The organism is Paenibacillus yonginensis, assembly GCF_001685395.1.
Classification (GTDB): domain Bacteria; phylum Bacillota; class Bacilli; order Paenibacillales; family Paenibacillaceae; genus Fontibacillus; species Fontibacillus yonginensis.
The window spans coordinates 3,395,933-3,453,087 of record NZ_CP014167.1; the positions used below are offsets into that span (position 1 = coordinate 3,395,933).

General features: G+C 51.9%; 59 protein-coding genes and 1 pseudogene (2 of these 60 running past the window's edge). 12 read left to right on the plus strand and 48 right to left on the minus strand.

Translation table 11 applies throughout. From position 1 onward, the window contains the following. The 10 genes and pseudogenes from AWM70_RS15390 to uptA all read right to left on the minus strand — a co-directional run. Positions 1-418: the 5' portion of a prenyltransferase gene (locus AWM70_RS15390; protein WP_068700729.1), read on the minus strand. 500 nt of this gene lie to the left of the window's left edge; only the first 418 of its 918 coding nucleotides appear in the window; it begins with the start codon at positions 416-418; the stop codon falls past the left edge of the window. Between the two features lie 355 nt (positions 419-773). After that, positions 774-2,216, minus strand: a complete 1,443-nt coding sequence (gatB, locus tag AWM70_RS15395; RefSeq protein ID WP_068697858.1) for an Asp-tRNA(Asn)/Glu-tRNA(Gln) amidotransferase subunit GatB — start codon at positions 2,214-2,216, stop codon at positions 774-776. An 18-nt stretch (positions 2,217-2,234) separates the two neighbouring features. Continuing rightward, a complete protein-coding gene (gene gatA / locus AWM70_RS15400; RefSeq protein ID WP_068697860.1) occupies positions 2,235-3,686 on the minus strand; it encodes an Asp-tRNA(Asn)/Glu-tRNA(Gln) amidotransferase subunit GatA in 1,452 nt (483 codons plus the stop codon). Positions 3,687-3,725: 39 nt separating this feature from the next. After that, positions 3,726-4,013, minus strand: coding sequence for an Asp-tRNA(Asn)/Glu-tRNA(Gln) amidotransferase subunit GatC (gatC, locus tag AWM70_RS15405; protein ID WP_068697862.1), 288 nt, complete (start codon positions 4,011-4,013; stop codon positions 3,726-3,728). Positions 4,014-4,228: 215 nt separating this feature from the next. Further along, a pseudogene (locus AWM70_RS15410) lies at positions 4,229-4,611 on the minus strand (ATPase). A 146-nt stretch (positions 4,612-4,757) separates the two neighbouring features. Then, positions 4,758-4,964: a hypothetical protein gene (locus AWM70_RS23295; RefSeq protein ID WP_151208764.1), complete on the minus strand. Its 207-nt coding sequence runs from the start codon at positions 4,962-4,964 to the stop codon at positions 4,758-4,760. Continuing rightward, a complete protein-coding gene (locus tag AWM70_RS23505) occupies positions 4,961-5,245 on the minus strand; it encodes a hypothetical protein (RefSeq protein ID WP_169823457.1) in 285 nt (94 codons plus the stop codon). Before AWM70_RS23505 ends, AWM70_RS23295 begins: the two co-directional genes overlap by 4 nt. A gap of 189 nt (positions 5,246-5,434) precedes the next feature. Next, positions 5,435-6,067, minus strand: coding sequence for an MBL fold metallo-hydrolase (locus AWM70_RS15420; protein WP_068697866.1), 633 nt, complete (start codon positions 6,065-6,067; stop codon positions 5,435-5,437). 4 nt (positions 6,068-6,071) lie between these two features. After that, positions 6,072-6,644, minus strand: a complete 573-nt coding sequence (locus tag AWM70_RS15425; RefSeq protein ID WP_068697868.1) for a thioredoxin family protein — start codon at positions 6,642-6,644, stop codon at positions 6,072-6,074. Between the two features lie 2 nt (positions 6,645-6,646). Next, on the minus strand, positions 6,647-7,189 hold the full coding sequence (gene uptA / locus AWM70_RS15430) for an undecaprenyl phosphate transporter UptA (RefSeq protein ID WP_083180564.1): 543 nt from the start codon (positions 7,187-7,189) through the stop codon (positions 6,647-6,649). Positions 7,190-7,481: 292 nt separating this feature from the next. Between uptA and AWM70_RS15435 the strand changes: the two genes are divergently transcribed. Next, on the plus strand, positions 7,482-7,802 hold the full coding sequence (locus tag AWM70_RS15435) for a dehydrogenase (protein ID WP_068700733.1): 321 nt from the start codon (positions 7,482-7,484) through the stop codon (positions 7,800-7,802). On the opposite strand, the gene AWM70_RS15440 is transcribed toward AWM70_RS15435, so the two are convergent. From AWM70_RS15440 to yyaC, 6 genes are all read right to left on the minus strand, one after another. Beyond that, positions 7,720-10,110, minus strand: coding sequence for an O-antigen ligase family protein (locus AWM70_RS15440; protein ID WP_068697872.1), 2,391 nt, complete (start codon positions 10,108-10,110; stop codon positions 7,720-7,722). The two genes, AWM70_RS15435 and AWM70_RS15440, sit on opposite strands and share 83 nt — an antisense overlap. A gap of 166 nt (positions 10,111-10,276) precedes the next feature. Continuing rightward, entirely contained in the window at positions 10,277-11,467 is a 1,191-nt protein-coding gene (locus AWM70_RS15445) for a class I SAM-dependent methyltransferase (RefSeq protein ID WP_068697873.1), read from the minus strand. A gap of 58 nt (positions 11,468-11,525) precedes the next feature. Continuing rightward, a complete protein-coding gene (locus tag AWM70_RS23945; protein WP_068697874.1) occupies positions 11,526-12,602 on the minus strand; it encodes a PhzF family phenazine biosynthesis protein in 1,077 nt (358 codons plus the stop codon). A gap of 80 nt (positions 12,603-12,682) precedes the next feature. After that, on the minus strand, positions 12,683-13,345 hold the full coding sequence (locus AWM70_RS15455) for a DUF6483 family protein (protein ID WP_068697875.1): 663 nt from the start codon (positions 13,343-13,345) through the stop codon (positions 12,683-12,685). A gap of 280 nt (positions 13,346-13,625) precedes the next feature. Next, positions 13,626-14,432, minus strand: a complete 807-nt coding sequence (locus AWM70_RS15460; RefSeq protein ID WP_068697878.1) for an alpha/beta fold hydrolase — start codon at positions 14,430-14,432, stop codon at positions 13,626-13,628. A gap of 88 nt (positions 14,433-14,520) precedes the next feature. Continuing rightward, positions 14,521-15,069, minus strand: coding sequence for a spore protease YyaC (gene yyaC / locus AWM70_RS15465; RefSeq protein WP_206093362.1), 549 nt, complete (start codon positions 15,067-15,069; stop codon positions 14,521-14,523). A 141-nt stretch (positions 15,070-15,210) separates the two neighbouring features. Here yyaC and AWM70_RS15470 point away from each other — a divergent pair, with 141 nt between their 5' ends. Beyond that, the gene (locus tag AWM70_RS15470) at positions 15,211-15,435 is read left to right on the plus strand and encodes a DUF1128 domain-containing protein (protein WP_068697880.1); all 225 of its coding nucleotides are present in this window, start codon (positions 15,211-15,213) and stop codon (positions 15,433-15,435) included. A gap of 194 nt (positions 15,436-15,629) precedes the next feature. Here AWM70_RS15470 and AWM70_RS15475 read toward each other — a convergent pair whose 3' ends face one another. Then, a complete protein-coding gene (locus AWM70_RS15475) occupies positions 15,630-16,349 on the minus strand; it encodes a pirin family protein (protein ID WP_068697882.1) in 720 nt (239 codons plus the stop codon). Positions 16,350-16,600: 251 nt separating this feature from the next. On the opposite strand from AWM70_RS15475, the gene AWM70_RS15480 reads away from it, so the two are divergent. The 4 genes from AWM70_RS15480 to AWM70_RS15495 all read left to right on the plus strand — a co-directional run bounded on the left by AWM70_RS15480 (position 16,601) and on the right by AWM70_RS15495 (position 18,066). Beyond that, positions 16,601-16,858, plus strand: coding sequence for a GlsB/YeaQ/YmgE family stress response membrane protein (locus tag AWM70_RS15480; RefSeq protein WP_068697884.1), 258 nt, complete (start codon positions 16,601-16,603; stop codon positions 16,856-16,858). 28 nt (positions 16,859-16,886) lie between these two features. After that, positions 16,887-17,363 (plus strand): YtxH domain-containing protein, encoded by a 477-nt coding sequence (locus AWM70_RS15485; protein WP_068697886.1) that lies wholly within the window; start codon positions 16,887-16,889, stop codon positions 17,361-17,363. 101 nt (positions 17,364-17,464) lie between these two features. Beyond that, positions 17,465-17,785, plus strand: coding sequence for a DUF5665 domain-containing protein (locus AWM70_RS15490; RefSeq protein ID WP_068697888.1), 321 nt, complete (start codon positions 17,465-17,467; stop codon positions 17,783-17,785). A gap of 56 nt (positions 17,786-17,841) precedes the next feature. Continuing rightward, positions 17,842-18,066, plus strand: a complete 225-nt coding sequence (locus tag AWM70_RS15495; protein WP_068697890.1) for a hypothetical protein — start codon at positions 17,842-17,844, stop codon at positions 18,064-18,066. Positions 18,067-18,191: 125 nt separating this feature from the next. Here the strand turns inward: AWM70_RS15495 and AWM70_RS15500 are convergent, their stop codons facing one another. The 11 genes from AWM70_RS15500 to AWM70_RS15550 form a co-directional block, all read right to left on the minus strand. Further along, positions 18,192-19,169 (minus strand): magnesium transporter CorA family protein, encoded by a 978-nt coding sequence (locus AWM70_RS15500; protein WP_068697892.1) that lies wholly within the window; start codon positions 19,167-19,169, stop codon positions 18,192-18,194. Between the two features lie 104 nt (positions 19,170-19,273). Further along, positions 19,274-20,044, minus strand: a complete 771-nt coding sequence (locus tag AWM70_RS15505; RefSeq protein ID WP_068697895.1) for a sigma-70 family RNA polymerase sigma factor — start codon at positions 20,042-20,044, stop codon at positions 19,274-19,276. After that, a complete protein-coding gene (gene rsbW / locus AWM70_RS15510) occupies positions 20,041-20,490 on the minus strand; it encodes an anti-sigma B factor RsbW (RefSeq protein WP_068697897.1) in 450 nt (149 codons plus the stop codon). The genes AWM70_RS15505 and rsbW overlap by 4 nt, the downstream gene beginning before the upstream one ends. A 19-nt stretch (positions 20,491-20,509) precedes the next feature. After that, positions 20,510-20,848 (minus strand): STAS domain-containing protein, encoded by a 339-nt coding sequence (locus AWM70_RS15515; protein ID WP_068697900.1) that lies wholly within the window; start codon positions 20,846-20,848, stop codon positions 20,510-20,512. Between the two features lie 71 nt (positions 20,849-20,919). Further along, the gene (locus AWM70_RS15520) at positions 20,920-22,596 is read right to left on the minus strand and encodes a response regulator (RefSeq protein ID WP_068697901.1); all 1,677 of its coding nucleotides are present in this window, start codon (positions 22,594-22,596) and stop codon (positions 20,920-20,922) included. 44 nt (positions 22,597-22,640) lie between these two features. After that, positions 22,641-23,519: a CheR family methyltransferase gene (locus tag AWM70_RS15525; RefSeq protein ID WP_068697903.1), complete on the minus strand. Its 879-nt coding sequence runs from the start codon at positions 23,517-23,519 to the stop codon at positions 22,641-22,643. 70 nt (positions 23,520-23,589) lie between these two features. Beyond that, positions 23,590-27,258, minus strand: a complete 3,669-nt coding sequence (locus tag AWM70_RS15530; protein ID WP_068697905.1) for a response regulator — start codon at positions 27,256-27,258, stop codon at positions 23,590-23,592. Beyond that, positions 27,248-28,423, minus strand: coding sequence for a PP2C family protein-serine/threonine phosphatase (locus AWM70_RS15535; RefSeq protein ID WP_068697907.1), 1,176 nt, complete (start codon positions 28,421-28,423; stop codon positions 27,248-27,250). The genes AWM70_RS15530 and AWM70_RS15535 overlap by 11 nt, the downstream gene beginning before the upstream one ends. A gap of 228 nt (positions 28,424-28,651) precedes the next feature. Beyond that, positions 28,652-28,996: a YflT domain-containing protein gene (locus tag AWM70_RS15540; RefSeq protein ID WP_068697909.1), complete on the minus strand. Its 345-nt coding sequence runs from the start codon at positions 28,994-28,996 to the stop codon at positions 28,652-28,654. Between the two features lie 140 nt (positions 28,997-29,136). After that, on the minus strand, positions 29,137-29,715 hold the full coding sequence (locus tag AWM70_RS15545) for a hypothetical protein (RefSeq protein ID WP_169823458.1): 579 nt from the start codon (positions 29,713-29,715) through the stop codon (positions 29,137-29,139). A 14-nt stretch (positions 29,716-29,729) separates the two neighbouring features. Then, the gene (locus AWM70_RS15550) at positions 29,730-30,224 is read right to left on the minus strand and encodes a DUF948 domain-containing protein (RefSeq protein ID WP_068700740.1); all 495 of its coding nucleotides are present in this window, start codon (positions 30,222-30,224) and stop codon (positions 29,730-29,732) included. Between the two features lie 253 nt (positions 30,225-30,477). Between AWM70_RS15550 and AWM70_RS22895 the strand changes: the two genes are divergently transcribed. Then, entirely contained in the window at positions 30,478-30,645 is a 168-nt protein-coding gene (locus tag AWM70_RS22895) for a DUF1328 domain-containing protein (protein WP_083180342.1), read from the plus strand. Between the two features lie 149 nt (positions 30,646-30,794). Here the strand turns inward: AWM70_RS22895 and AWM70_RS15555 are convergent, their stop codons facing one another. Beyond that, on the minus strand, positions 30,795-31,247 hold the full coding sequence (locus AWM70_RS15555; protein WP_151208766.1) for a hypothetical protein: 453 nt from the start codon (positions 31,245-31,247) through the stop codon (positions 30,795-30,797). Positions 31,248-31,516: 269 nt separating this feature from the next. Here AWM70_RS15555 and AWM70_RS15560 point away from each other — a divergent pair, with 269 nt between their 5' ends. Next, the gene (locus AWM70_RS15560) at positions 31,517-31,924 is read left to right on the plus strand and encodes a hypothetical protein (protein WP_068697915.1); all 408 of its coding nucleotides are present in this window, start codon (positions 31,517-31,519) and stop codon (positions 31,922-31,924) included. Positions 31,925-32,124: 200 nt separating this feature from the next. On the opposite strand, the gene AWM70_RS15565 is transcribed toward AWM70_RS15560, so the two are convergent. Next, positions 32,125-33,177 (minus strand): C40 family peptidase, encoded by a 1,053-nt coding sequence (locus AWM70_RS15565; protein ID WP_068697917.1) that lies wholly within the window; start codon positions 33,175-33,177, stop codon positions 32,125-32,127. 499 nt (positions 33,178-33,676) lie between these two features. On the opposite strand from AWM70_RS15565, the gene AWM70_RS15575 reads away from it, so the two are divergent. After that, complete coding sequence (locus AWM70_RS15575; RefSeq protein WP_068697921.1) at positions 33,677-33,880, plus strand: hypothetical protein; 204 nt, start codon at positions 33,677-33,679, stop codon at positions 33,878-33,880. Positions 33,881-34,090: 210 nt separating this feature from the next. On the opposite strand, the gene AWM70_RS15580 is transcribed toward AWM70_RS15575, so the two are convergent. Together AWM70_RS15580 and AWM70_RS15585 are read right to left on the minus strand one after the other, a co-directional pair. Then, the gene (locus AWM70_RS15580) at positions 34,091-35,725 is read right to left on the minus strand and encodes an ABC-F family ATP-binding cassette domain-containing protein (RefSeq protein WP_068697923.1); all 1,635 of its coding nucleotides are present in this window, start codon (positions 35,723-35,725) and stop codon (positions 34,091-34,093) included. A gap of 113 nt (positions 35,726-35,838) precedes the next feature. Next, positions 35,839-36,972 (minus strand): MBL fold metallo-hydrolase, encoded by a 1,134-nt coding sequence (locus AWM70_RS15585; RefSeq protein WP_068697925.1) that lies wholly within the window; start codon positions 36,970-36,972, stop codon positions 35,839-35,841. A gap of 284 nt (positions 36,973-37,256) precedes the next feature. Here AWM70_RS15585 and AWM70_RS15590 point away from each other — a divergent pair, with 284 nt between their 5' ends. Next, positions 37,257-38,396, plus strand: coding sequence for a virulence factor (locus AWM70_RS15590; protein ID WP_068697927.1), 1,140 nt, complete (start codon positions 37,257-37,259; stop codon positions 38,394-38,396). A gap of 91 nt (positions 38,397-38,487) precedes the next feature. On the opposite strand, the gene AWM70_RS15595 is transcribed toward AWM70_RS15590, so the two are convergent. From AWM70_RS15595 to def, 6 genes are all read right to left on the minus strand, one after another. Next, positions 38,488-39,618, minus strand: a complete 1,131-nt coding sequence (locus tag AWM70_RS15595) for a transglutaminase domain-containing protein (RefSeq protein ID WP_068697929.1) — start codon at positions 39,616-39,618, stop codon at positions 38,488-38,490. A 443-nt stretch (positions 39,619-40,061) separates the two neighbouring features. Next, positions 40,062-40,298: a glutaredoxin family protein gene (locus AWM70_RS15600; protein WP_068697931.1), complete on the minus strand. Its 237-nt coding sequence runs from the start codon at positions 40,296-40,298 to the stop codon at positions 40,062-40,064. 65 nt (positions 40,299-40,363) lie between these two features. After that, positions 40,364-41,311, minus strand: coding sequence for a thioredoxin-disulfide reductase (gene trxB / locus AWM70_RS15605; RefSeq protein WP_068697933.1), 948 nt, complete (start codon positions 41,309-41,311; stop codon positions 40,364-40,366). A 213-nt stretch (positions 41,312-41,524) separates the two neighbouring features. Next, positions 41,525-43,489: a heavy metal translocating P-type ATPase gene (locus AWM70_RS15610; RefSeq protein ID WP_418303166.1), complete on the minus strand. Its 1,965-nt coding sequence runs from the start codon at positions 43,487-43,489 to the stop codon at positions 41,525-41,527. 327 nt (positions 43,490-43,816) lie between these two features. Continuing rightward, on the minus strand, positions 43,817-44,491 hold the full coding sequence (gene deoC, locus AWM70_RS15620; RefSeq protein WP_068697939.1) for a deoxyribose-phosphate aldolase: 675 nt from the start codon (positions 44,489-44,491) through the stop codon (positions 43,817-43,819). A gap of 122 nt (positions 44,492-44,613) precedes the next feature. Further along, positions 44,614-45,192: a peptide deformylase gene (gene def / locus AWM70_RS15625; protein ID WP_237167728.1), complete on the minus strand. Its 579-nt coding sequence runs from the start codon at positions 45,190-45,192 to the stop codon at positions 44,614-44,616. A 415-nt stretch (positions 45,193-45,607) separates the two neighbouring features. On the opposite strand from def, the gene AWM70_RS15630 reads away from it, so the two are divergent. Continuing rightward, positions 45,608-46,168 carry a type II toxin-antitoxin system PemK/MazF family toxin gene (locus AWM70_RS15630; RefSeq protein WP_068697943.1) on the plus strand — a complete coding sequence of 187 codons (561 nt, stop codon included), beginning with the start codon at positions 45,608-45,610 and terminating at the stop codon, positions 46,166-46,168. A 420-nt stretch (positions 46,169-46,588) separates the two neighbouring features. Here the strand turns inward: AWM70_RS15630 and AWM70_RS15635 are convergent, their stop codons facing one another. From AWM70_RS15635 to AWM70_RS15680, 10 genes are all read right to left on the minus strand, one after another. Beyond that, positions 46,589-47,254, minus strand: coding sequence for a TetR/AcrR family transcriptional regulator (locus AWM70_RS15635; protein WP_068697945.1), 666 nt, complete (start codon positions 47,252-47,254; stop codon positions 46,589-46,591). Continuing rightward, the gene (locus tag AWM70_RS15640) at positions 47,247-47,993 is read right to left on the minus strand and encodes an MBL fold metallo-hydrolase (protein WP_068697947.1); all 747 of its coding nucleotides are present in this window, start codon (positions 47,991-47,993) and stop codon (positions 47,247-47,249) included. Before AWM70_RS15640 ends, AWM70_RS15635 begins: the two co-directional genes overlap by 8 nt. A gap of 147 nt (positions 47,994-48,140) precedes the next feature. Continuing rightward, complete coding sequence (locus AWM70_RS15645) at positions 48,141-48,989, minus strand: GGDEF domain-containing protein (protein ID WP_169823459.1); 849 nt, start codon at positions 48,987-48,989, stop codon at positions 48,141-48,143. A gap of 407 nt (positions 48,990-49,396) precedes the next feature. Continuing rightward, a complete protein-coding gene (locus AWM70_RS15650) occupies positions 49,397-49,702 on the minus strand; it encodes a YqkE family protein (RefSeq protein WP_418303167.1) in 306 nt (101 codons plus the stop codon). Further along, positions 49,686-50,903, minus strand: coding sequence for an MFS transporter (locus AWM70_RS15655; RefSeq protein ID WP_068697951.1), 1,218 nt, complete (start codon positions 50,901-50,903; stop codon positions 49,686-49,688). The genes AWM70_RS15650 and AWM70_RS15655 overlap by 17 nt, the downstream gene beginning before the upstream one ends. A gap of 109 nt (positions 50,904-51,012) precedes the next feature. Then, positions 51,013-52,140, minus strand: a complete 1,128-nt coding sequence (locus AWM70_RS15660) for an MFS transporter (RefSeq protein WP_237167729.1) — start codon at positions 52,138-52,140, stop codon at positions 51,013-51,015. Between the two features lie 132 nt (positions 52,141-52,272). Continuing rightward, entirely contained in the window at positions 52,273-52,722 is a 450-nt protein-coding gene (locus tag AWM70_RS15665) for a MarR family winged helix-turn-helix transcriptional regulator (protein ID WP_083180346.1), read from the minus strand. Between the two features lie 170 nt (positions 52,723-52,892). Further along, positions 52,893-55,109, minus strand: coding sequence for a PAS domain S-box protein (locus AWM70_RS15670; protein WP_068697957.1), 2,217 nt, complete (start codon positions 55,107-55,109; stop codon positions 52,893-52,895). A gap of 175 nt (positions 55,110-55,284) precedes the next feature. Continuing rightward, a complete protein-coding gene (locus AWM70_RS15675; RefSeq protein ID WP_068697959.1) occupies positions 55,285-56,217 on the minus strand; it encodes a manganese-dependent inorganic pyrophosphatase in 933 nt (310 codons plus the stop codon). A 155-nt stretch (positions 56,218-56,372) separates the two neighbouring features. Beyond that, positions 56,373-56,903, minus strand: a complete 531-nt coding sequence (locus AWM70_RS15680; RefSeq protein ID WP_068697962.1) for a YfiT family bacillithiol transferase — start codon at positions 56,901-56,903, stop codon at positions 56,373-56,375. 124 nt (positions 56,904-57,027) lie between these two features. On the opposite strand from AWM70_RS15680, the gene AWM70_RS15685 reads away from it, so the two are divergent. Further along, on the plus strand, positions 57,028-57,155 hold the start of the coding sequence (locus AWM70_RS15685) for an NAD-dependent epimerase/dehydratase family protein (RefSeq protein ID WP_068697963.1). The gene runs 769 nt beyond the window's last position; the window shows 128 of its 897 coding nt (coding positions 1-128); the start codon lies at positions 57,028-57,030; its stop codon lies beyond the right edge, outside the window.

Below are 57,155 nucleotides of genomic sequence, written 5' to 3' on the forward strand. Positions count from 1 at the left end.
GCGCCACATAGAAATAAGCGATGAGCGCTCCAACTACTACGAAATACAGCAGTTCCCAGCCGCTGAACACGCAAAGCAATACGCCGCAGACCACGGCGAAAGCGAGGAACAGCCAGGTAAGCGTCGCGAAAGCTTTTTCCGATACAATGCCGCCTGTCAGCAGCCCTGAATGGGTGGAAACCAAATCGGAATTCTCCTGGGCTGCTGTATCCGTCCCATTCCGATAATCCCACAGATCGTTAATCATATTGGAAAAGAGATGCGCCGCTCCTGCCCCCAAAAAAGCCAGAATAAATAAAACCGGATGAAACTCCTGCTCCCACACATAAGCTGCCGCCGTTCCCAACACAACCGGGACCAGCATCACCGGGAGAGAGTAAAACCGGGTAGCTTTAAGAAATAACTGCCACTTGCTCATAGCCACCTCAGGTGCCCCCATTCTACACAGAAAAAATTTATAAAATCACAATATGACATTATACCGCTGTTTAAGGTTCAGGAACATGAAAAGGATTTTGTAAGTTCTCCAGCTGCTGGAAAAAGGCCCTCCTGTCCAATCTCCCCGCAAAGCGAGCGCCGCAGGAGCGGACTGGGACATGACCCGGAAGAAGTGTGGAATGCCGGGGCTTAGAAACTTATAAGCGCGAATAAAAAAGTGCCCCCGCTGGTGCGGAGACACTTGGAAGCTGCCGGGCAGAAACACCTGACATTCATACGCTGCTTAGATGCCCTTTTTCATATGGCTGTGGTCATTCACAAGCTCAATTTCAGGCTTATGCCTCTTTCAGCGCCTCGACCAGCAGCTTGTTCGCCAGGCCAGGGTTGGCTTTGCCTTTGCTTCGTTTCATGACCTGGCCGACCAGGAAGCCGATCGCTTTCTCTTTGCCTGCCTTATAATCGGCCACCGAAGCCGGATTATCGGCAATGACCTCTTGAACGATTGCCAAAATAGCGCCTTCGTCGCTGATCTGCACCAGTCCCTGCTCCTCGACGATCTGCTGCGGCAGCTTGCCGCTCTGCAGCATTTCCTTGAAGACCGTCTTGGCGATCTTGGAGCTGATCGTGCCTTTCTCGATCAGGCCGATCATTTCGCCAAGACCTTGGCCGGTCAGCTTGACGTCGGCCAGTTCAAGGCTGTTGCTGTTCAGGTAGCCGAGCAGATCCCCCATGATCCAGTTCGATACGGCTTTGGCATCGGAGGTGTACTGCAGGCTGCTCTCAAACAAATCAGCCAGCGGCTTGGACGAGGTAATGACGGCGGCATCGTAGTCCGGCAGGCCGAGCTCCGAGGTGTAGCGGGCTTTTCGCGCATCCGGCAGCTCCGGAATGGAGGCGCGGATCCGCTCTTTCCACTCGGCATCGATATGCAGCGTGACTAGGTCCGGGTCCGGGAAATACCGGTAGTCGTGCGCTTCTTCTTTGCTGCGCATGGTCAACGTTTTGCCCTGGGCTTCGTCCCAGCGGCGCGTCTCCTGCACAACTTGTCCGCCTTCGTCCAGAATTTCGGCCTGGCGAAGCTGTTCGTACTCCAGACCGCGCTGTACGCCGCGGAAGGAGTTCATATTTTTCAGCTCGGCTTTGGTGCCAAGCTCCTTTTGCCCGTGCGGGCGAAGGCTGATGTTCGCATCGCAGCGCAGCGAACCTTCTTCCATCTTCACATCGGAGACATCGCAATACTGCATGATGGCACGCAGCTTCTCCAGATAAGCGCGGGCTTCCTCCGGCGAAGAGATGTCCGGCTCGGACACGATCTCAACAAGCGGCGTGCCAACGCGGTTGAAATCGACCAGGGAAGCGTACCCGCCGTCCACGTGAGTCAGCTTGCCGGCGTCTTCCTCCAAATGCAGGCGGGTAATGCCGATGCGTTTGGTTTTGCCGTCCACTTCAATATCGATATACCCGTTCAGGCCGATCGGCTGGTCAAACTGGGAAATCTGATAGGCTTTCGGCGAATCGGGATAAAAATAGTTTTTACGGTCGAATTTGCTGACGTCGCCGATTTCGCAGTTAAGCGCCATAGCGGCTTTCATGGCGTAATCGACGGCCTGGCGGTTCAGCACCGGCAGGACGCCGGGATGTCCGAGACAAACCGGACAGGTATGACTGTTGGGCGGCGCGCCGAATTCGGTAGAGCAGCCGCAGAAGATTTTGGACTTCGTATGCAGCTCCACGTGCACTTCCAGCCCGATGACGGTTTCATATTTGGATGTTGACATAAGAACCTCCTACCTCACTTAAAGCGACGGGCGCCGCTTATGGTGCTCCGTATGAATTTCAAAGGCATGCGCAGTGCGCAGCACAGTGCTTTCGTCAAACGCTTTGCCGATGATTTGCAGGCCAACCGGCAGTCCGTCCGCAAATCCGCAAGGCACGCTGATAGCCGGAACGCCGGCCAGGCTGACCGGAATCGTCAGGATGTCGTTCAGGTACATTGTCAAAGGGTCGTCCACTTGGGAGCCGATCGGGAAAGCCGTCGTCGGAGCTGTCGGCCCGATGATGACGTCGAATTTTTCAAATGTTTGGTCAAAATCCTGCTTGATCAGCGTCCGGACTTTCTGGGCCTTCAGATAATAAGCATCATAGTAACCCGAGCTGAGGGCATAGGTTCCGAGCATAATCCGGCGTTTCACTTCCGGACCAAAGCCCTGGCTTCTGGACTCGTGATACAGCTCCAGCAAATTGCTGCTGTCCGCACGCACGCCGTATCTCACCCCGTCAAAACGCGACAGGTTGGAGGACGCTTCGGAGGAGGCCAGCAAATAATAAGCTGCCACCGCGTATTCCGTATGCGGCAGGGACACTTCCTCCCAAGTTGCGCCGAGGGATTCAAGCGCTGCCAGCGCATCCATAACGGAGGCTTTAACCTTCGGAGCTACGCCGTCCAGATATTCCTTTGGCACGGCAATACGAAGGCCTTTCACATCCCCGGTGAGCGCACTTACGAAATCCGGCAAATCGACATTGGCAGACGTCGAGTCTTTGGCATCGTAGCCGGCGATGGCCTGAAGCACATAGGCAGCGTCTTCGACATTTTTGGTGATCGGGCCGATTTGATCCAGAGAGGACGCAAACGCGACCAGGCCGTAACGGGAAACCCGTCCATATGTAGGTTTAAGACCCACTACCCCGCAATAAGAGGCCGGCTGACGGATCGAACCGCCTGTATCTGAGCCCAAAGTGAAATAGGCTTGTCCGGAGGCAACCGCTGCTGCGGAACCGCCGCTGCTGCCGCCGGGCACACGCGTCAAATCCCACGGATTGCGTGTCACCTGAAAGCTGGAGTTCTCATTGGAGCCGCCCATAGCGAACTCGTCCATGTTGAGCTTGCCCACCGTAACGGCGTCAGCCGCTTTCAGCTTGGACACGACGGTGGCGTCGTAAATCGGGTCATAATTTTTTAGGAATTGGCTCGCACAGGTCGTACGCAAACCTTCGGTCACCATGTTGTCTTTAATTCCGACAGGCAAACCGAACAACAAGCCGCGCGCTTCGCCTTTGGCCAGCTTCTCGTCCAGCTTGGCTGCGGCTTGTCTCGCACCCTCTTCATTTAAAGTGAGGTATGCCTGGATACGCTCGTCCCGTGCTTTAATCGCGGAGAAAGCCTCCCCAACCAGATCGGCTACGGACAGCTCCTTGCCGTGGAGCCGGTCATGGAGCTCCTGAAGCCTTAAATCAAATAACGTCAATTCTTTTCCCTCCTAAATGCTTCTAAAATCTGATAGCCGCTACTCAAGTACCGCTGGCACCTTGAATTGTCCGTCTTCTTCCTCCGGCGCATTTCGGAACACTTTCTCCGCAGGGAGGCTTTCCTGCACCACGTCATCGCGCATCACATTGCTCAGATGCAGCACGTGGGTGGTCGGTGGTACATTTTCCGTATCCAATTCATTTAATTTCTCCGCATATTGTAAAATCGCGTTCAGCTGTTCCGTAAACTTCTCTTGTTCTTCATTGGTCAGATTCAGACGGGCCAGCTTGGCAACATGCTGGACGTCTTTAGCCTGAATGGACATATAGGCCGCCCCTTTCCTTCTGCGCGTAATAAACTCATTCTATCAGACCTTAAGACTGTTTAAAATTATATTGCAGAAAAAACCGCAATTCAATCCGGTAAAGCAGAAGAGCACAAGGGATTAGGATGGGAAAGGGCAAGCTCACCCATCCACACTTCGCCCTATCGGCATAAAAAAAGCCGGTCAGCGGCATGTACCGCTGCTCCGGCCTTTACTTAAATCCAAGCCCGCAAATTCACCTGTTTGATAAAATCTGCTGTGGACATCGCTTCCTGTGTTGGTTCTTGTGCCTCCGGCTGCTCAGCATCGCCGTTCATAATTTGAAAAAAAAAGCTTCTCATTATGAGTGGCCAATGCGAAATCCAAAAGCGCTTCGCGTTCTACCCGATCTACTTCCTGCTTAATCAATTGTTCCTCGGACTCAATGTCGCTTGCTGGAACAAAAAAAATTCCGACCCGCTCTAGGTAAGCGGATAACGTAATCAAACGCATTATCCGGATTACGGTCATAAGCAATGATGTAGCCGTATTCCCCAACAGGAAGATTCTGCTCGAAAGCATCATCGACGATAACAATTCTCTCTCCCAAACGAAGCATCGTCTACCTCCCTGAAATATGACTTATTTTTATTAATTTATATCCTACTAAAAATAGTAGACCGAGGTCAAGGAAGCCTGCTATCTTTTTCATAGTTTATGACAAATCCAAAGTAAATTCAATCAGCTGTGCAGCAAACAGACCTCTTATCTCCGCCGCTTATGCTCGTTGAGACGCTGGAACCAAGGTTGATTGATGCCCGCTTCGCCCAGCTTCACATGTCTCCAGAATCGGGCCGTTTCGCGAAGAAGCTCGGGTCTGCTTGCCAATTCGCCATCTGTAGCATGGATATTATCCATTCCTGCTATGCGGTTCGGAGACTTAGGGCTTGCCATGCCATTTATAACGATCATATTGACGAACCCCCTCTCGTTATTAGAATTGTCACTGTTACTATTGCTATTATGGGGAGGACAAGTACGGGCAGTGCTTCTGTTGCTGTTCGTGCTTCTGTTGCTGTCGGCGCTGACTTTGTTCCTGCGGTTCGTTGCCACTCTACTACTGCTGCTCTTTCCCTTGCTATTACTCTTTCTAATCTTGCCCCTCCCGCTCCTTTGGATACCGTCCCTCCACTTCTTCCTTTCATTCCCGCCACTTCTTCCTGAAATCTTCTGCCACGCACCTTCAAATTCATAAAATCGTTCCATGCCCGCCTCCTTTCTTACAAAAAAATCCATTTATAAACAAAAAAAGAACGCAAACCGGGAGTCATCTCCAACAGCTTGCGTGCTTCGCAATATTAACAAGATTTAATTATATTTATCCTAGCAAATGACAGCGGAGCTGTCTACCACTTTTTTGCCTGATTCGTCAATTTATGCGGCTAGATTCCGGGAACATATGGATTATGCTCGCGTTCATAACCGATGGTCGTCCGCGGGCCATGTCCGGGATAAACCTTGACATCATCCTCAAACCGATACAAAGTGCCGCGAATCGAGTCGATCAAATCACGTTCGCGTCCTCCGGGCAGATCCGTCCGGCCTACGCCTTCACGGAACAGCACATCCCCCGAGAACAAATGCTTGCCGCACAAAAAGCTTACACTTCCCGGCGAATGTCCCGGCGTATGATAGACCTTAAACGTCTCTCCAAGCAAGGTTAGCGTCTGCCCGTGTCCCAAATCAAATTCCGCAGCTTCCGTAGCGATGGGCTCCGTCACATCCGGCCACATCAAAGAACCGTTTAATTTGGGCGAGGTCAGCCAGTCGGCCTCCAGAGGATGTATGTACACCGGGCAGCCTTTCAGCTTGCGGATTTGATCAACGCCGCCGATATGGTCGAAATGGGCATGCGTAAGCAGAATCGCTTCGATCTCCAGATGTTCAATCCGGCGAATCAGCGCAGCCGGGTTGGCGCCTGGATCAATAATGACCGCTTTCCCTTCTTCTTCGCCTTGCAGCAGATAAGCATTGGTTTGCAGAGCGCCCAGCGCAAAGGAGTCAATTTTCAGCATTCGCTCATACCCCCGAAAGCAGCTCGCGGATTTCCGACACAACCGCAGGATGGATGGCGGTGCCTTCCCCGTAGGCTTCAAGCATTTTTCGACGGGTTTCGTCCATGCCTTCCTGCCAGCCCGGCGCTTCGCGGTCCGGATTCGTGGCTTTGAAATCGGCCATAATCGCCTGGATATGCTTTGGACGTGGTCCCCAGAAAGCAAGCACAGATCCGCCGGTATCGGCCACGATGACGATCGGGATAGAGCGGCCGCCCAGCGTCATGTACTCGTCCATCACTTCCGGATGCTCCTCAAGGATCAGCACTTCGGTCGGAATCTCGGCAGCTTCAAGCAGCCGGAAGACGACAGGAATATTCCGGATCACGTCACCGCACCAGTCCGCGGCCACAATCAGCACGCGAAGATCGTCACGAAACTTCAGACTTTCGAAAAATTCGCGGTCTTCCTCAGCCGGCCAAACGAATTGTTCATATCCTTGAACGAATTTTTCCTTATTTTGCGTCATTGATTCGATAAACTGCGCAGGCGTCAGCCCTTTGCCAAACTTGTGGGCGACATTGCTTTTTCGACTCATGGTTAGTCCCCTTTCTTTCTGCTGGAATAAAACCATTTAACAAGCACATATACGATCAGGAGCGCAAGCGCAACCAGTAAAATCGGCATCAGGTAAGGCTTGGCCTTCTCGTCTATGGTCTCCCAATTCTGGCCAAGGACTTTGCCCAAATAGATGAACAAAATACTCCACGGAAGGCTGGCAAGCGTCGTCAGCAGGATAAACTTGCTCAGCTTCATTTTGGCCAGGCCCGCCGGAATGGAAATCGCTTGTCTGGCAACCGGCACAAACCGGGCGAAGAAAACCATGCCCGAGCCGTATTTCAGGAACCAGGCCTCTGAAGCATCAATATGTTTTTTCGTCATAAAAATGTATTTGCCATACTTGTCCAGAACAGGTCTCCCCCCGTACCGGCCGATCCAGTAAAGAAAAATCTGGGCGATCAGGGCGCCAATCGTTCCGAAAATAACGGCCCCCACAAACGAAATTTCCCCTTGGTGAACCAGATAACCCGCATAAGCCAATACGATTTCACTCGGAATCACCTCGACCATTAGACCGATCATAATGCCGAAATAGCCAAGCCCTTCAATCCAATGCAGAAGATTACTCACAATGTCCGATAGCACAGTTGGCCCTCACTCTCCGTAAATATTCTTTTTTTGTACAGCTAGCTTGATCAAACGAAACTGTAATCCCTTCTATACAGGCGGACGCCAAGACCCTGCCCTGCAATAGAACATTCCGTCAATCCCCAGTCTATTCTAGCACAGGAGCGGACATGCATTCTACTTTGCAAGGGCGGTACCGATACAAGCGGAGCCGCATATGCTGTGGAAGCAGAAAGGAGTGGTCGGCATGCCTTTGCAGGGTCCAAAACCAAAACATCAAAACTCGCTGCCAACCCCGCGCAAAATCCGCAGAAGCTGCAGCAAAGAGCTGTACCGGGCGGTAAAACGGATGAACCTCTATATTCCGGAAGAGAAGCTGGAGGCTGGAGAAGCTCTCTATTATAAAAAAGTCATCGGCAACCTGATCTGGATCGCGGAAAATCAATCCAACCGCAAGCTGCTGGCGGATTGGTGGGACGAAGCGGTCAGCGGGGAACTCGCCGAGCTGTGGGAAGTGGATCAGGAGAAGCTGAAGCAGGCTTTTCGGGCGGCGTTCTGCGGGTCTTAATAGAATTGGGAGAATCAGGAGCTGCAGCTTCTCCAAGCCGCAGCTTCTGCTCCCATTCTCTCTTCAGGACGCCAGCTGTCTCCCGCGCCTCCCGAGTCACATGAAACCCGCGGTCATTAGGCAGGAAGCCGCCTGCAGGGTGAGACAACAGCTGATCCAGAGTCATATAACGCTGATATAACAAGAGTCCGGCCCTGGCGGCCAGCGCCGCCTCGGCCTCTTCCCCCCGGCTGCGCTTGTGGTCGGCAAGCGCAGCCAGGCTGCGAAGCGCTTCCGTCTGCTTGACCGGATCAAACCGGTCAAGCCGCAGCGCTTCGGCCCACCAGGCGGCAGTCCGCAGATCACCGCCGGAGGCGGCTGCTTCGGCCAGCCGGCTGTACAGCTCGGGACTGCGCGGATTATAGCGCAGCCCCGAGCGCAGCAGCAGGACAGCTTCCTGCTGCGAAACCTTGGCGGCCAGCGTCGCCCGGACGTGCGGCTGAAGCGGGTTCAGCCGCAGCGCCCTCGCAAGCTCCGCTGCCGGTGCCGCCTCTCTGCCGCTGGTTACCGCACGGCGGTAAACCTGGTCGGCCAGCATCAGCCGCCAGCCGGACAAGCCCCCGGCCAGCAAACAGATGGCCAGGGCTATAATGGCCGCGTGAGACCTGGCGGCTTTAAGTCGGCTTAATGCAGCGGGGATTGGGCGTAGTGCAGCGAGGCGTGATCCGGCGGCTCTATTGAAGCTGCCCCATCCGAGGGAGTCACTAGAGCCTCTGGCGCTAATTCCCGTTTCGGCAATCCAGACCAGAAGCAGGCCGTATACTCCGAAAGCCCAATCGAAATCGATTAAGGCATGCAGGGCCAGTATCAAGTAAGCCCAAAACCACTCACTCCTCCGGGCAGCCAGCCTGTACCCCTGTACAAACAGCCAGGCCAGCCAGGCCGCTCCCCCGATCAGTCCAAGATTCAGCAGCATATCCAGAAGGCCGCTATGCATGACCGAACCGGCATAAGGGGCGCTCTGGACGCTGCGGTAAGCCGACCGCCACACATCGCCTCCCTGGCCCAGCCAAGGAGCCTCCCGAAACAGGCGGAAAGCGTCACGGAACATTATCAGCCTGGCGTTCAACGTCGAAGTGCCAGTCCGCAGCGCCGCCTGCGCAGCATCCCCTCCTAAAGGGATTAGCGCGGCCGCCAGCACAACAGCGCCAGCTGCAAGCCCGGCCAATAAAGGACGGACGGCAGCTGTTCGCCCGGACGGGCGGCGGCGGGACGCGGGGCGCTGCAGCGGCCGGCTGAGCAGCGGCAGGAGGTGAAGCAGCGGCCGTGCCGCCAAGCCGCTGAGTTTGGCCATGGGCGGCGCAGCCAGAACGAGCAGCGCCGCCGCCCACACCGCCGCAAGCTCGGCCAGCCCGGGCAGGGCAGCGGGCGCCAGCTGCGCCTGGGCGAGGCGGCGGTACAGGATGAGCGCTCCGGCAAGGATCCAGCCGGAGCGCAGCATGAGCCGCCCGCGCTCCGGGCCGCGGGCGGTCAGTACGGCCGCCGTCCAGGCGGCCGCCGCGGCGAGCCAGGCGCCGCGGGATTCGCTCAGCAGCAGGCACAGCCCGCAGGGCAGTGCCTGGGCTGAGGCGGCCAGCCGCCGGCAAGGCGCGGCGGCTTGGGGGAGCCGCGCAAGGCGCAGCAGCTGCAGCACCAGGAAGGCGCCCATCACGGCGCCGAACGTGTTCGGGTACTGCAGCAGCCCGCCGAGCCGCGCGCCAAACGCGGCTGTGCCGCTGTCCGCGGTCCGCAGCACGGCGTGCGGCAGCGGGATCAGCCCGTACACCGCCGCCAGCGCAGTGTACGCAAGCACCATGCCGGCAAGCTCCCAGCCGGCACGCAGCAGCAGGCGGCCGCCGGGGCGGGCCGCCGTCCATGCCAAGGCGGCTGCCAGCACGGCCAGCCAGCTCCAGCGCAGCACCGCGTCCACGGTGCCCTGCATCGAGAGCGGCCCGGCCCCCAGCCGCAGGGCGTACAGCAGCGCCACGCCTCCCGGACCGGCGGCCGCCAGGATCGCCCGTGACACCGCGGGCGCCGTACCTCCCGCCCCCCGTGTCCGGACATAGCCCCTCCGCCGCAGCAACACCGCTGCGGCACCTGTCAGCCATAGCGAGGCCGGTAAATACACCGAACGGCTGAAATACAAGCCAACCTGAAGACAGGACCCTATAACCGTAAGTGTCAAGGCAGCCGCCATGAGCAGCGTCGCCCACTTATTCCCGCCTTTTCCGGTCCCTTTCCCTTTCTTTTGTGGTTGTCCTTGCTCTTCCCCTTGTCCCCCGCTGTTCATCGTACACTCTCAATCTCCTCTCTTCCCCGTGCCCTCGATCATCCGCTCAGATGAACCCACCCAATTGCAAACCAAAAAGCCAACACGTCAGATGGCTTCCCATCTTTAACAGTGTTGGCTTTTTTACAGTGCGGCAATCATAAAGCTCTGTTAACCTTCTCCCAGGCTAAATCTGCTCGCCCTGCGGAAGCAGATCCCGGCAGGCGTTCTCCAGGTAAGGAGAAGCGCTGAGAAAGCTTCTGAAGGCCGTATATTCCCGCCACAAGCGGGCGGTGTCACCGGACGAGCCTTTGACGGCGCGGATCATAATATTTTTAGGCGTATGCTCCATATCGATAAATTCGAGCAGCTGGGTTTTATAGCCGAGAACATCCAGCAGCTTGGCGCGGATGGCATCGGTTGCCAGCGCGGAGAACCGCTCCTTGAGAATGCCGTGCGACAGCAGCGGCTCAAGCGCCGGCGCATCCACCTGGCTGAACAGCTCATGCTGGCAGCAAGGTACGGACAAAATCACCGAAGCGCCCCAGCGAACGGCTTTCTCCAACGCGGCATCCGTCGCTGTATCGCAGGCATGAAGCGTCACGACCATATCGACGCGGTTTAATTCGTCATAGTCCGCAATGTCGCCGACAAGAAACCGTAAATTGTTGTATGCGAGTTTGTTCGCCAGCAAACTGCAGTGTTCGATGACATCGGCTTTCAGATCCAATCCGACAACCTTCAGCTCCATCCCGCGCTCGACCGACAAATAATGATACAAAGCGAAGGTCAGGTACGATTTCCCGCAGCCGAAGTCGACGATGGTCAAGGGACGTCCTTGAGGCAGATCCCCGGCCACGTCCTCAATCATCTCCAGGAAGCGGTTGATCTGTTTGTACTTATCATAACGCTTCGCAAACACCCGGCCTTCCGGGCTCATTATGCCAAGCTCAACCAAAAAAGGAACGGGCGTCCCTTCTTCCAGAATGTATTGCTTCTTCCGGTTATGGCTAAGCACAGCTGACTGCTTGGTGGCCGGTTTCTTGAGGATCGATACTTTAAACTTCTTGCTGATCAGCACCTGGTAATCCGCCTCCGCCGTATTAAACAGCCCTTGACGGAAGGTGGTTTCAAACAGCTCCATCAGGCGGTCCTCCAGCAGCTCCGGCAGCAGATTATCGTGCGTCACTTTGTTCGCATAATGATAGGCCAGCTGATAATGCAGCTTGCCTTTCAGCTCAACAGGCTTGATCTGCACTTTCGTATAGTCCGCCCCGTCCCCTTTGCTGCGACGCTGACTGAGGGTGGCCGAAATAAGGCCGGCCTGACCGGTTCCTGCTGCCACCATATCCTGAACGAGCTTTCGTAGAGATTCCATAAATTACGCTACCTTTCTTTCCATCTTCAATTTAATCCCGGGTTCTAAATCTAAAAAGTTAGTAAGCCGTTAAGCAAGTGTCGTCCAGCTTGCCGCGCAGCACGGTGACCGCCGGCCCGGCTATCTTCACTCGGTCTCCATCGACCTCAAGCTCCAGCTCTCCGCCCCGCGCGGAAGCCTGGAAGGCTTTAAGTTTACTTTTTCCAAGTTTTGTAGACCAGTAAGGGGCAATCCCGCAATGCGCCGAGCCGGTGACGGGATCTTCCTGTACGCCGACAGCCGGGCAGAAGAAACGGGACACGCAGTCATAAACGGCAGCGCTTGAAGGAGCCGCAGAATTCCCTGAGTTCCCGGAGATAGCGGCAGGATCGGCATTATTTTCATTAATTGAGCCATTCGCAATATCTACAGCTTTTCCCGTATTAGCAGCCTTAGACCCTTTAACCGCATCAGCAGCAGGGATAACTTTTCCGGTCTTTAGCTCATTTGTATCCTTTGCGGATATAGCATCGTCTAACGCAGGCGTATCTCCGGCGTTGCCCAAGCTGTCGGTGTTAGTCTTGCCCTCCCGTCCTTCCCCTGCCGCAGTAACAGCAATTCCTCGGGTTTCGACGCCGAGCAGTGCGTGAAAGTCCGGCTCCAGCCCACGTACGGTTTGCTCTGAATCCAATACGGCCAGCAGGTCTTCTCCATAGCGGTAAAGAGCCTGCAGCCTGTCCGCGTTGATTCCGAGCGCAGCTGCCAGCTGCTGCTTCATCTCCGGCCTGCTTTCTTCCACCGGACGGTGTGCAGGGAAATTGAGCTCAATCAGACGGCCCCGCCTGCGTGCAGTCAGCAGACCGCTGAGTGTAAGGAAACGTGCTTCTTCTCCGGCGCCAAGCCGCCCCGTTTCCCATAAAATATGAGCGCTTGCCAGCGTGGCGTGGCCACAAAGCTTCACCTCCGCAGCCGGTGTAAACCAGCGCAGCCGATAACCGTCCTCCACCTTGGTTAAAAAAGCGGTCTCCGACAGGTTCATCTCCCTGGCGATCTGCTGCATCATCGCCGTCTCCAGCGGCTGTTCGCAAATGCAGACGGCAGCTGGATTGCCGCCGAACGGACGCGAGCTAAAGGCATCCACGATATATAATTCCATCTGGCTTCCTCCTCCGGTTTCACAACTTTCTCCTCTAACCGCTAACTTTCATTGCTAACTGTCATTGATTACTGTCACTGCTAACCGTTAGAGGTCTCTTTGTCCCCAGTCACGAGCTCCAGCCCTTCGAGCACTTCCTCTCTCGGCAGTCCGCCCTGTTCCAGCGTTTCGTCATCAAGCTTGAGCAATCTCTCGTAGAAAGCAGCTGCTTCCTCTCTGCCAATCTCCCCGTCTTTGCGGAGCCGGAACAAGCAATCCTCCGCTTTGTCAAAACGCTGCTCCTGCTCCTCGTAACGAAACAGCAGCTTCTCGGTTTCCACGGGAAGCCGGTAACCTTTGATGGCCTCCAGTACCCCGCTTACCTCTTTATCCACGCTCCACAGCTCCTTGTCCGCTCCATGAAAGACCGAATAGATAAACAGGTGGAGGGCTTTCATCAGGCGCTTCAAGCCTTCATCGCTGTTGTTCAATTCCAGGTAAATCAGGCCTTCTTCCTTCATCAGCCTGGCCATGCTTTGCAGCTTGTCCGCCTCCACTTTATCGCCAAGCCGGAACATATCAATAATATCTTTGACGGATAAGGAATTCAGCAGCTGACTGTTCAGGCGAAAATGCCTCTTGAACAAGTCATCCACCTCCCATAAGGCTTCCGTGTGTTTCTTCTGCTGCTTCAAACCGAATATGGCGCCCACAGCTTCGGTCATATCTTCGATCATGCGGACCAAATAATCTCTTCTAAGCATGTTATGGCCTCCCGCCGTTTCATTCTAAAATGGGTTGAAGATCGGATTCTGCAATCCAAAGGGTTGTACACAAATTGTAAGTCATTTAGGCGGGCTTTGCCATCATGCAAGTGAAGACTCCGGTACAAGCCTCCCAGCCCTCTAGTCGCCGCGCATAAAAAACAGGCTTCTCCCGAGAGAAGCCTGTGCATAGGAAGCCGTTAGCCGGTTCTAGCCGCATAATCGAAAGTCCCATCATTCGGCTTGGCATTCAGCATTCGTTCAGTATTAGAGTTCAGTCTCAGAGTCCAGCCTTGTCGGTTTCATAGATGCTGCGCGCGAAGTCCGAGATAACCGCCAACAGCTGTTCCGGCGTTTCATACATGCTCATATGGCCGGCCCCTTTCAGCACCGACTTCGTGATATTGGCCCCATCGGCCGTAAAGGTCCGTTCGATCGGAACGACCTGATCCTTCTCACCGGCAACAAGCAGCACCGGCAGCATGGTAGAGGACAACACATCTCTGCGGTCCACACGCTCGCGCATAGCCAGCGCTGCTCCTGCCGCTCCCTGTGGAGGTGTGCGGTAGCCGATTTCGCGGACGGCGTTCACGGCATCTGCCATCGTGTCCACATGGTCCGGGGCAAACAACCCCGGTACAAGCCCATCAATGAAACCCGTAATCCCCGACTGAACAGCAGCCGCTGCCTTCAGCCGTTTCTCCTTCGCTTCCTCGCTGTCGGCATAAGCCGTAGAGTGAATAAGGCCAAACCCTTTCAAATAAGCAGGATAATGCTGGGCAAAAGCCAAAGTGACATAACCGCCCATCGAATGCCCCAGCATCGTGCAGGAGCTGATCTCCAGCTTCTCCAGAAGCCCTTTTACATCTTCGGCCATTTGCTCAATCGTGTAAGAGCCGAGAGGCGCATCGCTGGAACCATGGCCGCGCAGGTCAGGCACCAGACAACGATATTGTTTGCTCAGCTCCGGAACAAGGGCATCCCAATACCCCGCACTGCCGCAGAAGCCGTGAAGCAGAACAATAACTTCTCCTTCTCCGCGATCCTCATAAGCTATATTCAAGCCGTTAACCGATAATTTCTCCATGATTCCAACCTTCTTTCTTCTATAAATCAAAATATTTCAAACATTACCTACTATTAAGCCAATTGCTTGGTGTCTGAAACGGGCCTGCTCAAATCCGTCCGAAAGCAGCCGCAGCAGCGGCCGCAATTTCCTCTGCCATCTGCATTACAAGATGCAGAGAAGTGGTTTGAAGCGTGTGATAAGGTTTGGGACTCCTTCGGTTGACAACAGCAGCTATGCTGTAATCCCCTATCGGCGGCAGCCGTAAACCTACCGATTCTGCTGGCTTTAGCGGGGCACGCGCGGCCAGATAGAAACCAACGTTCGAATCGGCGCCAAGACAGGCATCAATAACAATACGTATTTTCCCTTCCGGCAGCTGTTCAAGCTTAACACGAAGCGTCTCCGCATCACAGGGATCCGGCATAGTTCCTATAACAGCTTCTATTCCATAAGCCCGAAGCCTGCTGCCGGTCAAAGGCCCCAAGGCATCTCCGGACGATCTGTCCGTACCAATGCAGATAAATTGCAGGTCGCTTAGCGGATGTTCTGCGGCTATCTCACGGAAAAAGCCCCTTAGCTCTCCTGCATCCATCTTGACCCTCGCTCCAGCCTCCAAGTCGGGTCCCTGAACGCCCGCAAAGCGGTTTATCGACATACTGAATACTCCTTAACTCTTATTGAACCGATTGTACCCCAATTCCCGCAAGAGTACAAAATACAGGCAAAAAACGTGAATCCCTGCACACGGCGTGGTACAATACGGGAAGATTACCCGAGCTGGGAAAGGATGTGCCTTATGGATTTGAGTCAGAGAACACAGGAAAACGTGGAATATATGATTGAGGCTATTAAAAACAAACTAAGAATGGCTACCGGCGCCGCAATGCAGGCATCCGCCTTCTCCGTTGACCGGTACGAGGATATTCAAGAGGTGTATGAAATCGTGATGAGCAAGGAACGGCTCAGCATTTCCGAGGTTGAAGCGCTCGCTTCCGAGCTGGGACAGCTTCGCAGCAAATAAAACCGCCACCAGCCGCTAATTATCGGTCCCAATAGAAATTACCTATAAAAAAAGTAAAAAAGCTGTCTCGCTCTAGGAATTCGGTTCACACGAAGGTTGCGATCGTTGAACTCGAAGATCCCTGAATGCAGAGGCAGCTTTTACTTTCTCTCCTTGTATCCTTTTGTGTTCCCGCGCTTGCCCAATAATCATAATCAAGGCATATCCACGACAAGCAGTTCCGTTAATCCTTCGCTGGCTGTTCCCGTAAGCTTAATCGGCAGCGGCTCGTGAATTTTGGCTGAGTCGCCCTCCGCCAGTTCCAGAATCTCTTCTCCGCATTCTACCTTCAGATTTCCCGACACTACAAAAATATAGATCCTGCGGTCGCGCGCTGAAATCTCCAGCTCCCGGGAAGTTTCCAAAACTGAGGTATACAGTGTTAAATCCTGTGCGATCGGAAGCGAATATGGATCTTCTCCCCTGCCCGAAACCACCGGGAACAACTGGTTAAAGCGCTGCTCCTTCCGGATCGTCAAGCTTTGACGGCGCGACTTAAGCCCCTGCTTGACCGGAAGAAACCAGAACTGCAGGTAACGGGCCTGTTCCCGCTCTGAAGGATTGGATTCCGAGTGGGTAACCCCGGTCCCGGCAGTAAGCACATGAATGGCGCCCTTCGGAAGATCCTCGGCAGGACCCAAGCTGTCCGTATAGCGGACCTTTCCTTCGATGACCATCGTAACGATTTCCAAATCGTGATTGGGCCAGTCTTTTCCAAAATGTTCAGGCATCAAGGTGCAGTCGTTGTGCACCAGCAGGCAGCCGAAATGCTCATTTCCCGCATCCTCGTATTCGGAGAATGAAAAGCTGTATTCACTTTGGATCGATCCCAGATCGGATGTATGACGTTCTTCTGATGTTTGTTTTTTAATCATGGCCAACTCTCCTCCGCGGATTTTTCTTTTCCATATAAAATTTCCTGCTTTAATTGTCTATTTAATACCCTTCGGCTTTTTTCTCTAATCATTCCGGCGGCGGCAAATTCCTGTTGGTTTCTACAGCATTCTTCTTTTCGCTTCCGCAGGGTTTGCTTTGTTTCACGGTTCTTCATCACGTTTATATACGAAGTAAGCACGGGTTGAAATCACAGTAAGACTAGGACAGGCCGCAGCAAGGAGGACTTACGTTGTGGGCAATTCCGATCAGCATCCTGATTGCCGTCCTGATTGGACTAATAGGTGACGCGCTGACCGAAAGCGAGATTCGCGGCAGTGCAACAGCTGCGATCATCGCTGGACTAGCCGGAGCCTGGCTCGGTTCCTGGTTATTCGGGAATCTGGGCCCGGTTGTTGACGGATTTGCTGTCATTCCGGCCATTGTGGGCGCCGCCTTGGCGGTGTTCATTCTGACCGCTGCCTCCAGGCTGCTTGCCCGGACCTTGTAAAATAAATTTTGATAAGGAGTGATCCAATATGAGTCAAGAAGAGAAAGAACAAGCGGTCCAAACTAGTTCCAAATTTGTCAAAGGCGCCATTATCGGCGCAATGGTGGGAGCGGCGGCAGCGCTTCTCTTTGCTCCAAAGCCTGGACGTGAGCTGCGCAGCGATCTGGCAGATAAAATGAGCACTGCAGCCGATAAATCGAAGGAATTGTGCGGCACTGTCGGGGAAAAGGCTTCCTCTCTTTATCAAAATGTCACCGATAAAGCCGGTTCTCTGGCCCAAACCATCAGCAGCGGTGCAAGCTCGGTTGCAAGCACAGTCAAAGAAGCTTCGGCAACCGTGGCCGAAGAAGCCAAGAAAGGGGCTTCGGATGTGATGGATGCGGAAGCCGATATGGCCAAGAATGTTACGGACAAAACGGCTGAGGCCGCAAAAGACGTGAAGGAAACCTCAAAGGAGGCGGCCAGGGACGTTTCCAACAAAACACAATCCGGTACAACGCTCTAATCCGTCATATCCCGTCCCTTAAGAAATAAGCCAGCTGTCCTAAACGGCTGGCTATTTCTGTCCTGCCGGAAGTATTGCTTGTGTGAAAGCGAGGGAGACTTATGGCTAAAATTTACGATACCAAAGATCATCCGTTCGAGCTCAGGCATGAAGTTAAACGCCTGAATACTCGCCTCGATGATATTGCCACCGCACTTGAGAAATCCGATTTTCTCGACATGATCGAGAATTACACCAATCCTAAGAAACGTCTGATCTCCAATTTCACGGCCGGCCTGTCGCGCGGCCTGGGTCTGACTTTAGGAACAGCCGTCGTGCTTGCGCTTCTCGGCTGGCTAATCAGTCTGTTTGTTGATCTTCCGCTGGTAGGTGAATATATTGGACAGCTGCAGCAGTATATTGATTCCTATAAGCAGCAATAGTAAGTAGGGGCACATTTGTGAAAATGGCCTATTTATCTAAAGAGGAGGCGTTTGGCATGCCACATGTCAATCCCGAAGGCGAACAGCAGCAATATGTAGAGAAGCAGATCGAAGAAGCCCGAGAAGGCGAGTATCCCCCTCATAAAGATATCGGCAAGGCCCAGAACGGGTCTATGGTGAATGATATGGAGGATTTGAAGCAGCTCGGCGAAGATATGGATGAAATGCGGACGAACAGCGAAGACGAGAAACATGGCATGGTGCCTGATCCCGAGCAATAAGCAGCAGCGGGACTGAGGTTATCTTCCGGTTTGAAGCAGTCCTGCGGGTCGAACCGAGGCTATACTGAAATTACGGTCATCAGACCTGCACAAGCCTAAGCCGGCCGGCTTAGGCTTATGATTTTTTATAAATTGGAGTTCTTTCGCCTTACCCTAAGCAGATCGCCTGTCCAGCCCTTCATCCACATCCAGGCATATAGGCCGCCGGTGGAGAGCAAGACCATCAGCATAATCGCTATAAACCCCCAGGTTCCCGTGTGAATCCAAGGCAGATAATCAAAGTTCATTCCCCATATCGCACCGACCACCATAGCTGGCGTAAAGATCGCGGTAATGATGGTCAAGGTCTTCATAATATCGTTGCCCCGAAACGCAGACACAGCATCGTCAATCATAATCAAGGTATCGATCTCCTTCTCATAATGACTGAACAAGGTTTCCATCCGGTCCGCCCGGTAGTAGAACCGCTGGAAATAAACACTTTGATCCAGTTCATCCAGATAGGCTTCACGAGCAGCCGTAATTAATTCCAGGTAAGGAATAAACAAATTGCTCCAATAAAGCAGCTCAAATCTGGCATTTAAAATCCGGTCCATAATGTTTTTCTCATTCCGCTGCCTCATCGTTTCTTCAACCTTGCGCAAATTGATTTCAAATTGGTCCATGCCTTCATGGAAATAATGAAGAATGGTTCGGCCCAGCACAAACATGCCGTCAATCGGCCATTTGCAGCCAGCAAGCAGGTTCACCCGCTCTCTCGAATTCATGACAAACCGGGTATGGTCATCCAGATTAATAGTTACCAGTTCAGTCCGGCTGACAAAAAAGTGAAATCGCTCGCACTCCGTTTCGGAGTCGATCTCCTTTTTGACGGAATAAGGCATGGCCCCAAAAATAAGCGGCTCCTGATCCTCGGCAAACCGAACAGATAAATAATTGGTGTTGGTCTCCGGTATACTTTTAATCCATTCCTCGACGACCGGCTTCTTCAAGATCAAACGTTTGACCGAAGGGCTGTCCCAATCCTCAATCTGCAGATCGGTCCAGGTCCAGCCTTGCTCCATTGGCCAAATGCGCTCTCCGCCCAGCCCTTCTTCCTTCATCCCGTCATTCTCCTGTAGTCCAGATTTCCAAAAAGACACGTCCATGATGGTTGCATCATGACGTGTCTTTCAGGATTTTGTACTATTCGACTGTCCCATGCTCATCACATACCTGAGTTGGACATGATTTGTTTGAGTTTCTCGGTCGCTCTCTTCTGGATGCGTGAGACGCTCATCTGCGAAACCCCCAGCTTCTGGGCGATCGCTCTTTGAGACTGTCCTTCCTGGAAAGCAAGCAGAAGCACTTTTTGTTCCTGCTCCTTCAGCTGACTCATTGCCTGCTGGAGATCCATTCTTTTCTCGACCGTGTCATAATCATTGGCGTCATGACTGATCAATTCTCCAAGCGTCGCTGCGCTTTCATCCTGAGAAAGCGGCGAATCAAGGGATACATAATGATAACATTCGCGTCCGGCCAGCACTTCAACCGTCTCCTCCACAGACAGCTCCAGAAATTCGGCAATTTCCTTCACGTCGGGAGAACGCTCCAGCTTGACCGTCAGCTCGTCGATGGCCTGCTGGACTAAAGCGCCCTTTTCTTTGATGCGGCGCGGAACCTGTATGTACCAGGACTTGTCCCGCAGGAAGTTCTTCATATGCCCGATCATGCTCTTCATCGCATAAGGCTCAAACGGGATGCCCAGCCCAATATCATACTGTTGAAGCAGGCGAATCAGGGCCATTTGGCCAACCTGATATAAATCCTCATATAAATCCGGACGATTGCGGGCAATTTTGCCAGCAGCCATTTTAACCATAGGCTCGTATTTCTGAATCAGAACCGTAGCAATTTCATTATCTTTGGTCTGCTGGTATTCCCATATCAATCCCGTTGATTCATTCAGGGCTTCGGGGGGAGTCAGCTTGTCCGTCATACTCTCTCCTCACTTCGGGTGAGTTTGCGGGTCAAGACCACTTTTGTCCCCTTTCCTGCTTCATTTACCACGCTGACATCGTCCATCAGCGCTTGCATTAAGTAGAAACCAAGTCCCCCGATTTGCGCCTCACCCAGTTCCTTGTCATGAAGGGTTGCTGATACGTCGCCTTTATAGGATTCAAAGCTTTCCCCGTTATCCTTGACCGTTATGACAAGCTCGCCGGGCCGGACCTCGAAAATAACCTCAACGATCCCGTCTTCATGATTGTAAGCGTACAGCACCGAATTATTGCATGCTTCAGAGACGGCTACTTTCATATCTTCAATATCTTCATAGGAGAATCCCATTTTGGAAGCGATCCCGTAGAGATTTAACCTTACAATATCCACATAATCCGCAGTAGCCGGCAAAGTTAACTGTACTTGTTGAACTTCATCTTTCATACTTTCTTCGATCCTTTCCTTATTGGGAATTCTCTTGAGAGGCAAAGAACTTCGCGATTCCTGTCATATCAAAAAGTTTTTGTATCTGGGCCGGCACTTCACGGACATAAAACTGGGCATTCATCCCGTGTCTTACTTTAAGAATAGAAAGCAGAATTCCGATTCCCGTACTATCGATGTATTTGAGCTCTCTCAGGTTAAGAATAAGATCCTGTTCGCTGTTCTCAACCAGCGGCTCCATCACCTGACGAAAATCGGGAGCAACCGACAAATCCAGTTCACCTTGTAAAAAAACCGTGCAAGCTCCCTTGTCCGTTTGCGTTGTAACCGAAAACTTCTCGCTTTTATTTGTATTCATAGACAATCTCTCCCGAATGTTGGTTTCGTTATCCTTTACCCTTATGCCACCCTCTATGAAACATAACATGATCATCCATTTAGTTCCAGCGGTCTTTTCTGTCTTCCGTAGGAAGACACGCGGGACCCGGCCTCGTATTGAGTTAAAATATGTTTGATCGCCCCCAAATTAACCGGCTTGCTGATATAATCATCCATCCCCGCCTCAAAGCAGCGCCCTTTAATGCCTTCCATGACGTTTGCCGTCATAGCAAAAATATAAGGAGGTCTGCCTCCGTTCTCGCCGGTCCGGATCAGCTTGGTGGCCTCCAGTCCATCCATAACCGGCATCTGCAGATCCATAAAGATATAACCATACTGCCGGCTTGCAGCCATGTGAACGGCTTCCTGCCCGTTCTCTGCAATATCCGTCTCATAACCCAGCTTCGCAAGCATACTGCTCATCAGCTTCTGATTGATCGGATGGTCGTCCACAATCAATGCTCGTTCTTTGACTTTCCCTGAACGCCGCTTCTCTTTCGTCTCCGTCTCAAACTGGCTGATCTCGATTGCTTCTTCACATTTCCGGGTTACGATACTGAATGAGAAGGTGGCCCCGCGGTCCTCCGTAGTTTCCGCCACAATGTCTCCGCCCATCATCTGAACCAGGGTACGGCAGATGGCGAGCCCCAGACCTGTTCCCCCATATTTCCGCGTCATCGAGGAATCAAGCTGGGAGAACGGCTGGAACAGACGCTCCCGCTTCTCCTCAGCGATGCCAATTCCCGTATCCTTAACCGTAAATTCCAAGGTGATTTCGTCGTCGTTCTCTTCCTTAGGAAGCACCACAACATAGATCCCGCCCTGGTCGGTGAACTTCACCGCATTGGAAATCAAATTAATCAGCACTTGTCTGAGCCGGCCCATATCGCCATAAAGGACGCACGGAATATTTTCATCTATAAAATAAGCCAATTCCAGCTGCTTGCGCGCCGCTTCTACCGAGAACAGGTTAAAGACCTCCTGCAGGCCCGAACGCAGCTCAAACGGACTTTCTTCCAGTTCCATTTTGCCAGACTCCATTTTGGTGAAGTCCAATATATCATTGATAACCGAAATGAGCGTATCCGCGCTCTTCCGGATAATTTCGGTATATTCCTTCTGCTCCTCTTTCAAATCCGTCTCCATCAGCAAATCAATCATGCCGATCACGCCATTCATAGGGGTACGGATTTCATGGCTCATCATTGCCAGGAATTCCGTTTTGGCTTTGGCGGCAATTTCCGCCGCTTCCTTGGCTTCGATCAACTCACGATTGATCTGCTCCAGCTCTTTGGTTTTCTGGTGGAGCAGCATCGTTTGCGTTTTCAGTTTCTGGTTAGTTTTGAACATGCTGACAAAACCGTCGATTTTCGATTTCAAAATCTGCGGGATGAACGGTTTGACCATGTAGTCGATAGCTCCGGCGGAATAACCGGCAAATAGATGCTCGGCCTGCTTGCTGTTCGCCGAAATAAAGATAATCGGAATATCCTTGGTTTTATCCCTGGCTTTAATCAGCTTGGCCGTTTCAATACCGTCCATTCCCGGCATCTGAACATCCAGAACGATCACCGCAAACTCGTCCTTCAGCAGGCACCGAAGCGCCTCCTCCCCGGAGGTAGCTTTAACGAGATTGTATTCCTCGCTCTCCAGCACCGCCTCCAGGGCAAGCAAATTCTCGGGACGATCATCGACCAGCAATATGTGTATCGGTTCTTCTACCCCCATGAGTTCCTCCTAACCAAAGCCGCGCATCCCCCGCTGGCTCTTGCTCATTTAATTTTACGGTAAATCTTCTCCATCCGGTCCAGCGGCTCAAAGCAATGAGAATAATCCGTGAAATGGATCGATTCCTTGGAGCCAAGCACCAGGACGCCAAAATGGCTTAAGCTTTCGTAGAACAGCTCATGAACTCTGTTTCTAAGCGTCTCGTTAAAATAAATCATCACATTCCGGCAAAAGATGACGTTAAATTCATTAAAAGAACGGTCTGTAGCCAGATTGTGTTCGGCAAAGATCATATTTTTCCGGAGATAAGGGTGGAAAATAACGGAATTATATTTAGCCGTATAATATTCAGAGAAGGAGCGTGTGCCTCCAGACTCAATATAATTTTTTGTATACAGCTTCATTTTTTGTATTCCGTAAATCCCCTCCTTGGCTTGTTCCAAAGAACGGGCGTTCATATCGGTGGCGTAGATTCTCGCCTTATCATACAGCCCTTCCTCCTGCAGCAGGATGGCCATCGAATACACTTCTTCGCCAGTCGAGCATCCTGCGTGCCAAATCCGGATATAAGGATAGGTCCTCAGGATGGGCACAACCTTTTCACGAAAAGCTTTAAACAAACTAGGGTCCCGGAACATCTCCGTTACCGGAATAGAAAGGTTATGCACCAGTCTATCAAAAGTATCCCGATTATGCAGGACCTTCTCCTGCAGCCCCGAAATGGTTCTGAGATTCTCGCTGTGCACCGAATGCCAAATCCTCCGCTTCAGGGAGGGAATCGCATAGTTGCGGAAATCATAGCCGTACATCCTGTGGACTCCCTCCAGCAGCAGTTCGATTTCGATGATTTCCCGTTCGTCTTTCTCCGCAGAGGAAGAAAAGTCAAATTCCGTGTCTTCGTTATAGATATCCCTGGATGTCATTCCCCTTACCTCAATTCCACTAAACTTATTCCTGCCGCATTCTTTATGATTCATTACCCGGATCCGCGTTTTACGAATACAGCCAAACCCGCATGAGCGAAAGCAGCTGATCCGTTTGAATCGGTTTCTTCATATAATCCGAAGCACCGGCTTCGATACATTTGACGCGGTCTTCCTTCATCGCTTTAGCTGTCAGCGCAATAATCGGCAGTTTCTCGAATTCTTTCATCGCCCGGATTCTCCGCATCGCTTCGTATCCGTCCATTTCCGGCATCATCATATCCATCAGGACCAGATCGAAATCCCGGTGCTGCTCCAGCAGCTCGATGGCCTCGCGGCCGTTCTCCGCAAAGACGACCTCCATCCGGTAGCCTTCAAGCACACTGGATAAAGCAAACACATTGCGTACGTCGTCGTCGACGAGCAGAATCTTTTTCCCTTCAAATAACGTTTCCTTATTATGCAGCTTCCGCAGGATGCGGCGTTTCTCTTCCGGCAGGTCCGCTTCGACCCGGTGCAGGAACAAGGTCGTTTCATCCAGCAGGCGTTCCGGCGATTTAACATCCTTGATAATGATGGATTCCGCATATTTGCGGAGTTTGGTCTCCTCCTGCTTGTCCAGCTCTTTGCCTGTATAAATAATGATCGGCAAATCGTTCAGATGTTCATCGTCCCGGATCTGGTCAAGCAAATCAAATCCGGTCATGTCGGTCAGCATCAAATCGAGCACCATACAGTCAAAATGCTGTGTGCGAAGCTCCTCCAGAGCTTCACGGCCAGTCGATACCGCTTTGATCACCACATCGTCATGACCGATCAATTCAATGATGGCCTGCCGCTGCGTCCGATCATCCTCGACCACAAGGAGATGCTTCAAGCTTTTCTCCATATAGGACTCAATATGAGAGAATGCGCCTTCCAAATCTTCGCGGCTCGAAGGTTTCTTCAGGAACGCGATCGCCCCCATCATAAGCCCCTGCTTCACATCGTCCACCACGGAAATGACATGAACAGGGATATGTCGTGTTTCAGCGCTGCCCTTCAGTTCATTCAGAATGGACCATCCGTCCATAACCGGAAGCTGGATGTCGAGGATGATGGCATCAGGCAGGTAGCTGCGAGCCATATACAGCCCGATATCGCCCTGCATGGCAGTCAACACTTTGTACCCGTAGTTTCTGGCCATATCGAGCAGGATTTTCGCAAAGTTGACGTCATCCTCAATGACCAGAAGCACCCGATCTTTATTACCGATATTCTCGCGGTCATCTTCGATCAACTGCACTGCGGGCACGGATACCGCTTTTGCTTTTGCAGGCACTGTCGTGCTCGGCACAAGCAGATTCTTTGGTTCCTCTGCAGCTGCCGCTGCTTCCGAGCTGGCGCTTTGATAGCTCTTCCGATCGCCCGCTGACTTAGGCAGGTAAAGCGTAAAGGTGCTTCCCTCTCCTACCTGCGTCTTGAGGCCGATTCCCCCGCCCAGCAAAGAAGCCAGTCCCCGGCTGATAGACAGCCCGAGACCGGTTCCGCCGTATTGGCGGCTTGTCGTACCATCTACCTGCTGGAAGGCCTCAAAGATCAAATCGGTTTTATCCTGCGGAATGCCGATTCCCGTATCCTGAACCGAAATAGCTAAATATTCAGCAGACGAGTCGATATAAGCCGGAAGCTCCTGCGGATCGGCTTCCGTAATCGAGAAAGTAACCGAACCTGCCTGGGTGAACTTAAAGGCATTGGACAGCAGGTTGCGTACGATTTGCTTAAGCCTGTGCCCATCTGTCAGGACATGTTCAGGCACTTCCGGATCAATGTTGATATTCAAGGCTACTTGTTTCTTTTGAGCTACAGGTCCAAAATTCTGCTCTACAAACTTCTCAAGCTCCTGCAGATTGATAACTTCACGGTTAATCTCCATTTTGCCTGCATCCACTTTGGACAGATCAAGAATTTCATCGATCATCTTGAGCAGATCGGAACCAGACATATAAATCGTCTGCGCATATTCAATCTGCTTGTCGGTCAGATTGCGTTCCTTGTTCTCCGACAGGAGCTGGGACAGAATCAACAGGCTGTTCAGCGGTGTCCGCAGCTCATGCGACATATTCGCCAGGAATTCCGACTTGTATTTGCTTGTCATAGTCAGCTGCATAGCTTGCTGTTCCAGCTGATTTTTGGTTTTCTCGATCTCCTGGTTCTTCTCTTCGACTTCCTGCACCTGTTCTTCCAAAGCCCGTGTCTTGGCCACAAGCTCGGTGTTGTAGTGCTCCAGCTCTTCCTGCTGCCGCTGCAGCTGGTCTTCGGAGCGTTTGAGAGCCGTCGCCTGCTTCTCGAGATTTTCGTTCGAGCGGCGGAGCTCCTCCTGCTGGCTTTGCAGTTCTTCCGATTGAACCTGAAGCTCTTCGGTAAGCGCCTGCGATTCACGGAGCAATTCTTCAATCCGCATGCGGCCTGCGATGTTGTTGAGAATAATACCCAGATGGTTCACCAATTCGGTAAGAAGCTGTTCTTGCAGGGCCGTGAATTTGTCCAGGCTGGCAATCTCCACTACGCCAAGCAGCTCATCTTCAAACAAAATAGGCTGGATCATAACCATACGAGGTTCGCTTTCCCCCGATGCAGAACGGATGGAGACGTAACCTTCCGGAACCTGTTCCAATAATATTGGTTTCTTGTCTGCGGCACTTTGTCCGACCAGTCCTTCCCCAACCTTAAAGGACTTGCGGGGACGCGAATCTTCATCCATTCCATAAGAGCCGCCCAGAAAAATTTCATCGGGATTATTTTCATCCCGGATATAAATGGCTCCGAATTTGCCGCCAAGAAGCGGCGTAAATTCACTAATAAACATTTGAGACACTTGTTCCATGGAACTAATCCCGTGAAACAAATCGGTGATCCGCGCCAGATTGGAGCTGATCCAGGCCTGATCTTTCTGGGACTGCGTATAATTGCGTTCAAGCTCCTGTTTGGCATCCAAATCCTCGGACATCTGCTGAAATACTCTCGCAACGTTGCCGATCTCATCGGTTGAGGTAACTCTCATCCTGCGAATCGCTTTATATTTGCCTTTGCCAAAGCTGTTAATCATCATCGAAACGGTATTCAAACCTTTTGTTATACTTGGCAGCACCCATAAAATAATGCCAAGCGCCAGCAGAAGTCCGGCAGTCATGATCCCGATCGACATCTGCAGCGACTGGGTGTATGCTGCATTGGCGGCTTTAATTTCCTCATCGATCCTCGAGTCCTGGTAGGTTGATAAGGAGGCCAGATTTTGCAGCAGACTGTTCTGCAGGGCAGTGCCAACCGTGTTTTTGTTGGCCCTCGCCCCCTCAATATCTCCTTTGCCCACTAATGCAAACTGCTTGTCGATAAAATCGGAGTAAGCAGTCCAATCGGCTATAATGTTCTGGATGATCGACTGCTCGTTGGCATCCAGCTGCGTCTGTTGAAGCAGCTTGTAACTCTGAACCGCCGTTTCAAATTGGCGGTCAATCTCCGTTCTGGTTTCGCTCACTGACGTGTTCGGATCGATCAGCAGATTAAGCATATCTTTGGTAATCTCGTTAACCGGCAACCGGATATTCCCCGTGTACCGCACTTTCAAATACCGATCCTGATAAACTTTATCCAGCCTATCGTTCATGTAGTTCATTCGGTCATAGCTGACAAAAGTAAGCACAAGCAGAATAGCCATCAGTAAACTGAAGCCGATCACCAGCTTGGTTCTAATCTTCATCGACTGACTCCCCTTTTTTTAGCGATACCCAAACCAGGCACTTGTCATCTTCTCTCTCCTGCTTCAGCTCATCGTCAAAAAATAATCGTTTGATCTTCTCTTTCTCCATCGCGTGTCCCCCCTGCAGCTGCTCGGTCAAATAATGAAGCTGGGCCTCCTGATCTCCTTCAACCGCTTCCAGCAGCCCGTCCGTGTACAGGACAATATGGCCCTCCCCGCTGTAAGATAAGGTACGCGGCGTTACCTCGATCTTATCGAACAAGCCAACCGGCGGGCATACCGTTGTCAGCTGCTCTACCGTTCCATCCTCCCGGTAGAAAAGCCCTGGCGGATGTCCGGCATTCACATAATCAATACGCTTGAATTTGGTGTCAACCACCATATAGATAGCGGTGAAATAGTACTGCACCAAACTTTTCTCAATATGCAGCTGGCTGAACCGGCGGTTTAGCTCCTGAATAACCTTCTCGGGATCGACATAGGTGTTGACCGTATCTTTAAGCACCGAAGCGATAAACATGCAGAACAAAGAAGAGGAAATGCCATGCCCCATCATATCCAGCAAAATAATCCCGTACCGGTCTTCACCGAGCGGATACCAGGCATAAAGATCTCCGGCCAACTCAAACGAAGGTTTGTACAAAGCTTCTACGCCAAACGTTTCTTCATCCAGCGGAAGACTCAATACGGCATTCTGAACAAGCGCCGCAAGTTTTAATTCCTCTTGAATCCGCTGATCCCTCTCCTTGTGCCAATCCTTCTCCTGCTTGAGCCGGAGGGCCAGACGGATGCGGGCCATCAATTCCACTTTGTTGATCGGTTTGGTCACATAGTCAACCGCCCCGGCGTCAAGCGCCTCGGCCAGCTTCTTGGAATCGCCTACAGCGGTTACCATAATGATCGGAATGTCCTTCAAATGTTCATACTGCTGCACGATCCGGCAGGCTTCGATCCCGTCCATCTCCGGCATCATCATATCCAGCAGAATCAAATCTATTTGGGAAGCCGCATGTTTGTGAACCGATGACTGCTCGCCCACCCCCAGCTCCTGGAGCATATCGCGTGCAGAGGAAACGGAAGTCACGTTGCGGTAATTCTCTTTCTTGAGGATCTCACGAATAATAATGAGATTAGTAGGGTTGTCGTCTACAATTAATATTCTCATATACCTCTCCTTTAGTTGATCGGAAAGTAATATTCAGGGGTTTCATTTCAAAAACATTATATTTAATATAACATCATCGCTTATTCTCCCGCTAAAATTATTCCGAAATATATCCTAAAATGTAACATTGTTCAAAATATATCCAAAACATAGATAAGGAATGGGAAGTTTAGCCTCCCATTCCTTATCTATGTTTTGCCATTTATGAAACTGGACCGCATCCACCGTTTAAGGGTTCTGCTTGGCAATGACCAATACCTTGCCCATATCCAGTTCTTTCTCATAGAAGTCCGCCTCGTCTTCGGTGAATCCCAAAGAAGTGATCTTCGCACGAAGCTCATCGCCGCGGGAACGGAACAGGTTCGCTACCGAATTCATCATTCCTTCTTCTTTCACGCCGATCTCCGAAGCAGCCGCCGTATCAGCGATTCGGTCTGTCCGGTCCTCATCATGGGCCAGCACAAAAATCTGATTGTCACTATAGCCTGTCCGACGAAGTTCTTCTACTTCTTGTACAGCTTGAACACCATTCTGAACTACCTTGGCGTAGGATTTAGCATTGATTGAACTCATGATACTCATCCTCTCCGTATTCTATTAAACAGGATCGACTGGATCATTGGTCAACGAGCTTCCCTTCCTATATTTAAACAGCTCGCTTCCGGTTTGAAACACCGATTCTATCTTCCTTTTCATTTTTTTAGATCTAGGGCTCAAGAGGTAAACTCGTTAAATAAATCCACTGCCGCCGGGAGACCTGTCTCACCCCTGTAAATCTTAACTGCATTCGGCTGGCGGATGTAGACGTCGCCGTCTTCGGCCCGGTAATCCGGTTCTCCAAAATAAGGATTCATCCCGTTATTTTTTAATGAAATAAACTGCCCGTTCACTCGGATCCCCTGCCGAATCGCATCCACATGCACGTAATAAACGGCATCCTCATACAGCCCCGCCGTTACATCCGGGTAGCGGTATTCCGTATACCCCGTAATTTCATCCTTCACAATTTTGTCCGGACTCCCTTTAGCCTGCAGCAGCTGTTCGCGGCTCCAGTCCAGGGAGACACCGTTCAGGGTTTGAAAGGATTCAAGCCGGAGCTTCTCCGGCTTGCGGCTATACGAATCCAATGCCTGAGTCCTGGACGGCTGGGTCCATAGAGCCGTTTGCTGACTGCCCAGTCCGGCAAATCCGGCATATAGCCCTGCAGCCGCAGGAGTGACAGAAACGTCCGGTTGACCTGTCGAAGCCGTAAGTCCCAGCAGCAAGATCCACAAACTCAGCATGGTCCTCATCCTTCCTTAGCTCCTTAAGAGCGGTATTTCTGCCATAAACCAGCTGCAACATCTACCCATTTCATCCAACTGCCCTGGTTTTTCTTCGGATGGGTGGACGCATAGGAATCAATGGTCCGGTCCGTTGAGCTTTGAACAGCAGCCTGGGCCGCTGCGGATTCCGTTCGTGATGGCTGCTCTGCTGTCTTCTTGAACCGCTCAATGAGCGTGGTCGAAACCTGTTTTGCAGCGAGCGAAACCTCACTCAGAACTTCGCCTACATTTTTAACCGTATCCAGTACGGGGTCGATTTGTTTCATCTTCTGCTGCACATCCTCCGTTATGCCGTTTGCATGCCGGAGCACATGTTTGACTTCATAACCAAGCTCGTCAATCGTTTTCTGAACTTCCTGAAGGGTTTGCGACGTTTTGTCAAGCGACTTCTCCGCCGCCTTCAGCGTTTTGATCAAATAAATAACAAGCCCTGTAAATGCCAGCGCGATCAGTGCTACGCTGAGCTGCCAGATCAGTGACATAGCGTTCCCTCGCTTTCTGTGGTGTTGGGGTCAGTGTTTAGTTACCCTAACCCAATTTTTCCGAAACAAAGCCTGCAGACAGGGTTAAAACATGTCTTTGGCCTCTTGATTCAAGCCAATTTCATCAGGTTAATGGAGCATACAACCGACTCAGGTTGACAGAACCGGCTGACCGTTGAGGGAAGAAAGCCGGATGCTGACGATTTTAATCGCTTCACCACTTACTTATGAAAGAAGGTTGGTTTTCATGTTGAAATGGTCGCTAATTTTTCTGGTAGTAGCTGTTATTGCGGGCATTTTTGGATTCTTTAATATCGTGGCCGCGGCAGCGGCAGTTGCCAAAGTATTGTTCTTTATCTTTATTGTGCTCTTTATCATCACCCTGTTCACGGGACGCGGCAGAAACACGATGTAGCAGTCTTTCCGTTCCCAATAAATCTCTGCATACAAAAAGGCAGGCTCTGAAGATTTCTTAATCCTCGGAGCCTGCCTTTTTTTGTGATCATTCCTGGTTCTGCCTGATCCTCTATTTGCTTTCTGGCTTAGGCTGAATAGTCCGAGCTGTTAACGGAGCAGACCCGGCAATTGCAGCCAGTTGACCGCAAACTTGATCTTCAGTTCACGGTTCTCAAAAGACAGATCTGTAATTTGAATGACTTCAGGCAAATACTGCCCCGGGTCTATCTCAATCGTCTTTAGCTTGAGCAGGGAAGGCGATAAAGAGCTGCCCCGCACATCAACCGACTGGGGCTTTAGAAGCAGCTTCCCTTCAGCAAAGGACAGATGATAAACAACGGCTGCTTCCGCACGCAAGGCCCCCCATTTTACAATAGCATCTGCAGTCATGTCATTGCCGTTCAAACGGATATCCAAACCTTTAATTTCGTAGGACAATCCGGTGGCGGCGGTTCTTTCCGAGATCCCTTTTTTCGCTAGGTCGTTGATTTCCTCCTCATTCAGCGTCAGAACGGTCTCCCGCGTTTCAACCATCGTAAGCAGTTTGGTCTTCCAATCCACTTCCTTATAACTTAAATCCAGCTGATGAGTTGGTCGAATATACAGGATAATTCCTACAACAGCAATAACGAGTATAAGCAGAATCGTCAGGGGAATTCCCCATATCCATTTTTTCTTGATGGGTTACACCCTCCTTGCCAGCAGATTAAATGAAAGCGTTAACTCCCTGCTTATTTTTTTGTGCAGCTTGTGATTCTAGTCCTATCTTCATGGTTATTTAAATATTGCGAGAGACGCAAACTTAAATCAAATAGAGGAGGAACTATTTTATGAAAAAAATCGCAGCACTCACGGCTTCCTTTGCTTTAAGCGCAGCATTGGCAACAGCTGCTTCTGCAGCTCCTGCAGACACGACTTCGACCGACACGTCGGATAGCTCTAGCACTAGCACTGTTGTCACCGGCCAAGTGGTTTCCACAACTTCACCAGATGGAACTACATACGATGGAACCGTGGCCGAACCGATCATTGTACCGGAGCTGATCACCATTGCTCCAGCCCCACTCACTTTAAATGAAGTGACCTACTTCTACGACATGCCGCAAGGCAAAGCCCAGAGTGCGCTTGCCCCACAAACCGTAACTCCTACCGGCAACATAGTCGGTGACTGGGTAGAAATTTACACTTGGCTCGGCAAAGCCTGGGTTTATGCGCCCGGCTACATTGCTTATCCATAATAACATAAGCTAAACGACATAGGCGAACCGCCAGTTCGAACGGATTTGCAGCCCGCTTGCCAGCCACAAGCCGGGCAGACATAAGCCAAAAAAAACGGATAGTCCCCATGGGGATTATCCGTTTTTTACCTGTTTTCCTGTGAAAATTACCCATCCGGCTCCAGCATGCAACCTCTGGTCCTTTAGGCTCGTTAAGAGAATTACAAAACACTTCCGCCAAAAAGGAATCTTCTTGTCCAGGAGGCGGTCAAATTATCAATTCTTACACCGCCGGATTTGACGGAATACGTCTGCATGATTTGTCCGTTGCCCATATAAATGGCGACATGGGTAATCCGCTCCGCCGATTTGTTGATGCCTTTGTAAGCCGCATCGGTGGAACCTTTGTAACTCATAAAGAACATCAGATCGCCAGGCTTCAGACTGTTAATGTCATAAACAGCCTTGCTGTTGCTCTTGATCCAGTCTCCCTGCTGACGGGAGTCTGCCGGCAGGATGATGCCGGTTGCTTCCCGGTAGACTGTTCTGGTGAAGTCCGAGCAGTCGAAGGTTGTGGTTGTATTGCGGTCCGACCCGTATTCATACGGCGTGCCCAAATAACTTCTGCCCACTTCAAATACTTTCTGAATCAGCTGGTCGCGGGTAGAGCTGCTTCCGTTATTGCTGCTGTTATTTCCGCTGTTATTCCCGCCAGAACCGCTGCCGGAGCCATTGCTGCTGTCTTCAGCTACTTCAACATATCGGGAAGAAGAACTGATATACCCGTTCTCTCCGCCGGATGTAAGCACTTTATACCAGTAACCGTTTGAGTCCAGAATCTGCACGGTTTCGCCTTTCTTGAGCATGCGGATCACCCGGCCTGACGTGGAAGGTTCTGTCCGCATATTCACTCCATACACGATTTCTCCGGTTTTAGCCGAGCTTGAAGGGGCGCTTCCGCTGACTGGCGTAACCTGTATGTACTCAGACGAAGAGCTGGCATATCCCGTTAAACCGGAAGATGTCGTAACCTTGTACCAGTAGCTGTTGCTCTCCGTCACGCTGCTCAGCTTCTCCCCTGCTTTCAGCAAAGTTATGACCCTTCCAGAGGTAGAAGGTGCCGTCCGCAAGTTCACGCTTTTGATTACAGTACCTGTATAAGTCTGGCTTTGTACCGATGCCGCATGGGTGGTAGCCGCCGGTAAAGCCGGCCATCCTGTCAACACCGCTGCACCAAGTAAAGCTGCTGCTGTCCATTTTGTTGTTTTCCCCATCTATAGTTGCCTCCCGTTTCTGGTGTTGTTCTATATGGTGGTTTGTCATGTTCGGTGGTTTGTTCCAGTCCAGTATCCTGTTTGACCTTCATGGCCGTCAGCTTGGTTTTGCCTGTCCCCCCTTCCGCTTGTCCACCATTATAACGACTCCCCTTTCCCCGGGCATATGAGGCCAAATGAGCAATTCTATTTGATCTACTACTTTAGTACCATATAAAAATGACATTTTTGTAATCCTTAAGTCGCTAAAAATGACGTTTTTCCCTGCATAGTCTATAATTACCAAAGTTGCCTCACTCCAACTTTCCCATAAACTTGAAGAAAAAGAGACCCCGCGCTGCCGAGAGCGAAGCCTTTTGCCGAATCTTGATCTGAATGTTGGAAGGATTCCCCAACCCGGCCTAAGACAAGGGGCTTCTGAATTGGGAAGTGGCTGTTGTTCCCCGATTTAAAAACGTATAAAATAAGGACAGCCCTCGAACTGAAGGAGATGAAAGACATGAGCGAAAATGAGCAGCAGAACCAGCAGCCTAAAAAAATCGACCTCGCCGAAGCAATCCGCCAAAAGCTGCAGCAGAAGAAACAGCAGCAGGCTTCCGGCGGCAAATCCGGTTCGGCACCTGGAAACCAAACGACCAAAACCTTGCGCAGTCAAAATAACAAAAAGCCGAACAACCAGCGGCGGCGTACGGGCGGATCATAAGAGAGAACAAACAAGCAGGCCCCGGGGGGCCTGCTTGTTGTTAAAAGGGAGACAGAACGGCGTGTCATATGACTTCAAGTCATATCGCTGTTGTCGCCGGAATTATATTGAAGTGATAACCGGGGGAAGCCTCGCGGCATTAGCAGACGATTTAAAACAAACGGGAAGCAGGCCGAGTTCTGGCTGCTTCCCGTTTGTTTGCTATTTTTTTTAAGCCTCGAACATCTCGGCCGGATACAGCTGCTTGCGCAGGTTCTGGATCTCTTCGCTTTCGAGGTATTCATCATAGCTCATGACGCGGTCAATCACGCCGTTCGGCGTAATTTCGATGATACGGTTAGCGACGGTCTGCACGAACTGATGGTCATGGGACGTGAACAGAATCGTGCCGTCAAAATCGATCAAACCGTTGTTCAACGCCGTGATGGATTCGAGATCCAGGTGGTTGGTAGGTTCGTCGAAGATCAGCACGTTGGCGCCGTTCAGCATCATTTTGGCCAGCATGCAGCGGACCTTCTCGCCCCCGGACAAGACGCTGGCTTTCTTCAGGGCTTCTTCGCCTGCGAACAGCATGCGGCCCAGGAAACCACGCAGGAACGTTTCATCCTGGTCGTTGGAATATTGGCGAAGCCACTCGACAAGGTTCAGATCGACGCCGTCGAAGTAAGCGGAGTTGTCTTTCGGGAAATAAGCCTGGGAAGTTGTAACGCCCCAGCTGTAAGTTCCCGCGTCCGGCTCAAGCTCGCCCATAATCACTTGATAAAGGGTTGTCTTGGCAAAGCCGTTGGGACCAACAAAAGCAATCTTGTCGCCTTTGTTCACTACAATGTTCACGTTGTTCAGCACTTGTTCCCCTTCAAGGCTCTTCGTTAAACCTTCAATCGTCAGAAGCTGTTTGCCCGCTTCACGTTCGGCCTTAAAGTGCAGGAACGGATATTTACGGTTAGAAGGACGGATGTCCTCCAGCGTAATTTTGTCGAGCTGCTTCTTCCGGGATGTCGCCTGCTTCGATTTCGAAGCGTTGGCGGAGAAGCGTTGGATAAAGGTCTGCAGCTCTTTGATTTTCTCTTCTTTTTTCTTGTTTGATTCACGGGCAAGCTTCAAAGCCAGCTGGCTGGACTCGTACCAGAAGTCGTAGTTGCCGACATACAGCTGGATTTTGCCGAAGTCGATGTCCGCAATATGCGTACAAACTTTGTTCAGGAAGTGACGGTCGTGAGATACGACGATAACAGTGCCTTCGTAGTCCATCAGGAAGTTCTCCAGCCAAGCGATGGATTCCATGTCCAGATGGTTCGTAGGTTCGTCAAGCAGCAGGTTGTTCGGATTGCCGAACAGAGCCTGGGCGAGCAGGACGCGGACCTTCTCATTGCCGCTCAGTTCACGCATTTGCTTGTCGTGCAGATCACGCGGAATTCCAAGACCGATCAAGAGGGAAGCGGCGTCTGATTCGGCATTCCAGCCGTCCATTTCCGCAAATTCGCCTTCCAGCTCGCCGGCGCGCATGCCGTCTTCTTCGGAGAAGTCCGGTTTGGCGTATAAGGCATCCTTCTCTTTCATGACGCTGTACAAACGCTCGTGGCCCATAATCACCGTTTCCAGCACTGGAAAATCATCATATTCGTAATGGTTCTGCTTCAGCACAGCCATACGTTCGCCAGGCGTCATAAACACCTCGCCGCTGTTGGCCTCAATTTCGCCGGATAAAATTTTCAGGAACGTCGATTTGCCCGCTCCATTGGCACCGATCAAACCGTAACAGTTGCCGGCTGTGAACTTTATATTTACATCTTCAAAAAGTGCCCGTTTTCCATAGCGGAGCGTTACACCACTAGTACTTATCATTTGGTTGATTACCGTCCTTTATAATTAATCACACTGCTGACTCAATATTATAGCATATCAGGCGTCCCAATCGAACCCTTTTCCGAATATATGCAAAAATGTTCCGGCATCCGCTATAACCGCAAAGTCTCGCCGTGGATCATCACTCGGATGTCTTCTTCCGGAATCCCCCGTTTCAGCCTTTCCTGTTCCAGACGGTCCAGCGCCTCCCGCGCCGTATCGTCGGCCAGCCGGAAGGTGCCGTAATGCATCGGCACCATCTTGCTCGCTTTGACATCCAGGAAAGCCTGGATGCCTTCCTCCGGCGTGGTATGCTGCGGGGTCATAAACCATTCCGGTTCATAGGCCCCAATAGGAATCAGCGCCAGATCAATGTCATAACGGTTGCCGATCTCCTTAAATCCATTAAAATAGCCGCTGTCCCCTGCGAAATAAATCACCGGCGTCTTGCCGAGCTTCGGCGCCTTCGCTTCTTCCGGCAAACCTCGGCCCGCCTGCCCGGCCAGCGGATGCTCAGGCCGCCGCTCGCTGTGCTGCAGCCCGTCGGCTGGTTCCGGCTGCGCAGGCCCTCTTGGCCCTTGGGGGGGTGCAGCGTTATTTTCCAGGGCATAGTCTTCCTGCTTCTGTCCAGGCGAAAGCTCTTGCTCCGGCAACCCGCGATCTCCCGGCTCGAGAATGAACCCTCCCCAATGCGAGGAATTGGTGTCAAACGGCGTACGGCGGGTCCAGTGCTGAGTCGGCACAAACGACAGCTCAATCCCTTTGATTGGCAGCCGCTCCCACCAGTTCATCTCGTGGCAGCGTTTGAAGCCTTTGCGCTCCAGCTTCCGCTTCAGTCCGGCCGGCACGATAATGTCCGTATTCGGGCCGTACAACCGGCGGATGGAGGAGACGTGCATATGATCATAATGAGAGTGGGAGATCAGGATCAGGTCGATTTCGGGGACCTCCTGAATCGGCACTCCCGGCAAGCCAATCCGCCGCTGAAATCCCATCCGCAAAGCCCAAACCGGGTCTGTTACGATATTTAGACCCTTGTATTGTATAAAAAAAGTCGAATGTCCAATCCAGGTCAAGGTCGTTTCCTTGCGGTTGCTGCGCAGAAATTCAAGGTCCGGCTCCATATTGGGAATAACAAAGGAGTAATCCTTTTTCTTTCTCCGGCGCTCTTCCCGCAACTGGCGGAATTGCTTGAGCGTTTTGTCTGTGCTTACGTTATCGAGGTTGTTATACCGGCGTTTAGCCATGAAAAGGGAGCCTCCCTTCCAAATATTCGTTCCAGAATTTGCAGAACAAAAAATTTACATAGAAATGCAAATCGCATTCTTCATTATTTTAACCAATAATAAAGTCATTTCCAAACCGCAGCCGCCTATTTTCGCCACAGCTTGGCGCTGCTCCCCCTCTCTGTCGAAAGGCTTTTACGCTGCCCCATGCGAACTTAAGCGCCAGACCTTCCCAAGCTGTGCTTGGGACTTAGCGAATCTTGTTGTAAAATAAAAGAGATACGAAGGAAGGATGTGAACATCTCTTGAAAATAACGTTTATCGAACCGACGCCAAGCCCTAACACGATGAAACTTCATCTGGATGAAACACTGGCCCCTGGGGTTCGCAAGACATATACAACCGACAACGAGCGCTCGGCTCCGCCCTTTATTGTAAATCTGCTTCATATTCCCGGTGTAAAAAGCGTGTTCCATACCGCCGATTTTATCGCGCTGGACCGGATCGGCAGCGCCGACTGGCAGGCGATCCTGGCCGCAGTGCAGGAGCAGTTCGGTCAGGAGGGCGTGAGCTCTGCCTGGTCGCCCGAAGATCCTGAAGCGGCTGCAGGCCATTACGGCGAAGCCGAGGTGTTTGTCCAGTTCTTTCGCGGCATTCCGATGCAGATCCGGGTGAAGGCCCGCGGTGAGGAAGAACGGATCGGCCTGTCGGAACGGTTTGTTCAAGCCGTTACCGAGGTAGCCAGCGCCACGCTGATCAAAGAGCGTAAACTGGTCGATTACGGTGTTCGCTACGGTGAACTGCCGGAGATCGCCCGCGAGGTCGAACAGGAGCTGGAGGCTGCCTTCACCCCTGAGCGTGTAGCGGACATCGTGAAGCAGGCCATTGCCCACGGTCAGAACCAAAGCGAGTTCGTTGAGGAACGCCGTACTTTTACGCTTGAAGAAGCGGCGGAGCAGCTGGAGAACCCGGACTGGCGCGTGCGTTATGCGGGCCTGGACGGCCTGCAGCCGGACGAAACCGCACTGCCTCTGCTGGCCAAGGCTTTGGCCGATCCGCAGATGCAGATCCGCCGTCTGGCGGTCGTGTATCTGGGAGATCTGCGGACACCGGAGGCGATGGAGCTGCTGTACAAAGCGCTCCGCGACAACTCGGCGGCCGTGCGGAGAACCGCCGGCGATACGTTGTCGGACATCGGCGACCCGGCTGCTACCGGACCGATGATCGAAGCGCTGCGCGATAGAAGCAAGCTGGTCCGCTGGCGGGCAGCCCGCTTTCTCTACGAAGTGGGTACGGACAGTGCCCGCGATGCGCTGCTGGAAGCCGCGCAGGACCCTGAGTTCGAAGTCAGCCTGCAGGCCCGCATGGCGCTTGAACGGATTGAAGCCGGCGAAGAAGCCGCCGGCACGGTCTGGCAGCAGATGGCGAAACGGAATCAGAACTAGCTTGAGGCAAGACATTCCCAGCCTTACAGCTAAAAAAGGCAGCGTGCCGCCGGAATCCTCTGGCGGTGCGCTGCCTTTTTGGCAAGTTTATTTAATTCTCCCATTCGATCCGGACCTTCAAATCATCCGTCCCTTCGAGCGGCTTGGTAGAGAACGTGATATTTCGAATATTTAATCCGTAAAGATTGCCTAAATCGTTGATCAGTGCAGATTGCTCCCCCGAATAACGTACAACCGCAGCCGATCTCCCCTGCTTAATGGCTTCGCGGGCCTTTGCCATCAGGCCGGAGCTGTCCGATACAGCCTGCCCTGCCTCGTAAAGCGTATAACCCAGCTCATGCTCAAGCTTCTGATAAACGCTGCGTTTGGCAGGATCGAACAACTTCAAAGCCTCCAAAGCGGGCCGGTAGGCCTCTCCGGCTGCCGGATACGTTTTGGTCCAGCTGTGATCCTTCCTCATCTCGTCATCGGTTAACAGATAATAGTCATAGCTAATGTTATCGCTTTTGGCCTGTACCGGATCGTCCCAAGTGGTATCCAGATGATACCAGCTCCCATCCAGGTTAACCAGATTCCAGGCATGGGGCTGGCCGCCGGCTGTGCCTTCTACAATTAAATTCCGGACGCCTGCTTCCTCGAGCAGTTTGTAAGCAAGCAGCGTATAACCCTGACAAACGGCCTCCCCGGTCACAAGACCGGAATAAGCCGTATAATTTTTAAGGGACTCATCATATTTCAAATCCTGCACAATCCAGTCATGAATGGCTTTGACCTTCTCATGGCTGTTCATCCCGGGAACGATCAGCTGTCCGGCAATTTCTTTGACGCGGCGGTCCACATAGGCGGTCTGTTCCGGGGTCTCCCGGTATGTAAACGTCACTTCTACGTTCACGGCGGAGCTCGTACCGCGCCAGGAATAATGATAACGGTCCATAATATAACGCATATAAGGGTTAGTATCGAGCGCTGTCATCAGCGCCTGATCCAGCAAGGTTTCGAAGTCTTTGACGCTGCCTTCATATTTGAACCTGACCGTATTCTGATGAGCCTCAATAGCCGCGGCAAGCTGCTGCTCAACTCCGGATTGGGAGACCAGCGCCGCCTGCTGAGCCGTTTGCACCATCTGATGAACGGACGGGCTGCCAACCGCTCCTGCCGGAGCTGCCACAGCAAAAGAACCGATCACCACCGCTTTCCACACTACGCTTCGGAGTCTTCTCAAGTTCTCATCTCCTTTGGCCGTTTGACCTGGACTCGGTCCATTGACGCTTCCGCCTCATTTCTTCCCCTGAGCTTCCCTTTGTCTTTATGAACTTAACCCATTTCTGCCGGACCTAACTCACTTCTTGGATTCCCCTAGATTGTAGCACAAGCTATCAGGCTAGGGAGGTTCTAGTTTTGTCGAGCCTGGACCTTATTTTGTCTAAAAAAAGACCCGCAAAATTCTCCAATTCCCGAACCCGTTTCGGGACTGAATTTTGAAGCTGAACAAGAACAAGAACAAGAACAAGAAACTGAAAGGAAAATAAAAAGGAAAAACAGGTTCCCCGGAGCTTCGTCCGAAAAACCTGTTCTCATCCGTTCCCTGACACCGTTAAGCCGGCGCAGGTGCTTTATAGCAGGCAAGCCAGCTCCACCGCTTCCGCAAGCGGGCGCTTGCGCTGATTAGGCCTGTTCAGCCAAAGCCTTCTCAAGCTTCAATTTGTTGTTGCCCAGGATTTTGTGCTCGCCAATAATGGTTACCGGAACAGCACGCATGCCCATATCCCATACTTGCTGTGCAAATTCATCATTGGTTTCGATGTTGCGCTCTTCGTAAGAAATCCCTTTATCGGAAAGGAAGCTTTTGACCTGACGGCAGTTCGGGCAGTTAGTGCTGGTATATACGATTACATTTTCCATCGGTTCATACTCTCCTTTAACAGTTGTAATGTAGTTTCCTGATCTATTTTACACCAAAATCTATGTTAACCCAAAACCGCGGATTGCTCGTGTTCCGTGGCTTCGATGAATTTTTCGGCGTCAAGCGCAGCCATACATCCGCTGCCTGCAGCAGTAATGGCCTGGCGGTAACGAGTATCCTGCACATCGCCGCAAGCGAAGATGCCTGGTACGTTCGTTTCCGAAGTTCCCGGTTTCACTACAATGTAGCCGTTCTCGTCGGTCGTGATTTGTCCGCCAAGGAAGCTGGTGTTCGGGTGGTGACCGATCGCTACGAACACGCCGTTGGTTTCGATGATTTCTTCTTCACCTGTAGCGTTGTTGCGTACTTTCAGACCGGTTACACCGGCATCATCCGTAAGCACTTCAAGCGGCGTACGGTTCAAAGCCCACTCTACCTTCTCGTTGGAACGCACGCGGTCCTGCATGATTTTGGATGCGCGCAGTTCCTCTCTGCGGTGCACCAAAGTGACTTTGGATGCGAAGCGGGTCAGGAAGCCGGCTTCCTCAAGCGCCGAGTCGCCGCCGCCGATCACTACGATTTCTTTGCCGCGGAAAAAAAATCCGTCGCAGGTTGCGCAGGTGCTGACCCCGCGGCCCACATTGTCCTGTTCCCCAGGGATGCCCAGGTATTTGGCAGTTGCGCCTGTGGAAATGATCAGGGTTTCAGCAACCAGCTCGCCCATGCCGTCCACTTGAAGCTTGAATGGTCTGCTGCTGGTATCCACGCTGTTCACCCATCCGGTGCGGAATTCCGCTCCGAAGCGTTCAGCCTGCTTGCGCATATTGTCCATCAAATCCGGCCCCATGATGCCTTCCGGGAAACCAGGGAAATTCTCAACTTCCGTTGTAGTGGTCAGCTGTCCGCCCGGCTGCGGTCCTTCGATCACCAAAGGATTCAGGTTGGCGCGCGCCAAATAAATAGCTGCTGTAAGTCCGGCAGGGCCGGTACCGATAATAATAGATTTATACATCCTACATACCCCCATCTGCTAATCGTGTTCATTCGAGCACCGCCACGTTCATTTCACACGGCGCCGCCAAAACACGGATCCAGTCCATCACGGCAAATCACGTTTCATTTCTCGTGTTCACCTGACCAAATCTTCTATAAATTATTATCTGGCACCTATAAAATGAAGTCAACATACGTACCGGGAGTATACTATGAAAGTTAAATGAAGAAATCATGAAGGCGATGAACCGTACCGCAGCAGCCGCAGACCATTTAGAATAACCAGGATTGTACTGCCTTCATGCCCGACTACTCCCAGCGGCAGCGGAATCCCGACGCCAAAATTGCCTGCTACCAGGAGGCTGATGACTGCAATCGCAAACACCATATTCTGTTTAACGATCCGCCGGCCCCGACGGGCCAGCGAAATGGCACCGGCTATCCGGTCGATATCCTCATTCATCAGCACAACATCCGCCGCATCAAGCGCAGCTCCGCTGCCGGCCCCCATGCCGATACCGACATTGGCGGCTGCAAGCGCCGGCGCATCGTTCACGCCATCCCCTACCATGACCACGCCGCCGTATTGCTCGCGCAGCTGCTGAATCCGGCTGGCCTTATCCTGCGGCAGCAGGCCGCTCAGCACGATGTCGATGCCGGCCTCCGAGGCAATCGCTTTGGCTGTCGCCTCGTTGTCCCCCGTCAGCATGGCCGCCTTGATCCCCAGCTTGTGCAGATGACTGATGGCCGCCTTCGCCACCGGGCGAACTTCGTCTCTCAGAGCAAGCAAACCGACAGGCGCGCCTTCCCGGAAGATCAGCGACACCGTTTTCCCGGCTCTCTCCAGCTCGCCGGATTGCTTAATCCACCAATCCTGTTCTCCGTACGTCCCTGATGCAAAATCAGCTTTGCCGATCTTCCATGCTTCACCGCGAATGACCGCCTCAACTCCCCAGCCGGCTACCGATTTCATCTCGGCAATCGGCTGGAGTTCGAGCCCGCGCCGCACCGCTTCAGCAACCACGGCTTTAGCGAGCGGATGCGCCGAAAGCTGCTCGGCGGACGCGGCCATCTGCAGCAGATGGTTTGCTTCCTCGCCATCCTTAACGATCAAATCCGTCACGACCGGTTTGCCCTGCGTCAGGGTACCGGTTTTGTCGAAGGCGACGAGCTTTGTTTCAGCCAGATTCTGGACATGAACGCTGCCTTTGAACAAAATGCCTCGTCTTGCGCTGCTGGAGATAGCCGACAGCATAGCCGGCATGATGGAGGCTACCAGCGCACACGGCGAAGCCACCACCAGAAACACCATCGCTTTGTAGAAGGATTCGTTCCACGTCCAGCCAAACAGCAGCGGAGACAATCCGATCAGCAGAGCGGTGGCCGCTACAACGGTCTTCGCGTATATTCCCTCAAACCTCTCGATGAAACGCTGGGAAGCGGGAACGGCCTCCTCCGCTTCTTCGACAAGGGCGATGATCTTGGCGAACAACGTCCCTTCTGCCGGACCGGACACTTCGACATACAGCGCATTTTCTCCGTTCAGGGTGCCGGCGTAGACCTGATCGCCCGCCGTTTTGTCCACGGGAATCGATTCGCCCGTAATGGAGGCCTGATTGACCGCAGATGTTCCGCTCTGTACAGCGCCGTCTGCCGGGATAATTTCACCTGGGCGGACCAGTATCAGATCTTCGGCCGCAAGCTCGCTGACCGGAACCATCTCCATCCGGCCGCCGCTGACCCGGAGCGCCTTCTCCGGTCTGAGCGCCATTAGCGACGAGATGCTTTTCCGGCTCTGGTCGCTGGCGAACGTCTCCAGCGCGCCGCTGAGCGCAAAGATGAAGATCAGCATCGCCCCTTCATTCCAGTAGCCGATAGAAGCCGCTCCCAGCGCCGCTGCGATCATCAGCAGATTGACGTCCAGATCGCGTTCTTTGATCAAAGTCATGGCTCCCTCTTTGGCTTTCATCCAGCCGCCTACCCCGTAAGCCGCCACATACAGCGTTACAGATAGCAGCTGGGACCAATGGCTCGCCCCCCAGCCTGCCAACATCAGCAGGCCGCTTCCGAGCGCCTGAAGCATTTCCGGATGGCGAAGCATCGCTGCCAGCGGCAGCTTTCGTTTATTTCTTGGTTCACGGCCTCCGGCAGCCTCGCTGACGGACAACGCCCGTTTCTCAAGTGCTTGCATCATCATCTTCCTTTCTTTGTTTTGTATCCCGATTGTTCCGGCGGACAGCCGCCGTTTCCCGCATCCAATGAGAATGAGAAACATTGTTAATGCCCTGAAAATGACACATGCTGCTCCGGGCAGGGCCCGAAGCAGCATGGGAATGAGAATGATAATCATTGTTGTAATTATACAAATTTGTTTCCTGTGAGAAACTTTGAATTTATTATAATTCATGTTTTTTCCAAAGTAAATAGGCTAAGCCGTGCCGAACCATAAAAAAAACTTCCGCCCAGTGACGGAAGTTTTAGAGTCTTCTTAGCTTTCTGTCTTTCGCTAAAGTAAACCAGCGATTTAATAATCCGCGCTGCTCTTCAGGCCTTGAGCAATCGCCACGCCGCCGCTGGTTCCCAATCTTGACGCACCGGCTTTCACCATCGCCAGCGCATCTTCAGGTGTCCGGACGCCGCCCGAAGCTTTAACTCCGATGTCAGGGCCGACCGTTTGGCGCATCAGGGCCACGTCTTCCACGGTCGCTCCGCCTTTGGAGAAGCCGGTAGAGGTTTTGACGAAATGGGCTCCTGCAGCCACGGACAACCGGCTAGCCCGCTCAATTTCTTCTTTCGTCAGCAGGCAGGTTTCGATAATCACCTTCACGAGTTTGTCTCCGGCCGCTTCAACAACGCCGCGAATGTCCTGCTTCACCCGTTCGTCGTCTCCGTCCTTCAGGGCGCCGATATTAATCACCATATCAATTTCGCCCGCTCCGTCCTTAACGGCCTGAGCCGTTTCAAAAGCCTTCACAGCCGGGTGGGAAGCTCCCAGCGGGAAGCCGATGACGGTGCAAACCTTAACGTTAGGGCTGTCTTTAAGAGCCTCTGCAGCCGTAGCTACCCATACCGGATTTACGCATACGGATGCAAATCCGTACTCTGCAGCTTCTGCGGCAAGCTTAAGGATCTCTTCCTTGCGGGCTTCCGGTTTAAGAAGCGTATGGTCTATGATTGATGCGATAGATGTGTTGTTCATCAATAGTGCCTCCAATGTGTGTTGCGCAGCCTTGGCTGCTGCTTTTAATCATAGCAAAGCCGGATTCTTTTTGCACGGATTGCACGGAACGCTGGCCCCGAAACCTCACCCGCCGCATCCGCTTAATACAAGCTTGAAATCCGCACGTTATCCGGCAGCTTGTAGGGGTGCTCCTTGTTAATGTGGTCATAGAACATGATCCCGTTCAAATGATCCATTTCATGCTGCATAATAATCGCCCCGAAGCCGCGGAAGCGCATTGTCATAGGCTTGCCTTCCCGGTCCCAGGCTTTGATCTGAACCTTCTCGTAGCGGGGAACAAATCCCTGCACAGCGCGGTCTACAGACAAACAGCCTTCGCTTTCCGGCAAATAGGTCATTGCTTCGGAATGGCTGATGATCTTCGGATTAAACAAGGCAAGCTCTCTCAGCTTCCCTTCTTCGTCCATGAAATAAGCAGCAAACATTCGCTTGTCCAAACCAACCTGGTTGGCGGACAATCCTACTCCTGCGCGCAGCTTGTATTTCTTCGCCATCTCCTCATCCTGGCTGTTCTTTAGAAACAGCAGCATCGCATCCATCTCCGCAACGTCCTCAGCGGTCGGAGGAATGCTGACGGCCTTGGTTACTGTCCTAAGAATCGGATCTCCCTCGCGGACAATGTCGTCCATCGTTATAATAGTGTCACTGGAAAATTTCATATGTAGAACCTTCATCCACCTTTGCTGTCTTTATACGGCACAATCCTATACGCCCCTTACTCGAACACTTATAAAGTAGCATCACCTGACCCCTCTTGTCAAAACAAGACGGCGTTTTCATCAGCTCAGGCTGTTATCGCATCCGCCGGGCCGGCCAGTTATAAAAAAACGCTTTCAGCTTGCTTCATCGCCCAAATTATGGTATACAGATTAAACTACCGTTTGATCGGCCAAACCTCTTCGGGCGGATCCGCCGTGAAGTTTTCCGGCTGTCTTCCGCACTTTTTTCTTCCTATTTTGTTTAACTGACCTGCTATTGAGTGTACAAATAATCATACTCTGTTTTTAGGGAACGGCATCAGCCAAAAATTGCGCAAGCTAGACCATCTATATAACGAGTGATACAGGAGGACCTATGAACGAAGACGGACATGTAACATCACCCAAACGTGTACCGGTCCAGCGTGACCGGTTTGCAAGACTCAAGAAGCAGAAGGAAGAGCAGATTTTGAAATGGAAGCCGATCAAAATTCAGCTGGCCCACCATTGGATCGACAATGAAAAGACTCAGATGAGCCGAAAAATGACAAGAGGTGCGGTGCATTTTTGCAATTTCGGCGAGAATATCGGCTGTGAGCAGAACGAGGAACGCCCGGTAATCATCATTTCCAATAATACGGTAAATTCGACCTCAGGCAACGTGCTGGTGATCCCGTTAACCAAAAATTTAAAAGCCAAAACCAACTTTAAAACCGGACAAGCCGTGCTGACCAAGGACGGACTGCCGGTGCCCAGATTTCAGAGCCATTATTTCCTGTTCAAGCATAAATACGACTTCCTAGCCTTTGATTCCGCCGCAAAAACCGAAGAAACGACATCTGTCAGCAAAGTTCGACTGAAAGAACATCTCGGTAATTTGGACGAGGAAGACATCAACCGCCTTGAAAACCGTGTCAAATGGACGTTTGGACTTTGAAAAAAAGCGCGGAAATACTGTTGACAATAACCTACGAAAAGGTTACTATTATGCCAAGAAGTTTTTGTGCATACATGGAGTTTATATGTCATCCGCCTTGTCGTGGATAAAATCACACGTTAAACGTGTCTTGAGTCTGAAATAGGAGCCTAGTGCTCCTTTTTCCATTTATGCATCATTTTTTTGTTCCTTTATAGGCATAAAATTCCTGTTTGAAGATAGGATTATAATATGTCGCTCACCGGGTCGTGAGCAAAGTCACCCCGCCAACTCATGACGGGGATTATTTGTGCCCGGATGTGCGCCGCCCTGAAGGGGTGAAGAAGAAACTTCCTTGATCTTCATTTACCCTTCTGGCCTGAAATTAATCAGCTTCCGCTTCTGTTTCCCGAGGTTCCCTGTTCCCGCCTATTTCTGTTCCTAGCCTCTAAAGGCTGAGTCCAGTCCTTCCAGAAACGCTTCCAGCGTGTAATGCAGACTCTCTTTCCAGGCATAAGGAAGACCAAAACCTTCCCCTTGCGAAAGCGTAACAAATCCGTGTAAAATGCTCCGCAATCCGCGGACGGCATGGATCGCCTGATCGCCATAAATGCCTCTCAGCTCCATCTGCTCGACCATCAGCGCCACGAGCGGTTCTCCGGCTATATGGACCGCGGGTTCCAGCGGGCGCTGGGCCAGCTCATACAGGCCGGGATGATTTTCGGCGAAATCCAGATAGGCTTCCACAATCGCATAAATCGCTTCCGCTTTTCGTTTCCCTTCCTTCGTTTTCCGGATCTCTTTAGCGGCATCCTGCCCATTAACTCGTTCGTCATCTCGTTTGTTATCTCGTTTGTCATCTCGCTTGCCATCTTTGGAACTGTCTGCCACCGCTTGGCTCGTCCTTCTGTACATCTCCTGCAAGCCGTACACCGCCAGCTTAACGCGCAGGTCCGGCAGACCTTTAATATGGTTGTACAAGGAGGGCGGACGGACATTCAGCCGTTTGGCCAGCAGCGCCAGCGTCACGGACTCGGCCCCCATAGAGTCGGCCAGTTCGGCCGCAGCCTGCAGCACATGAACCTCATCCAATCCGGCTCTAGGCATTCCGGTTGCCCCCTTGCACCGTACTGCTGCGATTCAGCAGCGCCCGCTCGGCTTCAGCCACAGCCTGCTCCATCGCTCTCACCGGCTCAGGCAGGAGCCGCCCATGGCCAACAGCCAGCAGCGAAGGTTTGCAGTCGATTAATCTGCGCGCGGATCGAACCGCTTCTTCGGCACTCCAGGTCGCAAGCGCCGGAAAAGGAAAGGCCGGCTTCAAATGTCCGGCCACGGCTATGCCCCCGCGCAGCTGGAAAGCGTCGCCGACGATCAGGTTCCCGTTTCGCTCATCGTAGAAAGCCATGGAACCCGGCGTATGCCCGGGGCTGCTAATAGCCAGCAGAGGACCTACATGATCTCCGTCGCGCAGCAGACGGTCCGGCCGGGTGAGAATGCCGCTCGGCACCGAGCCGCGAATTGCAGTTTGCGGTTCCTCTGGATCCAGTGAACGGTCGCCGGCCAGCAGCCTGGAGTCCCGTTCCGAGATGACGACCCTTACATCCGGAAGTTCCTTTTTCAACGAATCCAAAGCTCCGACGTGATCCCTGTGCCCATGGGTAAGCAGAATGGTGCGCAAGGGTTTGCCTATTTGCTTGACCGCCCGTAGTATCCCTTTGGCGCTGTAAGGAAGGGCCGCATCCACCAGGATCAGCTCCTGCTCCAGCTCAACCAAATAACAATTCACCGGGAATAAACGCGGCATAAAACTCAACTGTATAATTTCTTTGCCAGAGGTCAATTTCATTTCTCATTCTCCTTCGTCAACCTGTTCTCTATCCCGCAATAAACGCTGTAAAAAATAAAACTAATAATATTAGCTAATACTATAACTAATATCATTAGTTTTGTAAATCCCCATTTATTTATTTAACCGATTACTCGTTAGTTTTCTTTATACATGAGGGATATTCGGCCGATCCCGCGAAAGCAGGCGAACCGAATGCCCGCTTGTTCTGCTGCCTTTCGGATCCGCTTCTTCTTTTCTCTTGGCATGTTTGCAGGCGTACATTTGCCGATCCGCTTCCATAAACAACGCTTCTACTTGCCCTAAAGCACACTCTGCATAAGCTTGGCCGATGGAAATGCTCATAAAAGTTCCCGGCTCTACGCCAGGTGTTGCCGATGCGGTTTCTTTCAGCTTCTGAATCAGCGCTTCCCCCTCCTCGCGGGTCCGGTTCAGGATCAGCAGCGAGAACTCATCCCCGCCAATTCGACTGATCAGCACATCGTCGGCAGCAAATTGATTCAGCATAACCGCCGCCGATTTGATATAAACGTCCCCCATCTTATGACCGAGCGTATCATTGATTTGTTTCAGGTTGTCCATGTCGCAAATGACCAGCGTTAACGACAGGTCTTCCCTTTGGTTCAAAAGGGCCAGCTGCTCTTCAAAAAACTCCCGGCTGTGCACGCCGGTCATAGAATCGTGAGCTACTCGGTATTTGAGCTGCTCCTGCATTTCCATTTTATTCTGCACATTCCGGAGGATTCCCTGAACCGCGATCAGTCTGCCTTTCTTATAGACAGGACTTAGATAGTCTTCGTACCAGGTATATTTCTCATCCCGAAGCCTTAAACGGCAAACGAGCGGTTCGCTGGGATCCGCTTCCTCCCGGAACCGCCTGATAAACCGTTCGTGATCCTCCGGATGCAGCAGCGCAAATAACAGATCCGGCCTTTTATAAGCCCGCTTTCCCCGTTCGGGGCCCAGCAGCTTCTCCAGCGGAGGACAAGCAAACATAATTTGGGGCTCCGGCTTCAGTTTAAGATAGTAAATAAAATCGTTAGATTCCTCGGGAAAATGGAACTGTATCAGCTTTCTGCCCACCATACCTACAGATTTTGTCGGATTTTGTCTAATCATCACCAGCAAAGTTATCTTGATCAGGATTAACGCAAAAAAACAGCCGCTTGCAAAAGCCCAGACCAGCAATTGATCACCTTCTCTATGTTCCTTAGCCTCTGTCCAGCCTACTCCATTAACATCCCGCTGCGGTTGATAAACATGTATGTAGATAATATTCGTTGCCCATTTCCAAATTCCTAGCAAAAAAAACGATCGACTGAGAAAAAAGTACTAGTCCAATAAAATAACCCCACATTGGTGGGGTTATTTTGAAGCTTATTTGATCTCACGTGAGTTTGAGTTTATTTAAACTTCTTCCAGTCCTGCGAGCTGTTATTGAGCAAATATTCAAAGCTGCTCTCCAGCCGTTTCTGCTCCTGCTTGCGGGCTTCCTCTGCCCGCTTTCTTTCTTCTTCCTTGCGTGTTTCTTCTTCGCGTTTCATTTCCGCGGCCTGTTCCTTCAATTTGCTGACCACAGCCGGGTTCAGCAGATCCTTCAGCGTAGCCGCCTGATTATCCTCACGTCCGGCCACCGGACGCGCTCCCTGATTTTTTTTTTGCCATTGCCGGTCACCTCCCCCGTTCACTTGTCTAATCGTTGATTTCAAGACCTTTAGTTTCTTTCCCGAGAAACAGGACAGCCGCGGCGCCGACTAGCACCGTCACAAAAAACATCGTAAAAATGGTGGCAATCGGGACCGATTGATCCCTCATAAGTCCAACCAGCAGCGGTCCGATCACCCCGCCAATCCGGCCGAACGCCGTAGCCATGCCTACTCCCGTTGCCCGCAGTCTGGTTGTGTACTGCTCGGGACTATAGGCATACATCGCTCCCCAGGCTCCCAGGTTAAAGAAGGACAAACAAATGCCTGCGATCAGCAGAGAAACCTCCGAAGCGGCATGTCCAAACCATAAGGCGCTCAGGGCCGTCAGCAGCAAATAGACAACAAGCACGAACTTGCGGCCAAGCTTCTCGATCAGGTAAGCCGCCGTGAAATACCCCGGCAGCTGAGCCAGCGTCATCAGCAGCACATATTCGAAGCTGCGCACCATGCTGTAGCCTTTAGCTTCCATGACGGTGGGGAGCCACAGAAACATGCCATAATAGGAAAAGACTACTGTAAACCACAGAATCCACAGCATAAGCGTAGAACGCCTAACCTCCGGCGCCCAAACCCGCTTGAAACGTTCCCCGAAGGTCAGCTTCGGTTCCTTCCTGCGGCTCAAATATTCAGGTGAATCCTCGATCGCCCTGCGCAAATAAAGTCCATACAGCGCCGGAACAGCGCCGATAACAAAAGCAGCCTGCCAGCCATATTTCGGAATCACGAAATACGACACAACCGCGGCCAGAATCCAGCCGACCGCCCAGAAGCTCTCCAGCAGCACAACGGCACGGCCCCTGTCCTTCACCGGCACGGATTCCGAAACCAGCGTAGAAGCTACCGGCAGCTCGCCGCCCAAGCCGACGCCTACGATGAACCGCAGGATGCAGAGCACCGTAAAGCCTGCAGCAAGCGCAGACAGGCCGCTCGCTACCGAGAAGATCAGCAGCGTCCACAGCAAAATCGTTTTGCGCCCGAAACGGTCGGCGAAGATGCCGGCAAGCGCGGCGCCAAACACCATGCCAATCGCATTTATACTGGTAAGCACCCCGATTTGCGAAGAGGTGAGCGACCATTTTTTAGCCAGATCGGTTACAACAAACGACAGCAGCCCCACATCCATCGCGTCAAAAAGCCAGCTGATCCCCGCGCTGAACAGCAGCTTGCGCTGCTTGGGCTGCCGGAGCAAATCCGAACTGCTCATTCGATCCTCCAATCCGGGACAGACCCCGATGTTGATAATAGTACAAGACTTTAAAGCCTATTATACCTTCATTCCTGTATTTTTCTATCTTTATTAGGAAGGATCGGGGTTATTGTGCGGTTCTTTGGCCTGCAGTCAGCTTACGGCCGACGATCAATACTATCAGGAACAGCAGCATAATGCAGGCTGCCCAGCGGTACATCATAGCATAGCCCGAATGGGAAGCTACAATCCCGAGCAGCATGGAGCCGGCCGCAACTCCCAGGTCAATCGAGTTGTAAAACAAACTGTTAACCGCACCGTGGCTGGTTGATGGACTTTCCCGCAGCATCCAGGCCTGCGTTGCGGGCTGAATGGCGCCAAAGCCGAGACCATACAGCAAAGCGGAAACGACCAGCAGCGGAAGACCATGAACGTACGACAACAGCAGCAGGCTGCCGAAGACGGCCACTCCCGCAGGGATAAGGACAGCCACTGGCCCCTTACTATCGAACAGCCGTCCGGATACTGGCCGAATAATCAAAACGGTGATCGCGTTAAACAGGAAAAACAGACCAATTTGACCTAAATGAATTTCTTTGCCGTAAAGGGCTAGAAAACCGAGCAAACTGCCATAGGTCAAGGAAAGCAGCATGTTTAGCAGCGCTGGCAGGACGATTTTTCTATTGATGTAACGCGGCGCCTTGCCATTCTCTCCCGGATGCCCTGCAGGATGAGTCTGTGAGCGTACAGGCTGGGGAGGTACACTGCGGCTGAGCAGCAGCAGCGGAACAATAAGCACCACGGATAAGGTTCCGATTCCTGTAAGCGGCTTGAAGCCAAAGTTATCCATAACCGACAAGCCAATCATCGGCCCGAAGGACATGGCCATGCTTGTGGACAAACCGAAGTAGCCGATCCCTTCGCCCAAACGGTTTTTCGGAATGATCTGCGAAACCAGCGTCGGCATCACGGTGCTGGCCATGCCGAAACCGATCCCGAACAAGACGCGGAGCGCCAGTACGGAGCCTATGGAGCCGGCAAAGCCATACAGGATCGTGGCCAATGCCGCAATGATAAGACCTATAAATAATACGATGTTCCGATGGACCTTTCTTAATACGGGGACAATCGCCAGCCGTGTGCCGATGGCCGACAAAGCAAACAAGCTGGTCACCAGACTGACCGTAAAATCACCGGGGTGAAACCGGTCCTTCACATAAGCCGGAAAAGGCGAAAGAAGCATTTGCAGGCTCAAAAACAAAAGCAGGTAACTGGCTGTAAGTACGATAAAAGATTTAGTCCAAAGTTTCTCTGATTGCTCTATTGGGGCAGATGTCTGACTAGTGATGATTAACACTCCTATCTTTAAATTCTCTGTATAGATTCCTTACTGCTGCTCGGCCGAGATTCGGTCTTCCGCATTCCGGATCACCCGGCGGAGCAGCCCGATCAGCAGCTTGTATTCCTCTTCCGACAAATCAGCGCTGGCCTCTTTCATCGCCGCACGTTCCAAAGGCTCAATCTCCTGCACCTTTGTTTTCCCTTCCGGCGTGCTGTACACGCGAAAGGAGCGGCGATCCTCTGTCCCGCCTACTTTATGAATCAGTCCCTTCTGCTCCAGAGCGACCAGAATCCGGGTTGTCGTCGGCTTGTCTTTCTCCGCCCGTTTGCCGATCTCCCTTTGAATCATTCCTTCTTCCTCGCTGATCCGGTAGAGGACCGCCCATTGCTCCGGTGTCAGATTATGATCCTTCAGCTGATGCTGAAACAGCTGCGCAACCTTCCGGTAGGCGACGCCAAGCACAAAACCAAGCGACTCATCCAGTCCCTTGTTCAAATAAAACCCTCCAATTTTAATAGTTGTCTTAACAACTATATAGGTGAAGGCCTGATTTTGTCAATGGATAAAGCTCTCTGCTCTCATCCCTCAATCCCAAAACTCCAGCAACACATAAAAAACAGGCGAACCCCGTGTCCGCCTGCTTGATTTTCTTTTTTCCGCTTGGATTATATCTTGAAATATTTCTTGATCACGTCTGCAATAGCCTGGCCCTTTAAAGGTTTGCTCATATAATCATCCATTCCGGCAGCCAGACATTTCTCCCGGTCGCCGGAGAGCGCGTTCGCCGTTACGGCGATAATGACCGGCCTCCGGTCCTTCGGATATTCCCGGTTCAACAGCTTGGCCGCCTCAAGACCATCCAGCTCCGGCATCAGTACATCCATAAAGATCATATCGAAAGGGCGCTCTTTAACCGCTGCTAGTACCTTATGTCCGTTGTCTACAACCTCTACGGCATGCCCTTGCTTCTCGAGCATCTTGACGATGACCTTCTGGTTAATTTCGTTATCCTCAGCTACCAGAATCGAAAGCGAGCGTTTCTGCAGGCTGTCCGCCGGGTAAGCGGAACCTCGGACTATTTCTTTCGCCTGCTGTTCGCCCAAAGGTTCTGCCGGTACCGTGAAGCTGAACGAGCTGCCTTTCATTGGATGAGATTGGTCGACCCGAATCTCGCCGCCCATCATCTCTACAAGTTGTTTCGATATGGCCAAACCCAGGCCGGTCCCTTCGCTTTTTCGATTCATGAAAGAATCCAGCTGGAAGAAGGGCTCAAACAAATGCTCCTGTTGCTGCTCCGGAATCCCGATGCCGGTGTCCCGTACCGTGAACTTCAGCTTCGTCCCGCCGTCTTCAGCATGAATTCGGCTTACTGTAACAAGCACGGAACCTTCAAACGTATATTTGATGGCATTCCCAATCAGATTGACAAGCACCTGTTTCAGTTTGCCTACATCCCCGTTCAGCAGGTCGGGCACATCCGCCTCCACCTCATAGTTCAGGGAGAGATTTTTCTCCAGCGCTTGAGTGGACAGCAGCTGAATCGTCTCCTTCAAGCATTCCCGCAAAGAATAAGTGCTGATCAGCAAAGGGGCTTTGCCAGATTCCAGCTTGGAGAGATCCAGAATATCATTGATGATGCTCAGCAGCAGCTCCCCGCTTTTCCGGATCATATGCACATATTCGATTTGGATGTCAGTCAGCCCGCCGGAATCCAGCAGCAGATCGGTCATGCCGATTACGCCGTTCATCGGCGTGCGGATCTCATGACTCATCATCGCCAGGAACTGGCTTTTGGCCTTGTTCGTCCGTTCTGCGGCTTCTTTGGCGACCAGCAGCTTCTTCTGCTCCGAGATATCCTTGGCAATCACATAAAGCCCAACCTGTTCCCCATTAATAATGATCGGCGCAAAGGTTGACAGCACCTCGGTAGCCGTCCCGTCGCGGTGGATAATCCGTTTGATCAAATTCTCGTTAATCTGGTCTTCCAGAATCGGCGGCAGCGTCTCTTCCCCCACATATTTGGCGAAAGGCTGCCCCGACATTTCGGAGGCTTTATAGCCAGTCATATGCTCGGCCACTTTGTTGCCGTTAATAATATTCCCCTGCAGGTCCAAAGAGAAGACGGCATCATAATTATATTTCTTCAGAGAGGTATACCGCTCCACCGTCTCCTGAAGCTGCCTCTCCACTTTCTTGCGCTCCGTCACATCCTGCACAGTTCCATTCATCAGCATTGGATTTCCGGCGGCGTCCCTGGTAACGGTAGCCCGGAAATGCAAATACTGAAGTCCGTTAGACGTACGAAAAATTCCGTTTAGAATGCCGCCTTCCAGGGCGGTCTTTACCGCCTGGCCCAGTTCAGGCCGGTCGTCCGGATAGATTCCCCGCAAAAGCTCGATAGGTGAAGAAACTATCGTTTTGTCCCCCAGGCCGCACATACGGCATACAGATTCAGACAAGGTAATCTTCCCTGTTGCAACCTCCCATTCCCACACTCCGATGGAGGTAATATCCATGGCCTGCTGCAAAATACGTTCCTTGCGAAGACGTTCGGATATATCCCTGGCAACAGCTGCAACTGCCGGCTGCTCGTCCAGCGTCATCGGATTTAGAACCCATTCCAATGGAACATATTCCCCGTCGCTGTTCTTGCTCCGACAAACCAATTTCCCTTCTCCTTCGGCAATCAGCGCGCGCATCCGCTGCATGTCATCTGGATGACATAAATCCAAGAAGCTCCGTCCGCTGACCTGTTCAGGCGTTAAGCCCAACACTTTCTGCACAGAAGGAGAAACCGACAAACAAATTCCTTCCCGGGTAAAGCAACACACAATGTCCGATATATGCGCAAACACTTCGGCTGGCCATTTCGGTTGGTTCATTCCCGTTGCAGCTCCTGTCTTGTCTGTTTTATATAAAATTTGCCATAAACCCTGCTTCTATGTCTACATATCTAACAGACATTAAAAGATTAGTCAATAAAGAAAGAGAAAACCGCTCCCGATAGAGCGGCTGAGCGGCTTTCTCTTTCCTATTTACTTTATAAATCGTATCCTCTTACAGGCTGTTGAATGTATCGGTCAAGACCGGAACAATTTGAGATTTGCGGGAAACCACACCTTTAAGCACGGCTTGGTTATTTTGCAGCGTCACGTTGTACGCTTTCTCTACGGCAGCAGCTTTATTGCCCAAAGCAATGCCGACGGAGTCATTGTTCAGAATGTCCGTTACGACGAACAGGAACAAGTCCAGGCCCTTCTCTTCAATAATGCCGGACAAAGCCGCTTCAAGCTCGGCCTGGCGGCTCAGCACGTCGTTGACGTCAACGGCATTCACTTGCGCAATTTCCACTTTCGAACCGCCCATCTGGAATTCCTTGGCATCGAGGGAAACGAGATCGGCAATAGTCTTCTGACTCAGATCTGCGCCTGCCTTCAGCATGTCCAGACCATAAGCTTCAGCCTCTACGCCGGCAATGCCGGCCAGCTCGCGGGCCGCAGCCACATCCTCTTCCGTGCAGGTAGGCGATTTGAACAGCAGAGAGTCGGAAATGATTGCGGACAACATCAGACCTGCAATGTTCGCCGGAATTTCAACGCCGTTCTCCTTATACAGCTTCTTCAGGATAGTGGCGGTGCAGCCGACAGGCTCAGCGCGGTAGTACAGCGGGCCGCTGGTTTCAAAATTGGCGATCCGGTGGTGGTCGATGACCTCAGTCACCCTAACTTTGTCAATATCGGATGCGCTTTGCTGACGTTCGTTATGGTCGACCAGAATGACCTCTTGGGTTTCTTCCGCTACGGCTTCAACGAGACGAGGAGCCTCCGCTCCAAAACGATCCAGCGCAAATTGGGTTTCGCCATTTACCGTACCCAGGCGAACCGCTTCCGCGTCCACTCCCAGCTGCTGTTTCAGATAGGCATAAGCGATTGCCGAGCAAATTGTGTCCGTGTCCGGATTCTTATGACCAAAGACCAATACTTTTCCCATTTGTGACTCTCCTCTTCCATTCATGTTTTTGGCGAGACAAGTATACCTTATCTCACGATTCCCTATCAAGATTATACCTGAAAACTATCCTTAATCCTATAAATTTAATAGGAATAACGAAATTTCCGAATGCTTGCTGCCGCCTTTCTGTATCTCTACAACCCTAACCGATCCCTTAATTCGGTAATATGGGCCAAATGATGATTGCCGTGCCAGACGTAATTGCCCAGCGCATAGTCCAGACGACTAAACGTACCCGATTCAGGATGGAGAAAGGAACGGGCAAAGTCCTCTTCTTTCATGGAGCGGAGCAAAAGAACCCAGCGCCGGTGCAGCGCCTCAAGCAGAGTCAGGGACACGTCGATTTCCTCGCTCAGACTATCGGCCAGCTCTGCCCAGCGGTCCTCGTAATAAGGGCGGATCGTCGGCGTGTCTTCGGTCAGAGCCAGCTTGAAGCGGGTCAGGCTGTTCATATGGCTGTCGGCCACATGATGCACTACCTGAAGGAGTGTCCAGCCTCCCTCGCGGTAAGGCAGCTTCAGCTGTTCCGGTGTAAGATCCCGGACAGCCGCTCTAAGTTTAGCCGGCAGTTCTTCAATCTCCTCCATCCAGCGTTCCCGCTGCTCCGCTGAAATTTCACCTTCCCACTCAAACTTTCCGATCGGATATCTCTCATCCATTCTCATCGCCCCATCCTCCCCTTCTTCAAACCATAATCATAATCTTCATCAACAATTACGTACTTATTTCCCCTTCTATTCCGTTATTATAATAAGAACATACCCGCTTCATAAAGGAGGATTTTTTTATATGAAAGTATTAGTGCTTGGCGGTACCCGTTTCTTCGGCAAAAGATTGGTGGAAATACTGATCGAAGCAGGAGATGACGTTACGATAGCGACCCGCGGGCGTGCGGCTGATACGTTTGGTGACCGGGT

Coding starts and splice junctions, on each gene's coding strand:
- gatB (WP_068697858.1), bottom strand. CDS start 2,216: ATGTCAACATCCAAATATGAAACCGTCATCGGGCTGGAAGTGCACGTG.
- gatC (WP_068697862.1), bottom strand. CDS start 4,013: ATGTCCATTCAGGCTAAAGACGTCCAGCATGTTGCCAAGCTGGCCCGT.
- AWM70_RS23295 (WP_151208764.1), bottom strand. CDS start 4,964: ATGATCGTTATAAATGGCATGGCAAGCCCTAAGTCTCCGAACCGCATA.
- AWM70_RS23505 (WP_169823457.1), bottom strand. CDS start 5,245: ATGAATTTGAAGGTGCGTGGCAGAAGATTTCAGGAAGAAGTGGCGGGA.
- AWM70_RS15420 (WP_068697866.1), bottom strand. CDS start 6,067: ATGCTGAAAATTGACTCCTTTGCGCTGGGCGCTCTGCAAACCAATGCT.
- AWM70_RS15425 (WP_068697868.1), bottom strand. CDS start 6,644: ATGAGTCGAAAAAGCAATGTCGCCCACAAGTTTGGCAAAGGGCTGACG.
- uptA (WP_083180564.1), bottom strand. CDS start 7,189: ATGATCGGTCTAATGGTCGAGGTGATTCCGAGTGAAATCGTATTGGCT.
- AWM70_RS15435 (WP_068700733.1), top strand. CDS start 7,482: ATGCCTTTGCAGGGTCCAAAACCAAAACATCAAAACTCGCTGCCAACC.
- AWM70_RS15440 (WP_068697872.1), bottom strand. CDS start 10,110: ATGAACAGCGGGGGACAAGGGGAAGAGCAAGGACAACCACAAAAGAAA.
- AWM70_RS15445 (WP_068697873.1), bottom strand. CDS start 11,467: ATGGAATCTCTACGAAAGCTCGTTCAGGATATGGTGGCAGCAGGAACC.
- AWM70_RS23945 (WP_068697874.1), bottom strand. CDS start 12,602: ATGGAATTATATATCGTGGATGCCTTTAGCTCGCGTCCGTTCGGCGGC.
- AWM70_RS15455 (WP_068697875.1), bottom strand. CDS start 13,345: ATGCTTAGAAGAGATTATTTGGTCCGCATGATCGAAGATATGACCGAA.
- AWM70_RS15460 (WP_068697878.1), bottom strand. CDS start 14,432: ATGGAGAAATTATCGGTTAACGGCTTGAATATAGCTTATGAGGATCGC.
- yyaC (WP_206093362.1), bottom strand. CDS start 15,069: ATGTCGATAAACCGCTTTGCGGGCGTTCAGGGACCCGACTTGGAGGCT.
- AWM70_RS15470 (WP_068697880.1), top strand. CDS start 15,211: ATGGATTTGAGTCAGAGAACACAGGAAAACGTGGAATATATGATTGAG.
- AWM70_RS15475 (WP_068697882.1), bottom strand. CDS start 16,349: ATGATTAAAAAACAAACATCAGAAGAACGTCATACATCCGATCTGGGA.
- AWM70_RS15485 (WP_068697886.1), top strand. CDS start 16,887: ATGAGTCAAGAAGAGAAAGAACAAGCGGTCCAAACTAGTTCCAAATTT.
- AWM70_RS15490 (WP_068697888.1), top strand. CDS start 17,465: ATGGCTAAAATTTACGATACCAAAGATCATCCGTTCGAGCTCAGGCAT.
- AWM70_RS15495 (WP_068697890.1), top strand. CDS start 17,842: ATGCCACATGTCAATCCCGAAGGCGAACAGCAGCAATATGTAGAGAAG.
- AWM70_RS15500 (WP_068697892.1), bottom strand. CDS start 19,169: ATGAAGGAAGAAGGGCTGGGCGGAGAGCGCATTTGGCCAATGGAGCAA.
- AWM70_RS15505 (WP_068697895.1), bottom strand. CDS start 20,044: ATGACGGACAAGCTGACTCCCCCCGAAGCCCTGAATGAATCAACGGGA.
- rsbW (WP_068697897.1), bottom strand. CDS start 20,490: ATGAAAGATGAAGTTCAACAAGTACAGTTAACTTTGCCGGCTACTGCG.
- AWM70_RS15515 (WP_068697900.1), bottom strand. CDS start 20,848: ATGAATACAAATAAAAGCGAGAAGTTTTCGGTTACAACGCAAACGGAC.
- AWM70_RS15520 (WP_068697901.1), bottom strand. CDS start 22,596: ATGGGGGTAGAAGAACCGATACACATATTGCTGGTCGATGATCGTCCC.
- AWM70_RS15525 (WP_068697903.1), bottom strand. CDS start 23,519: ATGACATCCAGGGATATCTATAACGAAGACACGGAATTTGACTTTTCT.
- AWM70_RS15530 (WP_068697905.1), bottom strand. CDS start 27,258: ATGAAGATTAGAACCAAGCTGGTGATCGGCTTCAGTTTACTGATGGCT.
- AWM70_RS15535 (WP_068697907.1), bottom strand. CDS start 28,423: ATGAGAATATTAATTGTAGACGACAACCCTACTAATCTCATTATTATT.
- AWM70_RS15540 (WP_068697909.1), bottom strand. CDS start 28,996: ATGAGTTCAATCAATGCTAAATCCTACGCCAAGGTAGTTCAGAATGGT.
- AWM70_RS15545 (WP_169823458.1), bottom strand. CDS start 29,715: ATGAGGACCATGCTGAGTTTGTGGATCTTGCTGCTGGGACTTACGGCT.
- AWM70_RS22895 (WP_083180342.1), top strand. CDS start 30,478: ATGTTGAAATGGTCGCTAATTTTTCTGGTAGTAGCTGTTATTGCGGGC.
- AWM70_RS15560 (WP_068697915.1), top strand. CDS start 31,517: ATGAAAAAAATCGCAGCACTCACGGCTTCCTTTGCTTTAAGCGCAGCA.
- AWM70_RS15565 (WP_068697917.1), bottom strand. CDS start 33,177: ATGGGGAAAACAACAAAATGGACAGCAGCAGCTTTACTTGGTGCAGCG.
- AWM70_RS15575 (WP_068697921.1), top strand. CDS start 33,677: ATGAGCGAAAATGAGCAGCAGAACCAGCAGCCTAAAAAAATCGACCTC.
- AWM70_RS15580 (WP_068697923.1), bottom strand. CDS start 35,725: ATGATAAGTACTAGTGGTGTAACGCTCCGCTATGGAAAACGGGCACTT.
- AWM70_RS15585 (WP_068697925.1), bottom strand. CDS start 36,972: ATGGCTAAACGCCGGTATAACAACCTCGATAACGTAAGCACAGACAAA.
- AWM70_RS15600 (WP_068697931.1), bottom strand. CDS start 40,298: ATGGAAAATGTAATCGTATATACCAGCACTAACTGCCCGAACTGCCGT.
- trxB (WP_068697933.1), bottom strand. CDS start 41,311: ATGTATAAATCTATTATTATCGGTACCGGCCCTGCCGGACTTACAGCA.
- AWM70_RS15610 (WP_418303166.1), bottom strand. CDS start 43,489: ATGATGATGCAAGCACTTGAGAAACGGGCGTTGTCCGTCAGCGAGGCT.
- deoC (WP_068697939.1), bottom strand. CDS start 44,491: ATGAACAACACATCTATCGCATCAATCATAGACCATACGCTTCTTAAA.
- def (WP_237167728.1), bottom strand. CDS start 45,192: ATGAAATTTTCCAGTGACACTATTATAACGATGGACGACATTGTCCGC.
- AWM70_RS15630 (WP_068697943.1), top strand. CDS start 45,608: ATGAACGAAGACGGACATGTAACATCACCCAAACGTGTACCGGTCCAG.
- AWM70_RS15635 (WP_068697945.1), bottom strand. CDS start 47,254: ATGCCTAGAGCCGGATTGGATGAGGTTCATGTGCTGCAGGCTGCGGCC.
- AWM70_RS15640 (WP_068697947.1), bottom strand. CDS start 47,993: ATGAAATTGACCTCTGGCAAAGAAATTATACAGTTGAGTTTTATGCCG.
- AWM70_RS15645 (WP_169823459.1), bottom strand. CDS start 48,989: ATGTTTGCTTGTCCTCCGCTGGAGAAGCTGCTGGGCCCCGAACGGGGA.
- AWM70_RS15655 (WP_068697951.1), bottom strand. CDS start 50,903: ATGAGCAGTTCGGATTTGCTCCGGCAGCCCAAGCAGCGCAAGCTGCTG.
- AWM70_RS15670 (WP_068697957.1), bottom strand. CDS start 55,109: ATGAACCAACCGAAATGGCCAGCCGAAGTGTTTGCGCATATATCGGAC.
- AWM70_RS15675 (WP_068697959.1), bottom strand. CDS start 56,217: ATGGGAAAAGTATTGGTCTTTGGTCATAAGAATCCGGACACGGACACA.
- AWM70_RS15680 (WP_068697962.1), bottom strand. CDS start 56,903: ATGAGAATGGATGAGAGATATCCGATCGGAAAGTTTGAGTGGGAAGGT.